The 57,671-nt window shown below is 52.2% G+C and carries 57 protein-coding genes, 1 other RNA gene and 1 pseudogene (1 of these 59 running past the window's edge); 20 read left to right on the plus strand and 39 right to left on the minus strand.

The window, feature by feature from the left end:
* From PBA01S_RS08155 to PBA01S_RS08165, 3 genes and pseudogenes are all read right to left on the minus strand, one after another.
* Positions 1–604, minus strand: a pseudogene (locus tag PBA01S_RS08155) (L,D-transpeptidase); the annotation flags it as partial.
* Between the two features lie 502 nt (positions 605–1,106).
* On the minus strand, positions 1,107–1,349 hold the full coding sequence (locus tag PBA01S_RS08160) for a ferredoxin (RefSeq protein ID WP_009222802.1): 243 nt from the start codon (positions 1,347–1,349) through the stop codon (positions 1,107–1,109).
* A 131-nt stretch (positions 1,350–1,480) separates the two neighbouring features.
* On the minus strand, positions 1,481–2,785 hold the full coding sequence (locus PBA01S_RS08165) for a DNA polymerase IV (RefSeq protein WP_016312729.1): 1,305 nt from the start codon (positions 2,783–2,785) through the stop codon (positions 1,481–1,483).
* A 217-nt stretch (positions 2,786–3,002) separates the two neighbouring features.
* Between PBA01S_RS08165 and cimA the strand changes: the two genes are divergently transcribed.
* Entirely contained in the window at positions 3,003–4,622 is a 1,620-nt protein-coding gene (cimA, locus tag PBA01S_RS08170) for a citramalate synthase (RefSeq protein ID WP_009222800.1), read from the plus strand.
* A gap of 65 nt (positions 4,623–4,687) precedes the next feature.
* On the opposite strand, the gene PBA01S_RS08175 is transcribed toward cimA, so the two are convergent.
* Entirely contained in the window at positions 4,688–5,266 is a 579-nt protein-coding gene (locus PBA01S_RS08175; RefSeq protein WP_028538731.1) for a TlpA family protein disulfide reductase, read from the minus strand.
* A 137-nt stretch (positions 5,267–5,403) separates the two neighbouring features.
* Here PBA01S_RS08175 and PBA01S_RS08180 point away from each other — a divergent pair, with 137 nt between their 5' ends.
* A complete protein-coding gene (locus PBA01S_RS08180; protein WP_016312731.1) occupies positions 5,404–5,859 on the plus strand; it encodes a M67 family metallopeptidase in 456 nt (151 codons plus the stop codon).
* Positions 5,860–5,871: 12 nt separating this feature from the next.
* Here the strand turns inward: PBA01S_RS08180 and PBA01S_RS08185 are convergent, their stop codons facing one another.
* From PBA01S_RS08185 to PBA01S_RS08195, 3 genes are read right to left on the minus strand one after another with little or no spacing between them, the layout of a single operon-like run.
* Positions 5,872–6,609: an exonuclease domain-containing protein gene (locus PBA01S_RS08185; RefSeq protein WP_028538732.1), complete on the minus strand. Its 738-nt coding sequence runs from the start codon at positions 6,607–6,609 to the stop codon at positions 5,872–5,874.
* Positions 6,606–7,697, minus strand: a complete 1,092-nt coding sequence (locus PBA01S_RS08190) for a DUF294 nucleotidyltransferase-like domain-containing protein (RefSeq protein WP_127575757.1) — start codon at positions 7,695–7,697, stop codon at positions 6,606–6,608. The genes PBA01S_RS08185 and PBA01S_RS08190 overlap by 4 nt, the downstream gene beginning before the upstream one ends.
* A 54-nt stretch (positions 7,698–7,751) precedes the next feature.
* Entirely contained in the window at positions 7,752–9,152 is a 1,401-nt protein-coding gene (locus tag PBA01S_RS08195) for an ammonium transporter (protein WP_009222795.1), read from the minus strand.
* Between the two features lie 290 nt (positions 9,153–9,442).
* On the opposite strand from PBA01S_RS08195, the gene PBA01S_RS08200 reads away from it, so the two are divergent.
* Together PBA01S_RS08200 and PBA01S_RS08205 are read left to right on the plus strand one after the other, a co-directional pair.
* Positions 9,443–9,868 carry a MerR family transcriptional regulator gene (locus tag PBA01S_RS08200; protein ID WP_174844472.1) on the plus strand — a complete coding sequence of 142 codons (426 nt, stop codon included), beginning with the start codon at positions 9,443–9,445 and terminating at the stop codon, positions 9,866–9,868.
* Between the two features lie 62 nt (positions 9,869–9,930).
* A complete protein-coding gene (locus PBA01S_RS08205; protein WP_016312736.1) occupies positions 9,931–10,611 on the plus strand; it encodes a zinc metallopeptidase in 681 nt (226 codons plus the stop codon).
* 108 nt (positions 10,612–10,719) lie between these two features.
* On the opposite strand, the gene gltC is transcribed toward PBA01S_RS08205, so the two are convergent.
* Positions 10,720–11,637 carry a glutamate biosynthesis transcriptional regulator GltC gene (gene gltC / locus PBA01S_RS08210; protein ID WP_127575758.1) on the minus strand — a complete coding sequence of 306 codons (918 nt, stop codon included), beginning with the start codon at positions 11,635–11,637 and terminating at the stop codon, positions 10,720–10,722.
* A 96-nt stretch (positions 11,638–11,733) separates the two neighbouring features.
* Positions 11,734–12,348: a rhomboid family intramembrane serine protease gene (locus PBA01S_RS08215; protein WP_127575759.1), complete on the minus strand. Its 615-nt coding sequence runs from the start codon at positions 12,346–12,348 to the stop codon at positions 11,734–11,736.
* Positions 12,349–12,455: 107 nt separating this feature from the next.
* Here PBA01S_RS08215 and tpx point away from each other — a divergent pair, with 107 nt between their 5' ends.
* Positions 12,456–12,977, plus strand: coding sequence for a thiol peroxidase (gene tpx, locus PBA01S_RS08220; protein WP_127575760.1), 522 nt, complete (start codon positions 12,456–12,458; stop codon positions 12,975–12,977).
* Between the two features lie 79 nt (positions 12,978–13,056).
* Here tpx and PBA01S_RS08225 read toward each other — a convergent pair whose 3' ends face one another.
* The 3 genes from PBA01S_RS08225 to PBA01S_RS08235 form a co-directional block, all read right to left on the minus strand.
* Entirely contained in the window at positions 13,057–13,455 is a 399-nt protein-coding gene (locus tag PBA01S_RS08225) for a DUF1499 domain-containing protein (protein ID WP_016312740.1), read from the minus strand.
* A gap of 180 nt (positions 13,456–13,635) precedes the next feature.
* Positions 13,636–13,825, minus strand: a non-coding RNA gene (gene ssrS / locus PBA01S_RS08230) — 6S RNA.
* Positions 13,826–13,899: 74 nt separating this feature from the next.
* Complete coding sequence (locus PBA01S_RS08235; protein ID WP_085278777.1) at positions 13,900–14,703, minus strand: YesL family protein; 804 nt, start codon at positions 14,701–14,703, stop codon at positions 13,900–13,902.
* Positions 14,704–14,890: 187 nt separating this feature from the next.
* On the opposite strand from PBA01S_RS08235, the gene PBA01S_RS08240 reads away from it, so the two are divergent.
* A complete protein-coding gene (locus tag PBA01S_RS08240) occupies positions 14,891–14,992 on the plus strand; it encodes a hypothetical protein (RefSeq protein WP_016312742.1) in 102 nt (33 codons plus the stop codon).
* Between the two features lie 76 nt (positions 14,993–15,068).
* Here PBA01S_RS08240 and cshA read toward each other — a convergent pair whose 3' ends face one another.
* Complete coding sequence (cshA, locus tag PBA01S_RS08245) at positions 15,069–16,625, minus strand: degradosome RNA helicase CshA (RefSeq protein WP_016312743.1); 1,557 nt, start codon at positions 16,623–16,625, stop codon at positions 15,069–15,071.
* A 288-nt stretch (positions 16,626–16,913) separates the two neighbouring features.
* Here cshA and PBA01S_RS08250 point away from each other — a divergent pair, with 288 nt between their 5' ends.
* The 4 genes from PBA01S_RS08250 (at position 16,914) to PBA01S_RS08265 (ending at position 20,962) form a co-directional block, all read left to right on the plus strand.
* Positions 16,914–17,741, plus strand: a complete 828-nt coding sequence (locus PBA01S_RS08250; RefSeq protein WP_028538738.1) for a YitT family protein — start codon at positions 16,914–16,916, stop codon at positions 17,739–17,741.
* A gap of 171 nt (positions 17,742–17,912) precedes the next feature.
* On the plus strand, positions 17,913–18,113 hold the full coding sequence (locus tag PBA01S_RS08255; protein ID WP_009222784.1) for a hypothetical protein: 201 nt from the start codon (positions 17,913–17,915) through the stop codon (positions 18,111–18,113).
* A 183-nt stretch (positions 18,114–18,296) separates the two neighbouring features.
* Entirely contained in the window at positions 18,297–19,490 is a 1,194-nt protein-coding gene (locus PBA01S_RS08260) for a putative glycoside hydrolase (RefSeq protein ID WP_028538740.1), read from the plus strand.
* Positions 19,491–19,588: 98 nt separating this feature from the next.
* Positions 19,589–20,962 (plus strand): MATE family efflux transporter, encoded by a 1,374-nt coding sequence (locus PBA01S_RS08265; RefSeq protein ID WP_028538741.1) that lies wholly within the window; start codon positions 19,589–19,591, stop codon positions 20,960–20,962.
* Positions 20,963–21,002: 40 nt separating this feature from the next.
* Here the strand turns inward: PBA01S_RS08265 and PBA01S_RS08270 are convergent, their stop codons facing one another.
* The 8 genes from PBA01S_RS08270 to PBA01S_RS08305 all read right to left on the minus strand — a co-directional run bounded on the left by PBA01S_RS08270 (position 21,003) and on the right by PBA01S_RS08305 (position 28,252).
* The gene (locus tag PBA01S_RS08270) at positions 21,003–21,215 is read right to left on the minus strand and encodes a DUF3906 family protein (protein WP_085169850.1); all 213 of its coding nucleotides are present in this window, start codon (positions 21,213–21,215) and stop codon (positions 21,003–21,005) included.
* 135 nt (positions 21,216–21,350) lie between these two features.
* Positions 21,351–22,370, minus strand: coding sequence for an ABC transporter substrate-binding protein (locus tag PBA01S_RS08275; protein WP_127575761.1), 1,020 nt, complete (start codon positions 22,368–22,370; stop codon positions 21,351–21,353).
* A gap of 32 nt (positions 22,371–22,402) precedes the next feature.
* The gene (locus PBA01S_RS08280; RefSeq protein WP_127575762.1) at positions 22,403–23,749 is read right to left on the minus strand and encodes an LLM class flavin-dependent oxidoreductase; all 1,347 of its coding nucleotides are present in this window, start codon (positions 23,747–23,749) and stop codon (positions 22,403–22,405) included.
* 93 nt (positions 23,750–23,842) lie between these two features.
* A complete protein-coding gene (locus tag PBA01S_RS08285; protein WP_051416905.1) occupies positions 23,843–24,667 on the minus strand; it encodes an ABC transporter permease in 825 nt (274 codons plus the stop codon).
* Positions 24,668–24,689: 22 nt separating this feature from the next.
* Positions 24,690–25,499, minus strand: coding sequence for an ABC transporter ATP-binding protein (locus PBA01S_RS08290; RefSeq protein ID WP_127575763.1), 810 nt, complete (start codon positions 25,497–25,499; stop codon positions 24,690–24,692).
* A 243-nt stretch (positions 25,500–25,742) separates the two neighbouring features.
* Entirely contained in the window at positions 25,743–26,714 is a 972-nt protein-coding gene (pfkA, locus tag PBA01S_RS08295) for a 6-phosphofructokinase (RefSeq protein WP_085278779.1), read from the minus strand.
* Positions 26,715–26,764: 50 nt separating this feature from the next.
* The gene (locus tag PBA01S_RS08300; RefSeq protein WP_085278780.1) at positions 26,765–27,844 is read right to left on the minus strand and encodes a tetraprenyl-beta-curcumene synthase family protein; all 1,080 of its coding nucleotides are present in this window, start codon (positions 27,842–27,844) and stop codon (positions 26,765–26,767) included.
* A 90-nt stretch (positions 27,845–27,934) separates the two neighbouring features.
* Positions 27,935–28,252: a hypothetical protein gene (locus PBA01S_RS08305; protein ID WP_127575764.1), complete on the minus strand. Its 318-nt coding sequence runs from the start codon at positions 28,250–28,252 to the stop codon at positions 27,935–27,937.
* Positions 28,253–28,399: 147 nt separating this feature from the next.
* Between PBA01S_RS08305 and PBA01S_RS08310 the strand changes: the two genes are divergently transcribed.
* Together PBA01S_RS08310 and PBA01S_RS08315 are read left to right on the plus strand one after the other, a co-directional pair.
* Positions 28,400–29,593, plus strand: coding sequence for an MFS transporter (locus tag PBA01S_RS08310; RefSeq protein WP_127575765.1), 1,194 nt, complete (start codon positions 28,400–28,402; stop codon positions 29,591–29,593).
* A gap of 133 nt (positions 29,594–29,726) precedes the next feature.
* The gene (locus tag PBA01S_RS08315; protein WP_016312756.1) at positions 29,727–30,374 is read left to right on the plus strand and encodes a nitroreductase family protein; all 648 of its coding nucleotides are present in this window, start codon (positions 29,727–29,729) and stop codon (positions 30,372–30,374) included.
* A gap of 58 nt (positions 30,375–30,432) precedes the next feature.
* On the opposite strand, the gene PBA01S_RS08320 is transcribed toward PBA01S_RS08315, so the two are convergent.
* From PBA01S_RS08320 to PBA01S_RS08335, 4 genes are all read right to left on the minus strand, one after another.
* Positions 30,433–31,320, minus strand: coding sequence for a prenyltransferase/squalene oxidase repeat-containing protein (locus tag PBA01S_RS08320; RefSeq protein WP_085278782.1), 888 nt, complete (start codon positions 31,318–31,320; stop codon positions 30,433–30,435).
* Positions 31,321–31,767, minus strand: coding sequence for a VOC family protein (locus PBA01S_RS08325; RefSeq protein WP_028538750.1), 447 nt, complete (start codon positions 31,765–31,767; stop codon positions 31,321–31,323).
* A 63-nt stretch (positions 31,768–31,830) separates the two neighbouring features.
* A complete protein-coding gene (locus tag PBA01S_RS08330; RefSeq protein WP_127575766.1) occupies positions 31,831–32,781 on the minus strand; it encodes a helix-turn-helix transcriptional regulator in 951 nt (316 codons plus the stop codon).
* A gap of 190 nt (positions 32,782–32,971) precedes the next feature.
* Positions 32,972–33,169 (minus strand): cold shock domain-containing protein, encoded by a 198-nt coding sequence (locus PBA01S_RS08335; RefSeq protein WP_009222768.1) that lies wholly within the window; start codon positions 33,167–33,169, stop codon positions 32,972–32,974.
* Positions 33,170–33,408: 239 nt separating this feature from the next.
* Here PBA01S_RS08335 and PBA01S_RS08340 point away from each other — a divergent pair, with 239 nt between their 5' ends.
* From PBA01S_RS08340 to PBA01S_RS08360, 6 genes are all read left to right on the plus strand, one after another.
* Positions 33,409–33,642, plus strand: coding sequence for a hypothetical protein (locus PBA01S_RS08340; protein ID WP_009222767.1), 234 nt, complete (start codon positions 33,409–33,411; stop codon positions 33,640–33,642).
* Positions 33,643–33,679: 37 nt separating this feature from the next.
* On the plus strand, positions 33,680–33,853 hold the full coding sequence (locus PBA01S_RS22735; RefSeq protein ID WP_016312761.1) for a hypothetical protein: 174 nt from the start codon (positions 33,680–33,682) through the stop codon (positions 33,851–33,853).
* A gap of 243 nt (positions 33,854–34,096) precedes the next feature.
* On the plus strand, positions 34,097–35,887 hold the full coding sequence (pepF, locus tag PBA01S_RS08345) for an oligoendopeptidase F (RefSeq protein ID WP_085169875.1): 1,791 nt from the start codon (positions 34,097–34,099) through the stop codon (positions 35,885–35,887).
* 85 nt (positions 35,888–35,972) lie between these two features.
* Positions 35,973–36,344, plus strand: coding sequence for a LapA family protein (locus tag PBA01S_RS08350; protein WP_028538753.1), 372 nt, complete (start codon positions 35,973–35,975; stop codon positions 36,342–36,344).
* Positions 36,345–36,384: 40 nt separating this feature from the next.
* Positions 36,385–37,422: a M42 family metallopeptidase gene (locus tag PBA01S_RS08355; RefSeq protein ID WP_016312764.1), complete on the plus strand. Its 1,038-nt coding sequence runs from the start codon at positions 36,385–36,387 to the stop codon at positions 37,420–37,422.
* Complete coding sequence (locus tag PBA01S_RS08360) at positions 37,409–38,182, plus strand: hypothetical protein (protein ID WP_127575785.1); 774 nt, start codon at positions 37,409–37,411, stop codon at positions 38,180–38,182. Before PBA01S_RS08355 ends, PBA01S_RS08360 begins: the two co-directional genes overlap by 14 nt.
* Positions 38,183–38,446: 264 nt before the next feature.
* Here the strand turns inward: PBA01S_RS08360 and PBA01S_RS08365 are convergent, their stop codons facing one another.
* The 9 genes from PBA01S_RS08365 to hemE form a co-directional block, all read right to left on the minus strand.
* Positions 38,447–39,814: a helix-turn-helix domain-containing protein gene (locus PBA01S_RS08365; RefSeq protein ID WP_127575767.1), complete on the minus strand. Its 1,368-nt coding sequence runs from the start codon at positions 39,812–39,814 to the stop codon at positions 38,447–38,449.
* A gap of 598 nt (positions 39,815–40,412) precedes the next feature.
* Positions 40,413–42,395: an ABC-F family ATP-binding cassette domain-containing protein gene (locus PBA01S_RS08370; RefSeq protein ID WP_127575768.1), complete on the minus strand. Its 1,983-nt coding sequence runs from the start codon at positions 42,393–42,395 to the stop codon at positions 40,413–40,415.
* Between the two features lie 15 nt (positions 42,396–42,410).
* Positions 42,411–43,238 (minus strand): DUF92 domain-containing protein, encoded by an 828-nt coding sequence (locus tag PBA01S_RS08375; protein ID WP_127575769.1) that lies wholly within the window; start codon positions 43,236–43,238, stop codon positions 42,411–42,413.
* A gap of 2 nt (positions 43,239–43,240) precedes the next feature.
* Positions 43,241–43,882 (minus strand): fumarylacetoacetate hydrolase family protein, encoded by a 642-nt coding sequence (locus PBA01S_RS08380; RefSeq protein WP_127575770.1) that lies wholly within the window; start codon positions 43,880–43,882, stop codon positions 43,241–43,243.
* Positions 43,863–44,663: a glycerophosphodiester phosphodiesterase gene (locus PBA01S_RS08385; RefSeq protein ID WP_255315312.1), complete on the minus strand. Its 801-nt coding sequence runs from the start codon at positions 44,661–44,663 to the stop codon at positions 43,863–43,865. Before PBA01S_RS08385 ends, PBA01S_RS08380 begins: the two co-directional genes overlap by 20 nt.
* 37 nt (positions 44,664–44,700) lie before the next feature.
* Entirely contained in the window at positions 44,701–46,128 is a 1,428-nt protein-coding gene (locus tag PBA01S_RS08390) for a CapA family protein (RefSeq protein ID WP_127575771.1), read from the minus strand.
* 184 nt (positions 46,129–46,312) lie between these two features.
* Complete coding sequence (hemG, locus tag PBA01S_RS08395) at positions 46,313–47,737, minus strand: protoporphyrinogen oxidase (RefSeq protein WP_127575772.1); 1,425 nt, start codon at positions 47,735–47,737, stop codon at positions 46,313–46,315.
* A gap of 6 nt (positions 47,738–47,743) precedes the next feature.
* Positions 47,744–48,685: a ferrochelatase gene (gene hemH / locus PBA01S_RS08400; RefSeq protein ID WP_127575773.1), complete on the minus strand. Its 942-nt coding sequence runs from the start codon at positions 48,683–48,685 to the stop codon at positions 47,744–47,746.
* A gap of 56 nt (positions 48,686–48,741) precedes the next feature.
* Positions 48,742–49,803 (minus strand): uroporphyrinogen decarboxylase, encoded by a 1,062-nt coding sequence (hemE, locus tag PBA01S_RS08405; RefSeq protein ID WP_127575774.1) that lies wholly within the window; start codon positions 49,801–49,803, stop codon positions 48,742–48,744.
* Positions 49,804–50,054: 251 nt separating this feature from the next.
* Between hemE and PBA01S_RS08410 the strand changes: the two genes are divergently transcribed.
* Positions 50,055–51,272 carry an MFS transporter gene (locus tag PBA01S_RS08410; protein ID WP_028538764.1) on the plus strand — a complete coding sequence of 406 codons (1,218 nt, stop codon included), beginning with the start codon at positions 50,055–50,057 and terminating at the stop codon, positions 51,270–51,272.
* A gap of 312 nt (positions 51,273–51,584) precedes the next feature.
* Here PBA01S_RS08410 and PBA01S_RS08415 read toward each other — a convergent pair whose 3' ends face one another.
* From PBA01S_RS08415 to PBA01S_RS08430, 4 genes are all read right to left on the minus strand, one after another.
* Positions 51,585–52,979, minus strand: coding sequence for an ABC transporter substrate-binding protein (locus PBA01S_RS08415; protein WP_127575775.1), 1,395 nt, complete (start codon positions 52,977–52,979; stop codon positions 51,585–51,587).
* Positions 52,980–53,021: 42 nt separating this feature from the next.
* A complete protein-coding gene (locus PBA01S_RS08420) occupies positions 53,022–53,846 on the minus strand; it encodes a carbohydrate ABC transporter permease (RefSeq protein WP_127575776.1) in 825 nt (274 codons plus the stop codon).
* Positions 53,843–54,820 carry a carbohydrate ABC transporter permease gene (locus tag PBA01S_RS08425; protein ID WP_028538767.1) on the minus strand — a complete coding sequence of 326 codons (978 nt, stop codon included), beginning with the start codon at positions 54,818–54,820 and terminating at the stop codon, positions 53,843–53,845. Before PBA01S_RS08425 ends, PBA01S_RS08420 begins: the two co-directional genes overlap by 4 nt.
* 194 nt (positions 54,821–55,014) lie before the next feature.
* Positions 55,015–55,785, minus strand: coding sequence for a class I SAM-dependent methyltransferase (locus tag PBA01S_RS08430; protein WP_051416909.1), 771 nt, complete (start codon positions 55,783–55,785; stop codon positions 55,015–55,017).
* Positions 55,786–55,921: 136 nt separating this feature from the next.
* On the opposite strand from PBA01S_RS08430, the gene PBA01S_RS08435 reads away from it, so the two are divergent.
* Positions 55,922–56,815 carry a LysR family transcriptional regulator gene (locus PBA01S_RS08435; RefSeq protein WP_028538769.1) on the plus strand — a complete coding sequence of 298 codons (894 nt, stop codon included), beginning with the start codon at positions 55,922–55,924 and terminating at the stop codon, positions 56,813–56,815.
* Between the two features lie 14 nt (positions 56,816–56,829).
* On the opposite strand, the gene PBA01S_RS08440 is transcribed toward PBA01S_RS08435, so the two are convergent.
* Positions 56,830–57,671: the 3' portion of an alanyl-tRNA editing protein gene (locus tag PBA01S_RS08440; protein ID WP_127575777.1), read on the minus strand. Its footprint extends 328 nt past the window's final position; only the last 842 of its 1,170 coding nucleotides appear in the window; its start codon lies off the right edge, out of view; it ends in the stop codon at positions 56,830–56,832.

Here is a 57,671-nt window from a genome sequence, read left to right on the forward strand (position 1 = left end):
CGGCCTGCTCCATGCCCAGCGCTGCGGCATGGAGCAGAGGGGTTGCGGTTTGCCGCTGCAGCGCGAGCAAACCGCTTACGGCTGCCGCCTGCGTCCCGGCAGGGTCGCCGGCGAAGCCGATGGCGGTGAACGCCGGCTCTGCGAAAGCCGGCGTTCCCGCAGGCGCGCCTCCGCCCGCCTCATCCCCGGCGGGCTTCAGCGGTTCCTCCGATGCCTCCTCGCGGTCGGCATCGTCACCCGCACCTGCATCGACGGCGTGCACGGGCACCGCCGCCTGTCGATCCCCCGGCGCGTGAGCCGCCGAGGGAATCCACATCAGCAGCGCAAGAAGCAGCGCAAGACTGAGCTTGCGCAGGAAGCGGTTTCGTTTTTCCTTGCGATGCGACTCCTGCAACAGCCCTTCTTTATAACCGGCCAGCACTTCCTCAGGCAGCGGAATTTTGCTTGATTCAAACGCCTCGTACACGTTGCCCGCCTGAATATAGCAGTAGCGGGCTTTCCCCGCTTGCCCGCTTGCTTCATATTCTTTGCCTAGCAGATACCAAGCCATTTTATTATGTGGGTGGTTTTCCACATATTTTTTAAGGTAAGCCGAGTTCCCCATCAGTTCCTCCAATTAGAGAGTCGTTGAGAAATCCCTTTCATTCCTTATATCGGCAAAAACAACACCGTTTCTTATCCAGTTTTTCACCAATCTCAAAATTTCGCGACTATGTACCCAGCAAAGCAGGCCTCATAATCAAAAAGCTGCCGGACTCCTGTCACTGGCTGGACAGCTCTTTTGCATGATTATCCCTTTCATTCAGAACCCATTCTGTTGGAAGGCAAATTCCTATTCATTCTGATCCAATGGGATAGCTCATAGGAAGGAGGACGAAGACCTGAGCGAACGGGATAATCCTGCAAAAGCACTAAACAAAACTACCTGACCGAGCGGGATATTCCCGCAAAAGCGCCAAACAAAGCTACCTGACCCAACGGGATATTCCTGCAAAAAGGGGCCGAGATTGATAGAAAATCGCCTGATCCCACCCTGGCCGCCGTAAAAAAAGAACGCCCTCGCCAAAATCGGCGCAGAGCGTTCTTTGAGCAGTTATTCCAAAGGCTTAGCCTTCTTTATTAAATGGCTCATCTGCAACTTTGATGGAATCCGTTGGGCAGCCGTCGCAAGCGTCTTGGAGATCGTCGTACAGATCTTCCGGAATCTCCGTGATCCCGCGGTTGCCGTCATTGCCGTAAATTACTTCGGCCAAACCCTCATCGTCATAATCGTAGATATCCGGTGCTGTTGCGCCGCAAGCGCCGCAAGCGATACATGTGTCCTTCTCAACCCAAGTATATTTCGCCATCTCTTATCTGCCTCCTGAATAAACGGTACGAGTCCGGTGCTTTTTATAACACCATGATCAATATAATATAAATAGTTTACAATTTCAATTCATTTTCCGTATTATTCCAATCCCGATAGGTGATAATTCCTTCAACGAGCAGGGTCGTCCTCTTCGTCCCGGTTCTGGCGAAGGAAGTCAGTTTGCAACGAAGTTCCGCGAATGCGATGATTGCGAATTAATGCCGAGGGATCATCGGTCAACATTCCTGCCGTCAGCACAGCATCTTCTCCGAACTTATCTCTTAGCATGTCCATTGTTCGTGTTAATGACTCTTTTTTGGGCTGCCGCTCATAATCAAACAGATCCAGTTGCAACGCCGATTCCTCCCTGGGAACCAAATTTTGCAAAGTGATTCCCAGGAGTCGAACCGGCTTATCTTCGCTCCAATGGCGGCGGTACAACTCACAGGCTTCCCGGTAAATCACTTCCGCTTGTTCGGTGACGGTATCCAAACTTTGCGAGCGGGTGATCGTCTTCATGTCCGGGGTGCGGATCGTAATCTGGATCGTCTGGGCCATCAGATTTTGCCGCCGCAGCCGACGCGCAACTTGATCGGCGATGTTCAACAGCACGCGTTGCACGTCCTCCATCCGGCTGATATCCCGCGGAAGGGTGGTCGTATGGCCAATTGATTTATTCCGCTCGCGCTCATCGCTCACCGGCGAATCGTCCCTGCCGTTCGCCGCCTGCTTCATCCAAGCACCGGCCACCCCAAACCGCTCGATCAGCTTGCGTTCGTCGGCAGCCGCCAACTGCCCGATCGTATAGATTCGCATCGACTTCAGCTTCTCGGCCGTCTTCCGGCCGATGCCAAACAAGTCGCTGCACGGTTTGTCCCACAGCAGCTTCGGCACGTCCCGGATGCGCAGCACGGTGATGCCGTTTGGTTTTTTCATATCTGAGGCCATCTTGGCTAGCAGCTTGTTCGGCGCAATCCCAATCGAACAGGGAAGGCCTAGTTCTTCACGGATCCGCTGTTGGATTTGATTGGCAATTTCAAGCGGGGTCCCAAATTGTTTGGAGCCGGTAATATCGAGATAACATTCATCGATGGAAACCGCTTGAAGGAGCGGCGTGTATTCGTACGCAATGTCCATAAACGCCCGGGAATATTTGCGGTATAGATGGAAATCCGGCTGGATGACGATTAGCTCGGGACATTTCTTCAACCCTTGGCTCACGGTCATTCCGGTCGACACTCCCATTCTACGCGCGGTATACGAGCAGGTGACGATTACTCCTTTGCGCAGCTCCACGCTCCCCGCTACCGCGGTAGGTCGGTTTCGATATTTGTCCGGCTCCTCCGCCTCATGAACCGAGCAGTAAAAAGCGTTCATATCGACATGTAAAATGACTCTACCCCGCGCCGGGTAAAAATCAGCGGTATCTCTCATTTCCTACCCCTCGTTTATCATACGTTACTCCTAAGTTCAGCATACCTGTCCCCGGAAAGTCGGTCAATATCGCTAAGGGGCAAGAAGTTTATACTTTCTGTTCTCTCAAAAAAGCATGTTACATTTAACATGTTGATGTTATAATTATTAATTAAAAACTAAACATTCGGGGAGAGCTAACCACCCTCATCCATTGCTAAAGGGGGATACTTCGATCATGTCAAAGCCAATATCCATCTTCGACACAACCTTGCGAGACGGTACCCAAGGCGAGGGCATCAGCCTGTCGGCGGACGATAAGCTGAAGATCGCCAAAAAGCTGGATTACCTTGGGGTCCATTATATTGAAGGTGGAATTCCGGGCAGTAACGGGAAGGACATCGAATTTTTTAAGCGGGTCAAGGAGCTGAAGCTGCAGGCCAAGATTACAGCTTTTGGCAGTACACGCCGAAAAGACAGCCTAGCCGAACATGACGCTAACCTTAATCGGATGATCGAAGCCGGTGTTCCAGCTGCGACGCTGGTTGGAAAATCGTGGGATTTCCATGTGCATACCGCGCTGCAAACGACGTTAGAGGAAAACCTCGCCATGATCTTCGATTCGATCGCTTATCTGAAGCGGCAAGGGCTCGAGGTCATTTTTGACGCGGAACATTTTTTTGACGGGTATAAGAACAATCCGGAATACGCCCTCTCTGTCTTACGCAAAGCGGAAGAGGCTGGCGCAGACTGGCTGGTCATGTGTGACACAAACGGCGGCACTATGCCGCACGAGGTGTATGATATTGTCAGCGCATTGTGCCAAGTCATTCCCGGCTCGAAGCTGGGCATCCATACCCACAACGACTGTGAGCTGGCCGTCGCCAACTCGCTTAGTGCCGTCCGTGCCGGCGTAAGCCAAATCCAAGGGACGATGAATGGATACGGGGAGCGCTGCGGGAATGCCAACCTCTGCTCGATTATTCCAAATCTGCAGCTAAAGCTCGGCTACGAAGTGCTTGAACCTGACCGGTTAAAGCAACTGACCAATACCGCCCGTTACATCAGTGAGATCGCCAACGTGCATATGCCGGTCAACCAGCCGTATGTCGGGAACGCCGCGTTCGCCCATAAAGGAGGCATTCACGTCTCGGCCATCCTTCGCGATTCACGGACGTATGAACACATCGCTCCCGAACTGGTCGGTAACCGTCAGCGCGTGCTCGTCTCCGAATTGGCCGGACAAAGCAACATCCTGTCCAAAGCGCAGGAGATGGGAATCGAGTTCAATCCGGAGAACGAGAACACCAAACAAGTTATCGCCAAGATTAAAGAACTGGAGCATCAAGGGTATCAATTCGAAGGCGCTGACGCCTCGCTTGAATTGCTGTTGCGTCAGGCGAATGGCGATATGAAGGAACTGTTCGTCTTCGAATCGTTTAAGATGCTCGTTGAGAAGACCGCTGACCGTCCAGTTGTTTCTGAAGCCTTCGTCAAGCTGAAGATTGACGGAGTCAGCGTCTACACCGCGGCCGAAGGCAACGGTCCGGTTAACGCCCTCGACAATGCGCTTCGCAAAGCCTTGATTACCTATTACCCAGGCTTGAAGGATATGCATTTGTCGGACTACAAGGTGCGCGTCCTCGACGACAAAGATGCTACCGCATCGAAGGTACGTGTATTGATCGAATCCCAGGATTATCACAATTCCTGGAATACCGTTGGCGTGTCCAGCAACGTCATCGAAGCGAGCTGGGAAGCGCTAGTGGACTCCATCCGTTACGCGCTGCTGGGACAGACGAAACGGGAGGACTACGAAGAGATTCCTTCCGCCGGATGGGGACTCGTCAACCATTAAACGCCATCTCTTATGCGAAAAGCCCAAATCTCCGTTACTCACGGTGATTCGGGCTTTTTTCTGTGCTATATCAAGCTTTTGATCTTGGCTTCTAACTCTTCCGGCGAAATGACTCCGACGATGACGTCTCGAATCACGCCTTGTTCGTCAATCAGCACGTTGGTCGGAAAGGCAATACCATTATACTTCCGGTAAAGCTCCTCTTTTTCATCCAAGAGAACCGGGAAGGTGTAGCCATATTTTTTGACGAAGGCCTTGGCCTCATCCAGGTTATCGTATAATGTAACGTTCACGGCATAGATGTCCAGTGAATCCTTGTATTTCTCAGATAACGCCTTCAGCTCAGGCGCTTCCTCTTTACACGGATCGCACCAGGACGCCCAGAAGTTCAGAAGCAGCACTTTATCCCGCTTGCCCCCAACCTCATACGTCTTGCCATCCAAACCGGTTAACTCGAACGTTGGCGCAGTCGTTCCTGGCTTCGGAGCCCCTTCGGCTGCCATGGCGCCAAGCGAAGGTTCGTTATTGTCTCCCTTAGAGCCGCTGAGGAAGCTGCCAAACCAGCCCTCCTGTCCCCCACGGTCCAGCAGAGCGATAACCAGCAACACTAGCAACCCGGCAAGTATCCATCGATTCCGTTTCATCTTTTGCCCGTCCTTTTATGACCTCATCTGGTTTTGAAGCTTATGTTTACCGTAATTATTGTACCCTTTTTTAACGATTTGTTACAATGGATCGAGAAAAAGGTGAACTCTAACCTATCACGACGGGAGCATGCAAAATGAATCAATCTTGGATTTTGCCGCCGCATATTCGTGACGAAATGCTGCAGGATGGGCAAGATCGTTACCCGGAGGAAGCCTGCGGGCTGCTGTTTGGATCGCTGAACGGCCGCATCGGCACCATTGAACGTTATCTTCCTGTGGCGAACCATTCGCAGATTCCGTTGCACGCTTTTGAACTCGACCCCGCCATCTGGGTTCGCAGTTGCTTTGATCCGCGATTGATTGGCGTCTACCACACCCACCCCACTTCACCGCCGCAGCCATCGTCAGAGGATTTGCGTCAGCTTCCGAATTTTGCCGATCGCCTTCAATTGTACCTAATTGGTGGTCGGATGAATCCATCAAACGATAAGCCGCCCGGCGAACCGGACGGCTTCATGCTACACGCGTATGGGATAAGTGCTTATTCAGGAGGTTATCGTCTGCTGCCCATCAAGTTACGTGAAAATTAGGACAGCAAAGGCTTACGTTCGGCTTAAGAAGGTGTACAGATCTCCCAAAGTAATCACGTTTTGTTCTTTCAACCGTTGGATTAACGCGGTCCACAGCTGAGCTGTCATCTTGGAGTCTTCCAATGCGTGGTGTCGCTTCGTTACTGGAATCTCGTACACGGCCAGCCATTCGTCCAGGCTGCCAGAGATACGCCGGTCCGGTTCCAGCTTCCGGGCGATCATCATCGTGTCCAGCACCCGATGCCCGAGATGAGCTTTGGTGGTCTTCCATAACGCCACATCCAAAAAAGCTTTGTCATGGGCACTGCCGTGGGCAACCAACACCCGGTCATCCACGAATGCCATAAATTCGCGCAACGCCTCCAGCAAGGATGGAGCTGACTGAGCCATCTCCGGCGTAATTCCAGTTAGTTCAATGATTCGCTCAGGAATTTGACAAGCCGGTTTGGCCAGCGAGTAATACACCTCATCGGTGATTCGCTCCCCCTCCACTTTTATGGCTCCAAAGGACAAGATTTCATCACCATAATGGTAATGAAATCCCGTAGTCTCCAAATCGAAGACGGCCGTTTTCAATTCAGCCAGCGGAACGTGAAGTGTCTCTGGACGGCGCTGTCCTTTGGTTAATGAACGAACGAAAGCGATTTGCTGTGCGCTGGGAGCACCAAGCATCGAGGCGATCCTTGGCGACACTCCGCCGCCCTTAAAAGCATCCCAAAAACCACCATTTCCCTTCATCGGTTCTTTCATAACCATTTCCTTTCCGCATACCGGTGCTGCCTTTGGAGTGTGCGGTACATGACCTTGACCGTACTGAGTGATTCCCGCAGCTCGCGCCGGAGCTCTTTCTGTTTTAGCATTTCTTGGGGCAAGTAGTGAGAACCCGTGAGCAAGCCGTCTTCAATGATCGGTGATACAAGCGATCTCAACTTCACCGCCGTATTAAACGCGCGGCTGCACGACTCCAACCAACGTGTCGGAACAGCCTCAAGCTGAAGAAGTTGAGCAATCCGTTCCCAGGTGTTCGAGGCTTCGATCCCGTATTGCAAAGCCAAGTAACGCACGGCGTTCACGATCGGGATGTACAGCCCGTATTTCACGTCAAATTCTCCGGCATGCTCACCGCTTTGCTCTGTGATCACTTGCCCCAACACATTTAGTGCCGCTTTGTGACGGACAGTATTCCGCAAAATGGCCGTCACCACATCGCGTTCACCGCCTTGATCCGCCTCCATAATCCGCTTCATCGTCTTGCGCAAGCCATCGGTTAGCTTCGCATCCCCGCAGATATGGCGCAAATCGGCGGCAATCATCAAGTAACGAACCTGTTCCCAAGCCAAAATATCTCGCCATTCCAGCAGTTGCTTCTCCCACGCGTCAAGGTTGCCCCGCCATAACGGATTGGACACCATCACCTTGCCCGGACATGGGGGATAACCAACCTGCTCGAGAATCTCTGACAGCTTCTCACCAAAGCGCTCAAAGTAGACTTCAAGCTGATCCACATCACCATCCCCGTAAATCAAACCGTTATCCTGGTCGCTCCATAACGTGGGTTCCGCCCGACCGGCGCTTCCAAACGCAATAAAGGCATAATGCGAAGGAGGAGGGCCGAAGCCCTCCTGGATCATTTCTTCTTCACAGCATCGGCAAGCTTGGGTCATGACGGCATCATGTAGGTCCGAGACTTCACGGTTCCAATCCTGAATCGGCATCGTTGTCAGCTTGCGATACAAGCGATTCTGCTCATCGATTCTGGCCGCTCTTAGCGAACCGGGAGTTGCGGCGGACCGAATCGCGTCTAAATTTGCGTTGTTCATGGCCGTCTCATGACTCATAAGCCCAACTTCCTTTCTCTTCCGGACGCCTCACGCCAGGATCTCTGTCTTCAATTATTCCGCAGGAATACCAGACGAAGTTGTTTTGTTCAGTATGCTCATTTGCTCCGGATACCCGTAAGTACCATGTTCGCTGATATCCAGACCCATCGTTTCTTCTTCTTCTGTAACGCGAAGCCCCATCGTCCATTTCATAATTCCGAGAATCAGGAACGACAGTACCAGTACGAAAGCGAAAGTCCCGATAACACCCAACACTTGAACCCCTAATTGCCCAAAACCGCCGCCGTAGAACAAGCCTGCTTTACCTACACCTGTAGTTTCAGCCAGCTCCGGCGTTGCGAAGAGACCGGTGGAAACCGCACCCCATACCCCGGCGATCCCGTGTACGGAGAAGGCATAAATCGGATCATCCACACCAGCACGTTCAAACCATCTAGCGGTAAAGAAGGTCAAGATCCCAGCAACCGCACCGATGATAACGGAAGCCCAAGCATCAACGAAAGCACAAGAACCAGTAATCGCTACGAGAGCCGCCAGCACGCCGTTCAGCATGCTTGGAATATCCGACTTGCCCAGAACTGCCCAGGAGATCAGCAATGCAGCAACTGCACCAGCTGCAGCAGCCAGGTTCGTTGTCATCAACACATAACCGAAGAATCCATCACCCAAAGGAGTTAATGCACTACCTGGGTTGAAACCAAACCAGCCAATCCACAGAATGATAACGCCGAGTACCGTCAACACTTGGTTATGACCTGGAATGTTGTTCGGTTTACCGTCTTTATTGTATTTACCAAGACGCGGTTTCAGCAGAATCGTTGCTGCAAGCGCCGCTGTAGCACCCGTTAAGTGAACTACCGTCGAACCAGCGTAGTCTTGCATTCCCAAGTTACCAAGCCAGCCGCCGCCCCATACCCAGTGAGCGACAATTGGATAAATCAATACGATAAAGATTGTTCCGAAGATAATGTAGACACTGAGTTTCGCACGTTCTGCCATCCCGCCGCAGGCGATCGCCAGCGATACTGCTGCAAACGCCATTTGGAACAGGAACATCAGATTTAATGGTACGCCGATTTCAGCAAATACACTGAACGAACCGATATCCCCTTCTCCTCCAAAAAAGAACCCGGTTGTACCTAGGAAGCTGTTGCCGTCGCCAAAAGCGAAGCCAAAACCAATCAGCCACCAAGCAAGAATAGCAATCCCCAAGGTGAGGACGGTTTTACCTGCAACGTGTCCGGCGTTCTTCATCCGAACTGTACCCGCTTCAAGAAGAGCAAAGCCTGCTTGCATGAAGAATACGAGCATGGCTGCGACGAATACGAAAAGCGAGTTCAGGCCCAGCTCCAGAACCGGAGCGGTAACCTCTCCCTCCGCTGCGAACGCCGAGACCGGAAACGCAAACGATGCAAGAAAAATGAGTACCCCGTAAAGCCACTTCTTCTTCATTTTGAACACTCCCCCAATGTTAAGTTTCCTAACACAAAATGAATTGTTAATGTGATTATAAGAGAAAGATTCAGGGATGACAATACTTTTTTCAAAAAAAATCGCCAAATTGCATGTATTATTACATTGTATGTAAGGTATTTCGATAACACACCTTATAGTTACTGACAAAAATAAAGTATGACGTTTGACTGTATGCTTGTTGTTAAGTATTATGGGGATAAATAGAATAAATATAGAATGCTATCCTTTGGAATTGTCGGGAGAGTGATGACATTGGAGTAAAGAAACTGTACCGGATCGGAGAGTTAGCGAAGGCAGCTGATGTCAGCGAGCGTACAATCGATTATTATACGAAGCTCGGGCTGATCTCCCCGGAGAAGCGAACCCAGACAAATTATCGTTTATACAGTAGTGAAACCTTGACCAGGCTGGAACGTATTAATCAATTGAAACAGGAGAAATATACGTTGGAAGAGATCCGCGAGAAGCTGGACCAGTGGCACCGGGTTTCTCCGGAAGAACAAGTGACGGAGAAACTAAGCTCGCTGGAGCTCCATATGCAGCAGCTAGAACGCGAGGTCAAAGAGCTGGAGCCGCTCATTTCCAGCTTACAGCCGAACCAGGCCAAACGCGCTTTCGCCAATTTGCTTCCGCAAAGCTTGGCCTGCATGGAAGCGATTCGGCTTCTGCTGAATCACGGACCCTTTTCCTAACCCTTACTCCTGAACAGCCTCAATTGCTTCTTTGATAACTAAATCATATGGAGGAATGATTCATGTATTCAGACGTGATGCTGATTCCCATTCTGCTCGCATTTGGGTTGTCCTTGTGGGCGCAGTTTCGGGTGAAAGGCACTTTTAACAAATGGGCAAAGGTCCAGAACCTTTATGGCTTAACCGGTCATGATGCCGCAAGACGGATGTTGGATGCGAACGGGCTTTATGATGTCCCTATCGAACCGGTGCGCGGCGCGCTGACAGACCATTACGACCCGATTCACCGCGTTGTCCGCTTGTCGGAGCCGGTGTATTATGAGAGCTCCATCTCTGCGGTAGCCGTTGCCTGCCACGAGGTCGGACACGCAATTCAGCACAAGCAGAAGTACCCGATGTTGGTGCTGCGTCACCGGATGTTCCCGGTGGTGAACTTCGCCTCGGGGGTTGCTCCTTTCTTGCTTCTCGCCGGCTTCCTGTTCGGCGCACTGAACCTGATTGGTCTGGGGATTATTTTCTTCTCCGCGGCCGTATTGTTCCAGATCGTGACGCTGCCGGTGGAGTTCAACGCCAGCAATCGGGCCCGCAAAGTCATGCTTCAACAAGGCTTCATTTCGCCGAATGAAGCACGCGGTGTTGGCAAAGTATTAAATGCTGCAGCATTAACTTATGTAGCTGCCGCGTTGATTTCCATTCTGGAGTTGCTTCGCTACATTCTGATTTTTACAAGCAACCGCGAATAACCTGTAATCTCAAAAAAAGAGGCTGCACGGTACCGAGCCCAATCGGCTCGAGATCGTGCAGCCTTTTTTCGTTCCTACCTCGTAAATAGGTTCTTCTTGATGATTCCATTACTTCTGTTGGTTTGGCGGCGTATCCACCTGAAGTCCAAAGTATTCCAGCAGGAACATTCGGAACGATTGGGCTACCAGCGGCAGCTTCTCGTCGACCCGATGGATCAGCCCGATGGTGCGAGTCACCTTCGGTTCAGAGATCCGCACACGGATCGGCTGAAGCGTAAAGCTCTGAAACAGCGCCATTTCCGGCAGCAGACTGACGCCCATCCCAGCGGCAACCAACCCGCGGATCGTATCGGTCTCTTCACCTTCGAAGGCGATTTTCGGCGTAAACCCAGCCTCCAGGCAGGCATGCCAAACGATTGGCCGCAAGGAATATCCTTTGCTGAACAAAATGAACTTCTCGTCTTTCAGCTGGCTGAGCTTGATGCTCTGCTCCCCAGCCAGATGATGCCCCGGCGGAAGGATAGCTACCAAATCTTCAGTTAATACCACATTACCGGTGACTTGATCATGATTTTCCGGAAACGGAGAAATAAAAGCTAAATCCACTTCTCCCGAAACTACATCCCGAATTAATGTAGGATAAGTGCCTTGCCTGAACCGAAACTTCACATTGGGATACAGCTTGCGGAATTCTGCCACTACACTAGGAATCATATGAATACCTAGGCTATTAGGGAAGCCTAAGCGAATTTCCCCTTGCTCCGGATCGAGAAATTCGTGCACCTCGCTCACGGCCCGGTCGAGATCCTTCAGAATCATCTCCACCCGGCTGCAGAATAGCTGGCCCACAGCGGTAAGGTGGAGATTCCTGCCCTTCTGCATAAACAAATTAACGCCAAGCTCCTGCTCGAGCTGGTGAATTTGCCGGCTTACCGCCGATTGGGCGACGTGCAGTTCCTCGGCAGCCTGAGTCACGTGCTCTTTCCTCGCCACTTTTACAAAATACTGCAGTTGTCTCAATTCCACGAATCTGATCGCTCCATTTCGCATGTGCTACGAACATCGAACATCTTCTGATGACATAATACTCTAAATTTAATGTACCATTTACAATCCATTGGTTCAACGCTGTTTTAACAAACGGACAAGAAGTCCATAGATCAAAAAGCCGCCAACCAACCCGCCAACATGAGCGGCTAGGTTAATCTTGGGAACTAATAGTGAATAGATCACCCCAATAATGAGAAGGCTGTACAGCGTTTTTCGCGAGCTTTCATCCATCAGGTGACGCTGCAGCAAGGCAATGTAGAGAAATGCGCCATACACGCCATAGACAGCGCCTGAGGCCCCAACTGAGATATGAGGCACCGAGCTAAACTGATACACCACCATGCTGATCAAGTTGCCGACCAGTCCGCTGCCCAAATAGACCAAAGCATATCGCCACCAGCCCAGCAGTCGCTCCAGCGGCGGCGCAAATACCAGAATCGCAAACGAGTTCGAAAACAGATGATCAAACCCGTTATGCAGAAACATCGCCGTAAACAACCGCCAGCTTTCCCCGGCGAAAGGCTCGATATCACTCATCGCCCCGAATCTGAGCAGGGTAATCCGGTTCGTCGATCCCCCATTCAGCGCAAGGATGATAAACATGACGATGTTAGCTGCCAGAAGCAGACAGGTGACGGGATAATATCGCAGGTAGCTTCGCCAGTTCTCGTATCGTATGAAAATCAAACGGACCGCCTCCTTACCGTTGTTTTCCTAATGTTGGACATTTTCTTTTCAAAACGATTATAATTAAATTTGATTGAATAAATCCATCTGTCTAGGAGGAAATAAACATGGCCCAAGAACGCGCAAATGTAGCTACATTTAAAGGCAATCCGATCACACTGATCGGCCCGGAACTGAAAGTTGGCGATACAGCTCCAGATTTCCGCTTAAATAAAAACCTGCTGGAAGAAGCTACACTTCAGGACTTCGCCGGCAAAATCAAACTGATCAGCGTAGTTCCTTCACTGGATACCGGCGTTTGCGACGCACAAACCCGTCGGTTTAACCAAGAAGCTGCCGATCTTGGCGATGACGTCGTTGTGCTGACGGTCAGCGCAGATCTGCCTTTTGCCCAAGCTCGCTGGTGCGGCGCTGCTGGCGTGGACCGCGTCATCACGCTCTCGGATTATAAAGACAACTCCTTTGGCAAAGCCTACGGCGTACTGATCAAAGAGTTCGCGCTCGACATGCGTGCCGTGTTTGTCGTTGATAAAGACAATAAGATCCAATACGTCGAATATTTGAAGGAAATGACCGAGCATCCGGATTACGAAAAACCGGTAGCTGCCGTAAAAGCGCTGCTTTCTTAAGCCGAGGACTTCGGTACAAACGAAAAGCGAGTAGGAGAGGCATCTCCCTGCTCGCTTTTTTTGTCGTAGCCATACAGGTTTACTGGTTCGAAGAGACTTTATAAGCCGCCAGCTTCTTATCCAGCACAGAGAAAAGTTGAAGGATGTTCCGGTAATTTGCACCGAGGTCCCCCATCGATCCACGTGTCGCCGAATAAATATCAATCGCGCTCCGTACCGGCCCAGTGCCCACGATCGATACAGTAATGTCCATGACACGACCGAGGCTGGTCCGTTTCTCCAACGTGATCTCGCCGACGGACGGCACTTCATGCAGTACCTTATAGCCCGGAATTTTCTTTAACGTTGAGGAAACTTCCTCCCAACATTTCTCTTTGGATAATTGATAATATCTGGTTTTGAGTTCGGGCATCTTCGCACGGTCGCTGGTTCCTTCTTGGCTGCGGAAAATGCCGATTAACGTACGTTTAAATGACAACTGTTCTTCCTCCTTCACGATCCTGCCCTATGTAACTTGGGTATGCGTTTTCTTAATCTCTAGTTTAACATTCTTGGCAGACAAACAAAAGCGAGGTTGAACATTTTGGCACAAACAAAAAAGCACCTTGTCCCCTTTCATTGACAAAAAGAGTACAAGGCACCATTCTCATGCTTCATTAATAGACCCGCCTATGCCGTCCGATTACATTATCTCGAACCTGCACCCGCAGGTGGGTGACCGCAACGACGCTTATGAAGTCCCCTCATCCGATGGATAGGGCCTTTCAGCGGCGGCGCAATGTAGGTCTCCCGAGATAACTGTCATTGGTTCAAAATAACGGAAATCGAAACGCACATCGCAGGACGTAAACCTATTATACGGCTTCGTTAAGCAAATGTAAACTCATCTGACAAGGATGGGGATGGCAATTTCCGCCATTTTTCAATCCTTCTCTTTTTCCTCACTCGACGGAAGTTCAAGTCCCAAGTCCTCATCGTCTTGCTGGGTGCTGCTGCTCGAAGCATTTTCGTTTTGGCGCATCCGCTCTACCTTCTCCTGGATCTTGTTATAAGCGATGTAGAAGTTATAGAACGCGACGAAGGCTGTTAAGCTGCCGAACCCGAAGAAGATCAACCAGCCGAAGCGCAAAGTCAGAAACCCAAGCACACCCGCGCAGATCAGGGTGGACAAGGTGCGGAACGGCCGAAGAATCGTAAACAGGATCGCATTCTTGATCAACTGAAGTGCACCCAGATGGTAGTGGGCCACCAGCGAGAAGAAGTTAAACAACGATAGAGATAAGATCAACAGGAAGAACAGCATCACCATGCCAATCATCTGCAGGTTGTTCATCTGGTTCATGTACACTTCATAGTCCACATACATAATCGCGAACAGGATCGTATAGAAGATACCGCCGATCATGCTTTGCTTGTAATTTTCTTTGTACCCTTTGAAGTAAACTTTGATGATACTTAAGTCACTTTCCCCCATCACCCATTTCCGAGTCACGGAAAATAAAGCGGCCGTTGCTGGAAACAGTGTAAACGGTGCCAAAACACCCATGATCCAAATCGTGAGCGTCTCCGGCTGAGGCGTCGGTGATTGCAGCAATAAGAGCAGTTTCATTGCCAGGACGATCATAAACGGCGAGGAGCACAGCAGCCATAGCAGGTTACTGCCGGCAATACGCATAATCCATTCGGTAATTTTATAAAATCCGCCCATCAAACCTTTGTATTCCAAGTAAAGTTCCCCTCTCAAGCTTTGTATAGTGGAATCGCTCTGCCTATATTAACTATACATGATTCGTCCAGCTCGTTCCAGCGCCTAATTTGTGCGGCTTTGGGTAAGTGTCTAATCTCATCGGGCCGCTGTGCCATAGTATATACCGTAACTTCAAACCATCAACATCTTCAAAGGAGGTTATCACATGTCCGGTGTAGGATATGGCGGTGGATTCTGGACTTCCACGGGTACGATTCTGGTTCTGTTCATTCTGCTCGTAATCGTGAGCCGCACGATCTTCCTGTAATGAACACAAACACAAAGAAGACGGAGAATCCTCCGTCTTCTTTCATTTTATGATATGGGATAAGCTTCTCGTTCGATTAATTATCGAAAGAGGAGTTACCGTCATATTTCGAAGGTCTGCGGTCCCCGGCGCTCGAACCAGTCCGCGGCTTGCGATCAGAGGAACGATAGTCACGGCCGTCGCGATTGTAACCGCCTTTGCCGTAACCTCCGCGACCGCCTTGCGAATCACGACGGTATCCCCCGCCGCGATTACCGTAACCCGAAGGCTTGCGTCCGCTGGAACGAATGTCCGGATTGCGGCGTTTCACACGGATCGGTTCTTCTGGTGTCAGCTCGATGTTGACTTTTTCGTTCTTGTCGCCCGTAATCAGCTTAAACGCAGCCGCCAACAGGTTCACCGAATCGTATTGCTCCAGGAGCTGGATTGCGATGCCCTTGTTCTCGTTCAGTTCACCGTTCTCCACGAGCTCGATCAAGCGTTCTGCAATAATCCGTTGCTTGCCTTCGATCGCTTCAGCAATACTTGGCAGCGGCTTACGAGCAATTTTATGACGGGTAATCCGTTCGATAAAGCGAAGGTGATCCATTTCGCGCGGCGTCACGAAGGACCATGCGACCCCTTCTTTCCCGGCGCGGCCGGTACGGCCGATCCGGTGAACGTAACTTTCCGGATCCTGCGGCAGGTCAAAGTTCACGACATGGGTTACCCCGGAAACGTCCAAACCGCGGGCTGCCACGTCAGTTGCCACGAGAACGTCGATGCTGCCATCACGGAATTTACGCATGACGTTGTCACGTTGATTCTGCGACAGGTCCCCGTGAAGGCCGTCGGCGGAATAGCCTTGCTTCTGCAGCGCTTCGGACAATTCATCCACGCGGCGCTTCGTCCGACCGAATACGATCGCCAGCTCCGGCGACTCCATGTCCAGCAACCGGGTCAAAGCATCGAATTTCTGACGTTCATGCACCTCAATGTAGGCTTGATCGATGAGCGGCGCGCTGACCTGTTTCGGAATTACGGACACATGCTCCGGATCTTTCAGGAACTGCTGAGCCAGCTTCTGGATATTTGCCGGCATGGTTGCGGAGAATAGCATCGTTTGGCGATCTTCTGGAACCAGCTTCAGGATCGATTGAATATCGTCCATAAAGCCCATGTCGAGCATTTCGTCGGCTTCGTCCAGAACGACGGTTTTAACATCGTCAAGTTTGATCGTTTTCCGGTTAATGTGGTCAAGCAAACGGCCCGGCGTACCGATAATAATTTGGGGCTTTTTCTTTAATGCGCGAATTTGGCGTACGATGTCTTGTCCGCCGTAGATGGGAAGAGAGCGGGTGCCTTTAAAGCGGGACAGCTTGCCGATTTCTTCAGCGACCTGAATGGCCAGCTCCCGAGTTGGGGTCATAACCAGCGCAACAATACGGTCTTCTTCCTTCGGAATCTTGTTGATGAGCGGCAGACCGAAAGCCGCGGTTTTCCCTGTCCCCGTCTGTGCTTGTCCGATCAAATCACGACCGGTCAATGCGATCGGGATCGATTTTGCCTGGATCGGGGTTGCTTCTTCAAATCCAAGTTCCGTAATAGCTTGCAATACTTTAGGCTCTAGGCCGAAATCTGCGAATGTGTTCAATGTATCATACTCCTTCTATATAGTGGACATTCCACCAGCTTAACGGTATTCTTAAGTAGCGTTTAGTCCTGCTTTGCCCACGCTCAAAACCTGACCTTGGGGGACCTTCAAACGTTTATAGGCTGTCCAATCCGCCTGTAAATTTTACATAGAACTAGCTTGGTACTAGCTTGAAAAATGGAAAAGAGTACCTACTCAAGAATATCTCAAACATTATAGCACAAAACATAAATGGAATACCAGCAAGCAGGTTGGGATACTTCCTTTATTTTCGTGAGGTGAACGATAGTGTTTAAAGAAATTAGAAATGCGACTGTTATTGTACTCGGGGCGGCTTTGATCGCTGCGGGTTTTAACCTGTTCCTCGTGCCCCTTCATTTGCTTAGCGGCGGCGTGTCTGGGCTAGCGATGCTGACCGCCTACTTCACTCCCCTCGATATTAGCACGATGTATCTGGCTTATAACGTACCGCTCCTGATCGCCGGGTTGTTTCTGCTGGGGAAACGATTTATCGGACTGAGCATCCTGTCGGTTGCCGCTACAACCTGGTTCATTACCTTGATTCCGACACCGGACAAGCTGCTGTCATCGGATACCCTGCTCTCTGCAGTCTTCGGCGGTGTGCTCGTCGGCATCGGTTGCGGGATCTCGTTCCGCGTCGGCGGCTCGTCTGGCGGCTTCGATATCGTAGGTTCGATCGTGACCCGCTTCCGCGATTTCCCCGTCGGCAATGTGATCGTCGGACTAAACGGCATCGTCATCCTTGCGATGGGGTATCTCGAAGGCAACTGGGATCTTGCTCTGGCATCCATGGTCTCGATCTATATTACCGGCAAAGTCGTTGACCTGATTCATATCAGTCATATCAAAGTCACGTTGTTTATTATCACTGACAAAACGGAAGCACTGCTGGAACGACTGCTGACACTGCCGCGCGGGGTTACGTTGATGAAAACTCAGGGCGCTTTTTCCCACAAAGAAAAAGATATGCTGATGACCGTCACGACCCGCTATGAACTGGCTGAACTGCGGGAAATCATCAAGCAAACCGATCCCACCGCTTTCGTGAATATCGTGGAAACGGTTGGGGTGATGGGCGCGTTTCGGCGTCGTTAAGCGTTTTCTTGAAAGAAGCGGCCGTTTTCAAACGGCTGCTTCTTTGTTATAATAATCACAGCGGTTCCTTCACAATTTTAAAGGGTTCAGCTTTACCCCGTATTTCACAGGCTTTTTGCTTTTCCGATTTAGGATTGATTCCGCGGCGAATGATTCTGAAAGGAAAGGGTGATGGATGTGGAAATGGAAACGGTAAGACTGGAACAAATCGTAAAGAAGTGGTTTCCGGATATGCTGCCTTTTCTGAATCAAAAGGAACTGAACTCTACGATTCTCCTCCGAGATGGCTTAACCATCTTGGAACCGCAGGATGCACTGGAGATTATTCAATTCAGCATCTGCGAACATCAAAACCCGGCGTTGCTTCATTAAAATATGTAACGCTTCCATGCAGGATGAGGTCGTTTCTTCTGCTTATGCAGGGGAAACGACTTTTTGCGCTTTTCTCGTCTATGAAACTCTGAAACTTTTTACCAATTATGACATTCCTGTTCCCTCTAGGGGCCCCTCTTCCGATATAATTAACAGCGAGTGCATACAAGGGAGAGATATCATGTGAACATCATCTGGACATTACTACTTCTGGCCTTGGGAACAGGCAGCGGAGCAGCGCCTCAAGAGCAGGCTGCGGGGAACGAAGCCGTGCAGGCGAACACGATGTGGACATCGGTCGCGCACACTTTTAAGGTTAATCTAGCAGAAGGTCGCCTGGACAATCCTATCAAACCATCGGATTTGAAGGTAGACCCGCAGGTAGATGCTCCGAAAGTGAAGGGGATTTACGTTACAGCTTACAGTGCCGGGGGATCCCGCATGGATCAGCTTGTTGATCTCGTCGATCAGACCGAGCTGAATGCGATGGTCATCGACATTAAGGACGATTTAGGGTATATCACATACAAGACGGATAATTCCGATCTCATCAAATGGGGGAAACCGCAGCCGTTCATCCGCGACATCGATGCGTTAATGGCCCGTTTGCAGAAGCATGATATTTATCCAATCGCCCGGATCGTCGTGTTTAAGGATACGATTTTAGCCAAGAAGCATCCGGAGCTTTCCTTCCGCCATAAGGACGGATCGGTATGGAGCAACGGCAAGGGCGACAGCTTCGTAAATCCTTATAACAAAGAGGTCTGGGATTATAATATTGAGATTGCGAAGGAAGCAGCAAAATTAGGCTTTAAGGAAATTCAATTCGACTACGTGCGTTTCCCGGAAGGCTTCGAGAAGCGAGCAGACAGTCTAATCTATACCAAAAATGAGATGAGCCGCGTTGATGCCGTCTCCTCATTCGTTAAATACGCCAAGGAGCAGCTGGAACCGTTGGGGGTTCGGGTGTCCGTTGATATTTTCGGGTACGCCGCATCTGTGCCTGCGGCCGAAGGCATCGGCCAGGATTTTGTGAAGATCTCCGACAACGTGGACGTCATTTCTCCGATGATTTATCCAAGCCATTATACAACCGGATGGTTTAATGCCAAAGACCCTGACAAAGCTCCTTACCAGACCATTAAGGGTGCGGTGCAGGATACTCAGACCAAGCTCGCGGAACTTGGCGAGAAGCAGCCGATCATTCGTCCGTGGATTCAAGACTTTACGGCCAGCTGGCTGGGAAGCGGTCATTATATCAAATACGGCAAGCATGAAGTGGAAGAACAAATTCGGGCGCTGAAGGAAATGAAGGTGGATGAGTTCCTGCTCTGGAACGCCTCCAACCGTTATACTTCCGGCGTCGATTATGAATAATAAAGCTGCACCGCCGTCGAACCCGGGCCTGTTGCCCGGGTTCGGGTTTGGTTGGGCTTGTACTCAAGTAACTACTATGATCGGAGTTAAGTGGTTTTATGAAACAAACGTATACCCTGAAGCAGAAATATGCTCAATTTTTACGCATTTTAGTTCCGATTCTGATCACCCAGGTCACGATGTCGTTAATGACCTTCTTCGATACGATGATGTCCGGCCATGCAAGTCCGGCAGACCTGGCGGGAACAGCGATCGGATCAAGCCTTTGGATTCCGGTGCAAACCGGTCTCAGCGGGATCCTGATGGGCATCACGCCCATCGTGTCTCAGCTCGTAGGGGCCGGAGAGAAGAATAAAGTAGGCTATCATGTTATTCAGGCAATCTGGTTATCGGTAGCCGTGAGCCTGGTTGTCCTGCTGGCCGGTGCACTGTCGGTCTCCCCTGTGCTGAATTCGATGGGCCTCGAGCCCAAGGTTCACCATGTGGCTTTCTATTTTCTCGTGGCGATTTCCACAGGAATCGTTCCATTGTTTGGTTATATCGTGCTGCGTTCGTTTATCGATGCGCTCGGGCAAACGCGCATATCGATGATGATTACGCTGATCTCGCTTCCGTTAAACGTAGGCGCCGGATACCTGCTGATTTTTGGCCGCGGCGGCTTCCCCCGTCTTGGCGGCATCGGCTCCGGAATCGCTACGGCTTTTACGTATTGGTGCATTTTCCTGATTGCCTTGTGGATCGTGCATCGGAAGGAACCGTTCGCGGCGTACGGCGTGTTCGGCAAGCTGCATCGCGTATCGCTGACCAAATGGTGGGAGCTGATGCGAATCGGCGTCCCGATCGGCTTCGCGATCTTTTTCGAGACGGCGGTCTTTGCCGCGGTGACGCTGCTGATGAGCCGGTTCGATACCGTCACGATCGCGGCTCACCAAGCGGCGAACAACTTCGCCTCAACGTTGTACATGATCCCGCTCAGCATCTGTCTGGCGCTGACGATCCTCGTCGGCTTCGAGACCGGTGCTGCCCGGCTCAAGGACGCCCGGCAATACGCGGCGCTTGGTATCGGCACCGCTGCCGCTATGGCATTGGCCACCGCTGTCCTGCTGATGCTGTTCCGTACAGGTGTCGCCCAGCTCTACTCCAGCGAACCCGAAGTTGTATCGCTAATCAAGCACTTCCTGGTATACGCGATCTTCTTCCAGATGTCCGATGCCATTGCGACGCCCACCCAAGGCGTGCTGCGCGGGTATAAGGACGTCAGTCCCGGCTTCTGGATCTCGTTGCTTGCCTACTGGATCATCGGCCTGCCACTGGGATACTTCCTGGCCAACTACACGTCGCAAGGCCCTTACGGATACTGGATTGGCCTCATTACCGGGCTGGCTGTGGCCGCTGTCTTGCTGCTATATCGCCTAATCATGATCCAACGCCGTATAGCCAGCCGCCTGATTCATCCGGCGGAATCGCCATAAGAGAAGCCCGTGACCTTCCTTCGGTCACGGGCTTCTGTCCTTAGCGCGGTTCGCTGATGGCCACGACGTACCCTGCCCCAGGCACCAGCCGCTTCTTCTCCACAATCGTCAGCTCCGTGATTGTAGGAGCGGGCAGCACTTGCCGCTGCAAATGCTCTTCCGCCGCGGCAAACGCCTCTTCCTCCCCATCGGCGGCAATGACAATCGTAAACGGACCGGCGGAAGTGTCGGCCTCCAATCGATACAGGTACATGTGTGATCCCCCTCTGATCCTTAAGCTCAACTTATTATAGCATGATAGCAGACTTACCCATATCGTGGAGGTTCATCAACAGGCAGAAAGAAGAAGCCGCCCCATCAACGGAACGGCCCCCATCATCTCTAACGGTTACTTCGCATAGGGATTAAATTCGTTGGTATACAGATCCTCCGGTTTCAATTGCCCCTCCTTCAGTTCACCCTCGTTAACCAACCAATCGATCCAGCGCTGGTATTCCTCCGGAGTAATCACTCCTCCTTCCGTAGCAATCCCTGGACTCTTCCAGTATTTCAAATTCAGGGTTGCGTCCTTGCCGTCTCTCTTCTCTACGATGCTTTCCATTCGCTTGATCACTTCTTCCCGCGGCGTGGTGCGTTCCCATTCGATCGCTTTTGCGACGCCTTCAACGAATTGCCTTACCGTGTTCGGGTTATTCTTAATGTACTCCTCGGTAAAAAAGTAATCGCCCGCCGTAAACTCCGTCTGATAAACGTCGATATCCTTGAATAATTCCACGAGACCGCCTTTTTCCAAAGCCCGGTCTCTCGCTACGCCGCTTAAGAGAACAACATCGATCTGACCGCTGCGCAAAATTTGCTCCGCATTTCCCGAAGGCACGGTAACCAGGGTTACTTGGCTGATTTCTTTATCGGTTAATCCGCCTAATCGCAAGTAATCCTTGGTCATAAATTCCAAATGCGCGCCTAACGTGTTAACACCAACCTTTTTGCCGATAAAATCTTTAGCCGTCCGGATCGGGCTTTCCTCCAGCACATAAGCGCCGATATACGTATCTTTATCGCTGCCGTACGAACCGACCACCGATTTGATCTTTACGTTCTGGGCCACCGATTTAATGATCGCCCCGTTAAACGCCGACCCAAAATCAGTCTGCCTCGTAGCCGTTAATTGAATGCTCTCCGGCCCCCCTGTCGTACTGCCGATGGACTCCAGCTTCACATCCCCCAGAAACCCAAGATCCTCGGCCAGCTCCGGAAATGACACCGCACCCGGGGATGAATTGTATTGGAGCACCTTATCTTCGCCCCCGTTTGCCCCAGCTTTGCCTCCGGCGCAACCCGCCAGCAAGGCCCCGGCAACCAGCGCCACTGCCAGCAGTGTTATGGATTGTCTCCTTGATTTATGCATTTGCTTACACCGACCTTTATGTTCGTTTGGAATTAGATCAAAGCGGATGGCGCTTCTTGGCGTGAAGGATAAGCGGGAACAGATAACCCTAAATTGCCGCGTAATGTGGTGCTCTCATATTCCGTACGGAACAAGCCCCGCCGCTGCAGCTCCGGAATGACAAGCTCGACGATATCGCGAAAGCCTTCCGGGAACGTAGGCGGCATGATGTTGAAGCCGTCCGCCCCTTCATTCAGGAACCATTCCTCCAGTTGGTCGGCGATCTGCCCCGGCGTACCTACGATTTCCCGGTGCCCCCGTGCTCCGGCAATATGCTCATACACCTCGCGGATCGTGGTTAATCCTTCACGTTCGGCCAGCGCACGGATCAGATTGGAGCGAATCTGCGGATTCGTCTTGTCCTCGGACGCTGTAAATTCCGGCAGCGGGGCATCCACATCATAGCCCGTCAGATCGGTCCCGATGAAGTTAGACAAATACTCCAAGCCAACTTCCGGCAAAATGTAGCTGTTCAGCTCCTTCCGCTTGGCAATCGCTTCTGCCTCCGTCTTCGCCACCGTGATGAACACCCCCGGCATGATTTTTAGATCATCCGGCTTACGTCCATACTTCGCCAGTCGGCCCTTCACATCCCGATAGAACGTTTGGGCTTCCTCCAGCGTCTGCCATGCGGTGAAGATGACCTCTGCGGTTTTGGCTGCCAGCTCTTTGCCTGCCTCCGACGAACCCGCTTGTACGATGACCGGGTGCCCCTGCGGCGTGGAAGGTGCGTCCAGCAGCCCCTGAACTTTAAACCACTCGCCTTCAAAATCCAACGGGTGGAGCTTCTCAACGTCCAGAATTCGGCCGCCTTCCTTGTCTAGCACAATCGCCTCCCGCTCAATGGAAAGCCAGAGCTTCTTCACAACTTCCACAAACTCATCCGCCCGTTCGTATCTGCGGGCATGCTCGAGATGCTTGGGCTTGCCGAACAGCAGCGATTCCCTCTCATTGGCAGAGGTGACGACATTCCATGCCGCGCGCCCCTTCGACAAGTGGTCGATCGCCGCGAATTTCCGTGCCACTTGATAAGGCTCATTATAGGTTGTCGTCAGCGTCGCGGTGAGGCCGATATGTTTAGTGACAGACGCAAGCGCGGCGAGAATAATCAGCGGATCCAGCTTAAGGGCCGATGCTGCCTGGTTACCAGAAGGGCGCAGGCCAAGGACGTCGGCGAAGAAGATCATATCAAACTTCCCTTGCTCAGCTAACCGTGCCAAGTCCTGCAAGTACTCGAGGTCGAACGTACGATGAGCAACAGTTCGCGGATGCCGCCAGCTCGCCACGTGATGCCCCGGCAAATTAAAGAAAGCTCCCAATTTCATTTGCTTGTTTGACATCGTTCACCACTCCTAGTTTTCCAATTTGTTTAGTCATATTTTGACTATAAGAAAAACGTCGATTGACGTTATTCCCAACCTTAATCTCGTCAATTAGCCGTTCGTCTGCGTATTCCATTTCGATAATTTGCGTTCTAAACTTACTAAACCGTAGTTAATGATCAGCCCCAGCAAGGAGATGGCAAGAATCCCCGCATACATCTTCGGAATTTCGAAGTTGTACTGCGAATACGTGATCAAATACCCGAGCCCTTCCTTCGCCCCGACCATCTCAGCGGCAATCAATACGAGAATCGCCCCTGTCCCAGCCATGCGGATTCCGGTAAAAATCGTTGGCACGGAGGCCGGCAAAATCACCTTCAAGAACAGCTTGGAAGAGGATAACTTCATCGACTTGGCGGACTTGATGAGCAAGGGGTCGACGTTGCCAACGGCCGCGATCGTATTCAGAAGGATCGGCCAGGCGCAAGCAAAGAGGACAATCGCAATTTTGGAGGTCTCCCCAATACCAAGCAGCAGCATAAACACCGGAAGCAAGGCCAGCGCTGCGGTATTCCGGAACAGTTCAAGGATCGGATTTAGCAGCTCCCGCGCTGTAGGGTACCAGCCAATGATGAGTCCTAACGGAATGGCCACAATCAAGGCCAACAGAAATCCGGTCAGCGATCGGACAATACTTGCCGAAAAGTGTTGGAGCAATTCACCCGAAGTGATCAAGTGAACCAGGGACCTCACCACCTCAGTGAACGGCGGCAAAAATGCCGGATCGACCAGCCCCAATCGGGGAGCGGCTTCCCATAGCAGAAACAAGCCAATCAGAACAATCGATTGCCGTACCAATTTGCGCAGACCTGCAACCAGAGCTACTTTTAAATTCCTTGCCGGCAGGCTTGCTGGGACGGACTTTGCGGTTTCCATTCGTATCCACTCCTTTTTTCGTTTAGATATAAGCTCCTTGATACACCGGCTCGTGAAGCAGATTCCAGACTTCATGACGGATCTTGACGAAATCGGGATGGGAGCGAACATCCGCATCGTCGAGTCTCGACTTGAGCGGGACATCGACGATATGCCTAACCGTACCTGGGCCTGGTGTGAGAACGACAACCCGTTCCCCCAGATAAACAGCCTCATCAATCCCATGGGTGATAAAAATAATCGTCTTTTTCGTTTGCCCCCAAATCCTTAACAGTTCCCCCTGCAAAGATTCCCGCGTCTGGGCATCCAATGCCGCAAACGGTTCATCCATCAGCAGCACATCCGGGTTAAACGCAAGGCTGCGAGCGATCGCGACGCGTTGCTTCATCCCGCCGGACAGCTCATGCGGATATCGGTCGCCGAAGGATGCCAGGCCGACAAGGGAGAGAAAATGATCCGCTCGTTCCTTCCTTTCCTGCTTGGGCACCCCTTTGGCCTCCAAACCAAACTCGATGTTGCCCCGGGCCGTCTTCCAAGGAAACAAGGCGTATTGCTGAAATACGATGCCGCGATCTAAGCCGGGACCGGTAATTTCCTCGCCATCCATCAGAATTCTCCCGCGGGTCGGAGCGGACAAGCCGCTGATCATGTCCAGCAGCGTTGATTTGCCGCAGCCGCTTGGCCCAACCAGCGTTAGAAATTCTCCTTCCCTGACGGTAAAGTTCAGATCCTTGACCGCCGTAAATTGTTGAGCTGCCCCGCTTTTTTTAGGGTCACGGACGGTGAACGTTTTCGTCACATTCTCGAACTTGATTTTTGCGTGTACTGACATCCCATCAACCTCCCCATTGTTTCATTGGAACAAAAAAGGCCCAGTAGACAAGACGCAAGCGTCTCTGTCTGCTGAGCCTCCGGTGACCCGGTCAGCGATATTTTAAATTCCAACTATTTCGATGTGATTATATTAACATCTTGGATTTCTTTGTCAACCCCTCTATGGATTTGAATTTATAAAAAAAGGAGCCAGGTCATAAACCCGACTCCCTTAGTTAATAAGGCCTAGCTCTAAATATTATTACTGCGACAACCGCGATGCCAGCTCGTACAGCTCCATGTTAAACGGCTTCTTCGTGCTGACGACCTTCTCGATGTCGGTCAATACCATTTCTCCGCCGATCATGCCGCAGGCTTTGTTCGATTCGCCCGCAATGAGGCTGCGAACGGCAAAGTCGCCGAGACGGCTGGCCAAGTTACGGTCAAACGGGGTAGGCGATCCGCCGCGTTGAATGTGACCCAGCACCGTTGCACGTGGTTCAACGGAGGGTTGACGTTGCTTGATCGCTTGTACTACGTCCTCGCCGCTGCCAACGCCTTCGGCTACGATCACGATGCTGTGGCGTTTCCCTTTTTCAAAGTTCTGCTTCATGCGGTCTGCAACTTCGTTCAGGTCAAACGGTACTTCCGGTACAAGGATCGTCTCTGCACCTGCAGCCAAACCAGCATGCAGCGCGATATCGCCGCAATGACGGCCCATCACTTCAACAACAGAAGCCCGTTCGTGAGAGGACATCGTGTCCCGCAGCTTGTTGACCGCATCCACAACGATGCTAACTGCGGTATCAAAACCGATGGTGTAATCCGTAAAGGAGATGTCATTGTCGATCGTCCCCGGCAAGCCCATTGTCTTAATGCCCAGCTTGCTCAGCTTCTCTGCCCCTTGATAGGAGCCGTCGCCGCCGATGACCACAAGGCCGTCGATGCCGTGCTCACGCAAAATATCCGCGCCTTTCTGTTGGCCTTCCGGCGTCTTGAACTCCAGGCAGCGTGCGGATTGAAGAATCGTACCCCCGCGCTGAATGATATCGCCAACACTGCGAATGTCCATTTGGAAAATGTCATTATTCAGCAAGCCTTGATAGCCGCGTTGAATCCCGTAAACTTCCAGACCGTAGTACAACCCGCTGCGGACAACGGCGCGTACAGCTGCGTTCATCCCCTGGGAGTCTCCTCCGCTGGTAAGCACTGCGATTTTTTTAACTGCTGACATGATAATTCCTCCTAATTCAGTTGTAAGTAAGTTAACAAATGCACGAAATCTTAAAGATGCTTGCGAATCCACAGGCTGTTAGCGAAAAAGAACAACCGCATCAACGGGCTCCGGCGCATCAACCGTTTGGATACCTCGCGGATTTCGTCCTGCTGACTGACCTTCGGATCCGATAAATACAAGGCCAGCAGGCCTTCAATGATCATTTTATGAAACGAGGAAGCCGGCAGCTTCCGGATATCCTGCCGCGCTCCCTCGACGATCAACGTGATTCGGCTCAACATCGTTTCCTTGCTATCGTAGTAACTGCAAAAGTTCAAATCCCCGCCAAGCTCATCCTCCGCTTGGTCAATCAAGTAGTCCAGCAGGATATGCAGTCCGCACACATGCGGAAAATAAGCCGAGTGGATCGTTTTGGCGCTTCGTTCATCCAGCCCTTTGTGACTGGACGCCAGGAACAACATAAACACCCCAAGGGTGGAGCCTGTTGCTGCCGCGAATTCATTCCATCGCAAATGCGGAGCACGGTGCTCATGTTCGGCCCACCAGCTGAGCAGCTTCGCCTCGCGTTCCTTCGGGTCAATGTGCTTGTACACCTGCAAATCGGTATAAAGTCCTACAAGATCGACGATGTACGGCATGGCTGCCGGGTAACCCTGCAATTCAGCAATTTGGGTCTGACAAGTCTTCACCAGTCGGTGCAAATAACCGCCATCGTTCTGCTCTTCGCGAAGGGCATAGTAATTTCGCAGCTGTGCCTCCGGGTTCACCGCGTCGAGCATGCTCTGGTGCAACAGCCGGAAATCCTCAGGATCCTTGGAGGTGCTTCGGTCACATAAATTGTCCAAATAATCACTGATCGTTTGAAACGCAACGATAAGCGGAATCAAGACGTGACGCATCGGCAAATTGGCAGCCGCATATACGGCACCGCCCTGGCAATGGAACTTCTTCGTCGCGATGCTGGCCAAAGCTTGTCGCCTTAGCTCAGGATCGGGAATCGCATCGGCATCCTTCCGCCAACGCTCCAACTCCTCATGGACATCCGGCAAAATAAATTTATAAACCCGACTCATCAGCCGGATCGGCTCCTTCGGGAATTGGTTTCGGCTTTGCTCAAGTTCAATCAATGGCTTGCCTCCACTGCGTTGTTAATACGGCCTGTCTGAAAACCAATCTATATTATAATATGATCCAACTTTTAGCACAAATAAACAAAATCACATATGTCTTTTGACCGAGGGCTCTTCCTGGACCGTCCGGTACCAAATCAGCAAATCGTTGATCTGGCTGGCCAGCTCGGCAATCTCTCCGTTCAGACGGCAGCTGCGCTCAAAGTCGGTCTCTTCGCTCATTTCGTTCAGCTTGTGCTCAATGGTTTGCTCCAGCAGCATCACCTTCGTAGGAATTCTTCCGCGGACTTCCTCCCAATAGGCGATCATCGCCAGCCGTTCATCCAGCTCATATTCGTCAAAAGGGCGCTCCAGCATCGGCACATGGATATCCAGCCGCTCATCGTATACAAATCCTTCGATCATGGCGCCTCGCCTCCTTCTTAAGATTAGTATAAAGGATTTTCGTCAACAAAACGGAAATTTTATTGCCGCCGAATCTCTAGATTTCTGGTATACTGCTAGCGTAACGCAAAAAAAGATGTGACTGCAGAAACGGAGTACGTAAACCCCATGAATCGGAAAATGACGGCCCGCACAGATATCGCATGGCTGCGCGCCTTTACCTTTACCATATACGGAACAAGTGTCCTTGTTTCCTCTTACTTCCCGCTGTTCTACGCCCAGTTGGGATTTTCGACCAGTCAGATCGGCTTGCTGTACGCGCTGGGTCCGATGATCTCCGTCGTCTCTAATTTGCTGTGGAGTCTGGCCAGCGACCGTTACCAAACGATTAAGAAAGTTCTGCTCATCCTATTGATCGGGCAAATTGCGCTGACCTTTCTTTTATCGGCATCGACCTCATTTTCGATCATCATGGCGGTTATTACGTTGTTTTACTTTTTCTTCTATCCGGTCTTTCCGTTGTCGGATACGATCTCGATTACAACCGCCAAGCAGCATGGCATCCATTTCATCTCCATCCGTCTGTTTGGATCCTTCGGATATGCTTTCTTTGCTTTGCTTATCGGCTACGTACTTGCCCGAATCGGCTCCTCCAATACGATGTGGGTGTCGATTGCCATCGCCGGCCTTGCGCTAGGATTCATCCTGTTCGTCAAGGACCAGCCAACCACTGTGGCGAAGATGGACCTATCAGGCATTTGGGGGATTTTGCGGCAGAAAGAGCTGCTCTGGTTCTTTGGCTGCGTCTTCTGCCTGGCGATTGGCATGCGAATGAACGAAGCGTTTATTTCGATCAGCCTGAAGGAGCTGGGAGCGGGCGAGAATCTCATCGGTTGGGCAATGCTCGCCTCATCGCTGTCGGAAATCCCCATATTTATCTACCTCAGCTTCCATGGGGAAAAATATAAAGAACTGCCGCTCCTGCTGATCGCCAGCCTGATGTTCGCCGTCCGGTTCCTGCTGATGGGGTTGACCGGGTCGCCTTACGGTATCCTGGCGATCCAGGCGATGCACGGCATGACGTTTGGTATTTTCTATGTCACAGCCATCCGCATGCTCACCCGGCTGATCCCCGACGAATTCCGGGCCACGGGCATGGCCTTGTACACCATCGTCTGGTCAAGCCTCGCCGGACTACTCAGCGGAACCTTCGGCGGCGTGATGTTTGAACAGCTCGGGCGCCAACCGTTCTATCTGACGGCGATGGGCGCGGCACTGGTCGCCTGCATTGGGTTTGCCAGCCGTTATTTTCAGAAGGGACCGGGAGAGAGCACTCCCTCAAAATTCGAGCATAAAGCCTAAAAAATCAAGGCGAAGTGCCATCACGGCGCTTCGCCTCTTGTTTGTCTCTGTTCAAAGGACAAGTCTTCCTATATAATAGTTATTATCAGATGATAGTACCTGGTGTTAAATTTGATAAAGCAGGTGAAAACGCATGGATTTCGCTTTGTTTCGGGATATCCTTCAAACCCGCCGCAGTATCCGGGAATTTACTCAAGAGCCTGTCAGCATTTCCGATATCGAGGATCTTATCGACTGCGCTCGCTATGCGCCCAGCGACACGAATTCGCAAACCTGGGAATTCATCGTCGTGATGAACGCAGATAAAATCAAGCAGATTGAGGATTTTACCTGGGCCAGCCTGCATGAAATCGCAGCACGTGCCACCGAACAGGGGAAGGATCGGGAAGCCAAGCTGCTTGTAAAATCGTTTGGTCCTTATGCTACCGCTTTTTCCGGCGCTCCAGCGTTAATCGTAGTTCTGTCTACGCCGTACACATCGAAGTTCCGTGAACGAATTTTTGACCCGATCTCCTTCGTCACGCCTGAAATTTGGGAAGAAGAAGGACTGAAGAGCAGCTGTCTGGCCGCACAAAACCTGATGCTGGCCGCACATGCCAAAGGCCTGGCCACTTGTCCGATGACCGGACCAGTGCTGCTCGCCGAAGATAAATTGCGCGAATTCCTCGACATTCCTGCCGATCGCGGAGTGAATATGGTCATCGCGCTGGGTCATCCGGCGATCTCACCCAAGCCGGTGCCGCGGAAGGACGTATCCGAGATTTTGCGGATCGTAGAGTAAAGAACATGAAGAGGCTCTTTCCAGCAACCTGTTGGAAAGAGCCTCTTTCTGATCTGGCTTAGGACAACCGGCCGTAAGCCTTCAACGTTTTCAAAATCTCGACAGTAAGCCAACCGCGCCATTCCTGCTCGCCCGCCGGGCTGACCGCCGGGAACGTCAGCGCCCATCCACCATCCTCCTGCTGGGTGCTGATCAACCAATCGAGGTGCTTCATGGTGTCTTCCTCCGAGATGAGCTTCGCTGCATAACTTTCCGGCGTTGGTGCGTAGTCCAGCACTTTGTGGACGTACCCTTCAGCAAGCGGATCCATCTCGATTCCGTTTGGCCCCGTCAGCCAGGCATCCAACCGAGATCGGGCTTTCGCCGCCCGCTCCTGATCCGGTACGTGCTGCAGGAAGGAAATCCACTGGACAGCGTCATGATAATCCCCGGGAAGGCCTTGCTCTATACATTCCCAGAGAAAGGCGATATTTTTTTGGAACCAATCTTCATGAAAAAAGTCAGTGCGTTCCTGTTGCCCCAGCAACATGCCGATGATGCTTCCCGTCGGGTTGATCGAGGGAACCCCGTCCTGCTCGGTCGTCCACCACGGTGCATGCGGATATCGGTTCACTTCCGTAGTTGCCCGCGGCAAGCCGCCGCCCGGCAGTGTCATAATGCGCAAGTAACGAAGCACACCGTCCATCAACTCCGCCCCAAATCCGCTCACCTCGCGAATCACCAACAACGCCGTTTCCGTGGCCACCGGCTGACTATGCGGACCGCGCATATCCGGCTCCAGCGCATGGCCAAAGCCGCCATCTGCGTTCTGGTACGGGCGAAGTGCACGAAGCACCTCCTCCGCGCTACCTCCTTCAAAGTGGTAAGCAAACCGCTTGCGATCGAGCAGCCGGGCATGCGAATAAATAAACGAACCTGCGCGTTCCAACACATTCCGTTCTTTCATCTACATCCTCGTCTCCTTCATCACTTCGGATTCGAATACCCAATCGGGATTAAAAACAACCTCCCACAAATGCCCGTCGGGATCTTGAAAATATCCGGAATATCCTCCCCAGAACGTGTCGTGAGGCGGAACCACGATCTTCGCTCCTGCGGCTTTCGCTTGCTCCAACACCTCATCCACTTCTGCTTGGCTCGCCACATTGTGGCCCAGCGTAACTTCCGTTGGACTTGGAGCATGAAGCGTTAGACCAGTGTCATGGGCGATATCCGCCCGCTTCCACAACGCCAGCTTCAGTCCCGCCTGCAAATCGAAAAAGGCAACCGCTCCGTGCTCGAACTCTTGGCCTACGATCCCCTCCGTCGCCCAGCCAAGACCATCCCGATAAAAATGCACCGCTCTATCCAAATCCTCCACACCTATCGTTAATACTGACAATCTCGGTTTCATGCATTCATCCTCCTTTTTTTGTCGTAATCAACACGTCTACACGTTCAAGCCGGCGAGATCGGCTTAAATCCGGTACCGCTCAGCCAGCTCCGCTGCGCGCTGATGCAGCTCCTCGCGCATCGCCTGGGGCTCAAGGACTTCCGCATCCCGGCCAAAACCAAAGAAATAGGAAACCGCCCAATCCCATTCCGAACCCGGCAGGGTACATTCGAGCCGCCACTCGGCCTCCCCCACCTGCTGCACCTCCTGACCAAAATGCGGATCCTGCTCCGCCAGCAGCGAACCGCGATACGTCAGCTTCACGCGCAGCCGGAAATCCTCTCTCCCGGTTGTTGACGACCGGGGGGTCGCCCCTTTGGCGGCCTCTCCCCTGCCGCCACCTGCGCCCGGTGGGGGAGGGATCTCGGCCGCCTCAACGAAGCGATCGACGCGGAACGTTCGCTTCTCCCCGTGCTCCAGCGACTCGGCTTCGCAGTACCAGAAGCCGTGCGCGGCGTACACGCGCAGCGGCTTCAACGTCAGCTGCCGGCGATAATTCAGCGAGCGGTACTCCGCTCGGATCCACTTTCCGCCGGCGGCATACGCCATCAAGGCGCTGAGGAACGGCGCCTGGATGCCGCGCTCCGGCACCTCCATCTCCACGTGCCGGAGCAATGGAGTAATTTGCCCCAGCATCTGCTCGGGCAAAGCGGAGCGGATCTTGTCGGCGACGGTCCGTTTCGCCTCGCGAAAAGGGCTGTCGGCGTATTTGCCGATGCCGTCCAAAGCCAGCAGGACGGTCAGCGCCTCCCCGGCGTCCAGCTGCAGCGGCGGCAGCCGAAAGCCGTCCATCAGGCGATAACCGCCGCCCGGCCCTGGAAGCGCAACCAAAGGAATGCCGATTTCCGCCAAGGCCTGCATATCGCGAAGCACCGTCCGCTTAGACACCTCCAGCTTGTCCGCTAAGGATTGCGCGGTCTCCGGGCGCTGCTGCAAGGCCATCACAATTGCCATCATCCGGTCCATTCGGTTCATCGCGCTTGGGTTCCCCTCCCGTTAACATCACTATAGCAAACGAATGGTGACAACTGATTGTCACCAATTCAACCCGTTTATTTTCATTCTAGCTATGTATACAAAAAAACACAGCCCTATAAAGAGCTGTGTCTTTCATTATCGCGCTTAGTACCAAACTTTATAAGTGATCCGTTAAACGGAATTGATCTTATAATTTGATTACGTTAGCAGCTTGAGGACCACGGTTGCCGTCAGTGATTTCGAACTCAACGGCTTGGCCTTCTTCTAGAGTTTTGAAACCTTCACCTTGAATAGCGGAGAAGTGTACGAATACGTCTTCGCCACCTTCAACTTGGATGAAGCCATAGCCTTTTTCTGCGTTAAACCATTTAACTGTACCTTTCAAATGAACAACCTCCTAAAAATAATCGCCATCATTGACGAATACCCATATTATACTCTATGCCCACCGACAATGCAACGTGTCTGTTTGCCCACAACTTTTCGCACGAAAAACGCCGCCAGAATCGTATGGTTTCATTTGCTTTCCTCGGGGGCGTGAGTTATCATTTTACATAAAATATTCCCACTATACTGCGGGTTTCATACCTGCGGAGCAAAGCCAAAGATTGGAGAACGTCAGAGATGATCAAAAAACACGAAATATACAAAAAAGACAAATGGAATATGATGACGGTAGAAGTTCAGGGCAGATACATCGTTCTCCGTGAAATTTCCGACCAATGGGGCGAGGAATCGCATACCTTCCTCAGTCGCCCAGCCATGATGGATTGGGTGAAACGCCGGTTCCCGAAAGAGGAATATGCCGGCAACGAGGCGGAATGGAATGAAATTATGAACGCGTTTAAACAGGTGTAGCCCGCCATTCAATCTCGTACGAAACGGAGCATGGATTATGATGGACACTTCCAATCTCTTGATCTTCATTATTTGCGCTTTTGCGCTGGGCATCGTGGTCATCCTGAACAAGGATCGGCTGGAGCCGCGTCTTAGGCGTGGTCTTGCCCTAGCCTCCGTCGTGCTGATTGCACTGGCGTTTGGGCTGATGATTTACAGCTTCCTTGTTTGATCCCCTATATTTCCTGCAGCAGGCGGTCATACTAAGAAAATGCCCAAAGCGAAACCGACCCTAGGGTTTGGATCACGTTGGGCTCCCGACATTCTTAAGGGAGGTTTTCTTGGTATGCGATCGAAGCGCATTTCACGTGCGATTCCCCTGTTGCTCACCGGCTCCCTGCTCGCTGCCGCATTCCCGGGCAGTGCTGCGATGGGCCAGCCGACCTTATTTTACCCAGACCAAAGGAGGATTCCGATGAGCACTGTAATGAAACGTTCTGAAGTGCCCAAAGAGCACACATGGCAGCTCCAGGATTTGTTCCCGGATCAAGCTGCTTGGGACAAATCGTATAACGACCTTAAGGCGTTGAAAGACAAAGCCTCCGAATTCGAAGGCAAACTGACGGATGCACAACATATCAAAGCCGTGTTTGAACTGGAAGATGAGCTTTCACTGCAAATTGAGCGGCTCTACGTATACGCCCATCTTCATCATGATGAGGACACCACCAACCCTACATATCAGGCCCTAGTGCAAAAAGCGAAAAAGTTAAGCGTCGAAGTCAGCGAGGCCTTGTCATTTATTACGCCGGAAATTTTAGCCCTGCCGGAGCAGGAGCTCGACAAGCTGATTGACGATCCTGCGCTGGCGGATTACAAGTTCACCTTGCAGGAAATCAAACGCGAAAAGGCGCATGTTCTCAGCAAAACGGAAGAAGCGTTGCTTGCCCAAGTGGGCAATTTGTCGCAGGCGCCGCAGCAAATTTTTGGCATGATCAACAATGCCGATATGAAATTCCCGAAAATCAAAGACGAAAACGGAAACGAAGTGGATTTAACCCACGGCAGCTACATTCAGTTCCTGGAGAATCCTAACCGCGAAGTTCGCGAGCGGGCATTTAAAGCAGTTTACGAAACTTATCGGAAGCAGAAAAATACCATCGCCGCTACGCTGAGCGCGAACGTGAACAAGAACATGTTCTACTCGCGGGTTCGCAAATATCCTTCCGTGCTGGAAATGTCTCTTTATGGGGACAACATTCCGAAGGAAGTGTATACGAACCTGATCGACGCCGTGCATGAAAGCTTGCCGCTCCTGCAACGTTACATGAAGCTGCGCAAGAAGCTGCTGGGCGTTGACGAACTGCATATGTATGACTTGTTCGCTCCGCTCGTTGAGGAATACAAGTGGGAAATCCCTTATGAAGAAGCGAAGAAAATGGTCGCGGAAGGACTCCAGCCGCTGGGCGAGGAGTACCTGAAGGTGCTTCGCGAAGGCTTCGAAAACCGCTGGATCGATGTGTACGAGAACGAAGGCAAACGCACCGGCGCTTACAGCTGGGGCGCTTACGGCACCCATCCTTACGTGCTGCTCAACCATAAGGACAATCTGAACAGCATGTTCACTTTGGCGCATGAGATGGGGCACGCGTTGCATTCGTATTTTTCGGATGAAGCCCTGAAATACCGTGATGCCCAATACACCATCTTCCTGGCTGAGGTAGCCTCGACGACCAACGAAGCGTTGCTGATGGATTATCTGCTTAAGAAATCCACAGATCCTAAACAGAAGCTGTATCTGCTCACTTACTACGCTGACCAGTTCCGGACCACGTTGTTCCGGCAAACGATGTTCGCCGAATTCGAGAAGCTCATCCATGAGCGCGCAGAAGCCGGCGAATCACTTACACCGCAGGAACTGTCGGAAATTTATTACGACTTGAATGTGAAATACCATGGCAAAGACATGGTTGTGGATCAGGATATCGAAATGGAATGGGCACGGATCCCTCATTTCTATACGAGCTTCTACGTTTATAAATACGCTACCGGCTTCTCTGCAGCGACCAGCTTCTCGAAGCAAATTCTTGAGGAAGGCAAACCGGCGGTTGACCGTTATCTCGGCTTCCTGAAGAGCGGCGGGAGCGACTACTCGATTAACATTCTGAAAAAAGCCGGGGTCGACATGTCCTCGCCGCAGCCGATTCGCGAAGCGATGAGCGTGTTCGAGAACGTGATCGAGCAAATGGAACAGTTGACGAGCTAACCTGTCCATGCCCCTATCGACTACAAAATCCCTTGCCCCAAGCGGACAAGGGATTTTATACTGTCCTAGAAGGAGGTGTACCCTCATGAAAATCCAATGGTCCCTAATTCTGGCTTTAGTCTTTGCCTTGATTACCGCCGTATTTGCGGTGATCAACGTCGATCCGGTGCAGGTCAATTTACTGTTTGGCTCCGTCAGCCTTCCGTTGATTTTGCTGATCCTCGGCAGTACGCTGCTTGGCGGTATCATCGTCGGGGCGTTTGGCATTTACCGCGGCTATCGCCTTCAACGCGAAGTTAAAGGCCTGCATGCGAAGCTTGTACATATCCAGGAAGCTACCGGCTATGTTTTCCCGGAACCGGAGAAGCCAGAGCGCGGTAAAAAGAAGAAAGCTGCCAGCCATGAAGCTGAAACGGAAGCTGAATCGGCGGAGGAGGACTCCCCCATCCAGTCTTAATGCGGACTAAAGCATCCCACCTATCTTAAGGAGGTTTCCCATGAATATTCAACCGAATGAAACCTATATTTTAAATTTTCTCAAAACTTTGCTGGACACCCCAAGCCCAAGCGGCTTTACCCACAATATCATGACGCTTATCGGACGAGAGGCCGAAGCACTGGGCGTGCCTTGCAGCTTTAATGAAAAAGGCGGCGCGATCCTGACCATTCCTGGACGCGACTCGTCGCGGCGCATCGCCCTCAGCGGCCATGTGGACACGTTAGGTGCCATGGTGCGCGCCATCCGTTCGAACGGTACGCTGGCGATTACCTCGGTTGGCGGGTTCATGATGAACAGTATCGAGAACGAATACTGCCAAATCCACACCCGCAGCGGACGGGTATATACCGGCACGATCCTGTCGACCCATCCTTCCGTTCACGTCTACAGTGACGCCCGCGATTTCAAACGCGAGGAGAAGAACATGGAGGTCCGGATCGATGAGGTGGTGGAAAATAAAGAGGACGTGCTGAAGCTTGGGATCGGGGTCGGCGACTTCATTTCGTTTGATGCCCGCGCTGTAATCACGCCTAGCGGATTCATTAAATCCCGTCATCTGGACGACAAAGCCAGTGTAGCGGCCTTGTTCGGGCTGATCGAATCGATCCGCCGCGAAGGCTGGACGCCGCGCCATGATCTGGTGTTCCTCATCTCCAACTATGAGGAAGTGGGACACGGTGCCTCCTGGATTCCGGACGGCGTGAACGAAATGATCGCCGTTGACATGGGCGCCATGGGCGATGATCTGAGCTGCAAAGAGACCGATGTCTCCATTTGCGCCAAGGACTCCAGCGGCCCTTATGATTATGAGATGACCACTCGGCTGATTGAACTGGCCAAAGGCCTTGGCATCCCGCATGCCGTTGATATTTATCCGTATTACGGCTCGGATGCCTCGGCTTCCTTGCGGGGCGGCCACAATATCCGCGCCGCGCTGATCGGACCGGGTGTGCATGCCTCGCACGCTATGGAGCGGACGCATAAACTGGCGGTCATCAATACGACTCGCCTGCTTGCAGCTTATGTTGCCGATTAAGGAGCAACGCTGGGGAATCGCCATGGCTTCGGTCATGGCGATTTTTCTCATCATCCTGCTGATGATGAGCTGGGGCAGCCGCTACCTGATCCCCCGCCATTATGAATATCATGAGCTTACCGCAGCAAACGGTGTCAAACTGCATGCCTTAGTCGCCGATCCGGAGCGAATTGAACTGCGGGCGGCGGATCAGCCGTTGGGACGTTACCGCGTGTATGGGATGAACGGCGGTTTCTTCTATAACGATGCTGTGTTGTCGCTGGCAGTAAACAACGATCAGCCGGTGCAAGGCACGGCAGGCTCCTACGGCTCCGGCTGGTTTAACGCCAAATACGCCCGCGGCACGCTCGTCTGGGACGGCGCTGCGGGCAGCTTCTCGGTGCAGGTGGTCTCCGCCGCAAGCGAGCTGGCCGTTACGGACCGCACCCGCTATTTTGCCCAAGGCGGCGTCAGCATGAAGCTGCCGGATGACGCTGGATGGCGGGCCGCAGCGGTAGAAGCCGAGCACCTGCCGAATCCCGATGAGAACCGGCTCCGCTCCGGTCTCGCGTATGATGCCAGCGGCCGGCTGTGGCTGATCGTCACCCCCACCCGCTGCACCGCCGAAGCGTTCCGCACCGCCGTCAAGTCCGCCCTGGCCGACGGCGGGCTCGTCGACGGCATCTTCCTCGACGGCGACGGCTCCGCGCAGCTAAACGCCGCCGAAACCAAGCTAAACGGCGATTCCCGGGATTTGCGGCAGATGATTGTGATTCGGTGAGACCTAACTTGGCGGAATATGGACGTTAGCAAAGTTTTAGGTTGGGCTGTATGGTAGATTTATGGTAAGTTTATTAATGTTATACAAAAACGCCTATTCGTTTAAAAGAACGAATAGGCGTTTTTCGTTGTCCATATGTATGCAGAAATTAAAAGCCACCATGCATATCAAAAGTTGATACAGTTGGTTTCTCTGGATGAACGCTACCAGGTGAAACAACTAATAAAGATAACAGAACCGCAAAAACAACAATGAATTTGGATTTCATATACCTCTATTCACCTCACAAACGATAGTTTTATACTTCTGGCATATTTCCTGGGAAGCCATATCTCTATGATGTTCAAATAATACCATAAAACTGATAATGAGTTCCTTATTATTCATTATAATTGAATTTTCCAGTCCTTGCATCAGAAAATTAAAACCTTTAATGTAATCCTTTCTTTGTAAATAGTAAAAGGTGAGATTATATATGAATCTGTTGTACTTGTCGGGTAAGACCTGATTATTATACAGATCATTTGACTTTTTGTGGTTGATATATGCGTCTATTTCTGAATTAAATTGGTGAAGTATGAAGTCAACGTTTATCTGATGTAGGTTTGCAGCACGCATAATATTTAAAAGGGCAAGAATAATTTCATCCGGATTTTCTTGAGCAAACGATACGTATTCTTGTAAAACTTCAATCTGACCTGTCATCAGTTTATAGACATATAAATTAGCCTTCGCCCATTTTTCAAATAAACCTAACCAGCGAATTGTATCCTGATCAGTTTCCTGGACCCAACTTAAATCGGCGTAATCATTTGTATATTTCAAAGCTTGATCATAATCTCCTCTACCCTCGCAAGCTTCCCCACATAACAATTTGGCATACGCAATGTAAGCAAACAATGGCCCATTTAACTTCTTCTGTAATTCCAAAATTTCTTTATTTGAGCGTCGTTTACTGAAATAGATTATGCTAGCTTTATGTTCCATCTCCTTAGCAAAATCCTCAAGCCGGTCCCACTGACGAAGCGAACGGTATAAATTTGCCAAATCCTTCAGCGCATCCAACTGCGTAACCTCATCCAGCCGATCTACGTAGGGTTCAAATTGGTAAGCAATTTTGAGATTGTGAGCCTGGTCCGACCCAATCCGAATCTTAAACAGCCGATACTGGCATAAAGCTAACCGCTCAGAATGTTGCTTTGTTTCGCTCATGGCCACATTTTCATACAGAATCTCCGCAGCACCATATAATCCCTTCTCATAAAACTCCTCGGCCAGCTCGAATAAGGACGTAGAGTACGTCAAATTATCCAACAGCATGCATATCGTTCTGCGAATGCAATCCAGCTTGTTCAATTCAGCACATTTCCGAAGGAAAGGGGCCACTCTCCGCCAATCTGGATTTCTCTCTTGCAGATAATCGTTAATATAATGCTCATAAAAATGCCCCATGGGTAAGCCCATGATCTCCGTAATTCGATCCAAATGATCGATGGTTAAGGTGCGGTTACCATTGAGAATATAACTTAACGTCCCCGCATTAATATTTAATTTGGCAGAGAATTGACTTAAACTTAACTCATTTTCTTTCATAAAGCAGTGAACTTCCGCCAGAATCGTTGCTGTACTCATTGGCTTTCTCACCACACATTCTTTAGATAAAATGAGGTTGGAATTATATGTATGAAATAAATATATCTTGTTTTCATACTATGGTCAATTTTGGTATTTTACAAGGAAGTAAAAAAATCCTTGCTCTCCCTATTAAGAGACTGCAAGGATTTTACTATGAAGTTATCCTAGTTGGCGTAAAAAAATCCTTCTAATTCCCTCACTATAAGTGAATGTAAGGACTATTGTTGTGGGCTCTTTTCTGTTATCGGCGAGCAAAAAACCTTTAAGCCGCCATATCCCGCCCACTCGAACCGGTTTGTGCTTAAAGGTTTTTTATTATATATGAAAAATCGAATAGAATTCGCCCGTTTTGACGATTTCGCCGAAATCTATATGAAATTTCATATACATTTCGGCTTCCGAACCGCAAATCCCTCAATTCTATATGAAAAATCGAGTAGATTACGGGCGATCACCGCATAATAGAGGAAATGTACGCGAAAAATCGAGTACAATTGGGGTGGCTATCATTCCTGCACCTGTTGCAAGTACAACATCCAAGGCTGGACTGAAATTGCAGCGCAGCGCCCAAGTGCATGAAAACTCACAACCACCCTCACCCGTTCCGTTGGGCTTCGATCTTCTCTGCCAGCTCATTCAGATACGTCCAACGCTCCATCAGGCGGTCCAGCTCCGCCTCCGCTTCCTGCTGTTGTTGCATCAGCTCTTGCAGGCGAACCGCATCGCTCGCCGCCGCTTCCATTTCCTCGGAAATAGCGGCAAGACGTTGCTCGGCGGCCTCGATGGTCGCGTCGATCGTTTCGAACTCCCGTTGCTCGTTATAGCTGAACTTCAGCTTCTCCCCGCGCCCCGCATTGCGGTTGCCCGTGTTGGCATCGGTTGCTGAACCTCCGGAAGCCACAGCATCCGAAGTGCCGGCTTTCCGCGAGCCTGAACCCGCTGAACTGCCTTCGCTCCCTTTTCCAGCACCATGCGCATCGCTGCCCTGTGTCCGTTCCTCGTAATCGCTGTAGTCACCCACATGAACAGCAATGACTCCGCCACCCTCAAATGCCATAATCTTATCCACGGTACGGTCAAGGAAATACCGGTCATGGGAGACCACAAACACGGCGCCGGGGAACTCGTCCAAATACGCCTCCAGCACGGTTAACGTCTGAATATCGAGGTCGTTGGTCGGTTCGTCTAACAGCAAAACGTTAGGCGCTCCCATCAGCACGCGCAGCAGATACAGCCGCCGCTTCTCACCGCCTGACAGCTTGCCGATTGGCGTCCATTGCATGTCCGGCGGGAACAAGAAGCGCTCTAGCATTTGCGAGGCGGTAATCCGCGAGCCGTCCGCCGTCGTCACTACCTCTGCCGCTTCCTTGATATATTCGATCACCCGTTGCTGGCTGTCCATTTCCTGATGCTCCTGAGTAAAATAACCCAGCTTCACCGTCTGGCCCAGCACAATTTGACCGGCATCCGGCTCAATTCGCCCGGCGATCATGTTCAGCAGCGTCGACTTCCCGCTGCCGTTGGGACCCACAATCCCAACACGGTCTCCCGGGACCGCCGTGTAGGTCAGATCGCCGATGAGCAACCGGCCTTCGATCGATTTGCGCAGCCCTTCGATCTCCAAAATTTTGCGTCCCAACCGCGTTGAAGCCACTGAGATTTCGAGGTTATCGCTTTTGTATTCCGTCTTGGCCGCTTGCAGCTTCTCAAACCGTTCAATCCGCGCTTTCTGCTTCGTCGAGCGTGCCTTGGCTCCGCGGCGGATCCAGGCGAGCTCACCCCGCAGCAAATTTTGCCGTTTCTGTTCGGAGGCCGCTTCTCGCTCCTCACGCTCGCTCTTGAGCTCCAGAAAACGGCTGTAATTCGCCTCGTAGCGGAACAACCGGCCGTGATCCAGCTCCAGCATTACGTTGCAGACGCGGTCCAAAAAATAGCGATCATGCGTAATCAAGAGCAACGCCCCACGCCGTTTCTGAAGATACGACTCCAGCCAAGCAACAGATTCATTGTCGATGTGGTTGGTGGGCTCGTCCATAATCAAGAGCTCCGATGGAAGGATTAACGCCGAAGCAAGCGCAACGCGCTTTCGCTGCCCTCCGGACAAGCTGCCCATATTCTGAGTAAAATCGGTGATGCCCAGCTTGGACAAGACGCTTTTGGCCTCACTGACCAGAGTCCAGGTCTGCAATCGGTCCATCTCCTGGGACAGCCGCGTCAGTTCCGCTTGCCGCCCTGCATCCCCCGGCTCCCGTTCCAGCGCTTCCTCGGCCTCCATATAAGCGGACACCACCTGAAGCTCAGGCCCGCCGCCTTGGAACACGCCGCGCAACACAGAAATGTCCGGGTCATATTCGGGATTTTGCGCCAGAAATGTCACGCGGACATCCCGGTTAATGGCGACTTTGCCGGAGTCGGCTTGTTCCAGACCGGCGATCACCTTCAGAAACGTAGATTTACCCGTTCCGTTGACGCCGATGATGCCGATTTTATCGTTTTCGTCCATCCCAAAGGAAGCGTCCTGAAACAGCACTTTCTCCCCATAGGTTTTGGTCAGATGCTCCACCGTTAATATGTTCATGCTCGAATCCCTACTTTATCCTATCATCCCGATTCCCCAAGCCAGCAAACCCGCCGCCAGGGAACTGAGTAAATTCACCATATCATTATCCATCCAGCGAAAACCTCGCAGCACCACGGTCTCCTGACCGCAATGCGTCGCCACCTCAACCTCTTTGCCGCAAACGACGCAGCGATGCATATATTGAACCGTCGCGCCCAGCCAGGAGTCGGCAAAAGCCCCGGCCAAGCCGGAAATCCCGCCGATCAGCCCCCATTTCACCAGCGCAAGCAACGCGGAACCTACTCCGGCATAAGTGTCATCTCCGGTCCACATGCGCAGCAGCCATGCAGCCCCGCCGATGCATACGGCCCCGGCCAGCGCCGCCGTGCTACCCAGCAGCGTCACCCCGCCTGATGTTCCTGGAGGAACCCGGCGGCCGTTCAGAATCGAACGCGGCTCGCTTTTGCTAAGGCCGCCCCATTCCGTTGCCCACGTGTCCGCCGTTACCGCAGCCATGGTGCCAACGAAGAAGTAAGCCCATGCCGGATCCGGCCAAAACAGGTTGCCAAGGCAAGCCAGCATCCCCAGCCCGCCGTTCGCCAGCACCTGCCCCGCGTCCCGGCGACCGCTCTTGGCATACGATTTTTCTAGCTCCGCCTTACGATCCCCGCGAAAATGCGAAAAGACCGACGAGCTGACGAAAAATAGCAGCAAGATCCCAAACCAGAACAAGTTGCCGGCCCCGTAGTATACGGTTCCCATGATCCATGCGGCCAGCATGCCGGAGAGCGATAACGATCGCTTCTTATAGGCGGCTGCAGACACGATTAGGGCGCAGAGCGCCCCAATAAACCAATCCATCATCATTTTGCCGAAGGACCGACAGCCACTGTGCAACTGCCCAGCACTTTGTCGCCGTAGGACAGCTCCAGCTTGTCCCCTTGATATACCGGGCCGACCCCTTCAGGCGTTCCGGTGAAAATCAAATCTCCTTCTCCCAGCCCGTAGTGTTCCGCGATATAATCCACAATTTGCTGCAGCGGGAAAATCATCCGACTGATATTGCCGCGCTGTACAATCTCCCCATTCTTCCGCAGCACAAAATCTTCATTCGCCGTCTCCACCTCTCCGGGAAAAGCGATATATGGCGTGATTGGTGCCGATTGCAGGAAGCCTTTGGCCGGCATCCAAGGATTCCCCTTATCTTTGACGATGTTCTGTACGTCACGCAGCGTGAAGTCGATCCCAAACGCGATCACATCCACCAACTCGTCAACCGTCATCCCCGGCTTATAATCGCGGGCGATCCGCAGCACCAGTTCCGCTTCATAATGCACCGAGCCCCGGTCTGCCGGAAGTTCCAGCCCTCTGCCGTCCATGGCAGTCACCGCGTGGGATGGTTTCAGGAAGATCATCGGCTCAGTGGGCACCTCATTGCCAAGCTCCTCAGCATGTGCCCGGTAATTTCGGCCTACGCAATACACATTAGCGATTAATTTGTTCATCGTTATCTTCTCCTTCAGGGGATTGTGGTTTCCCAATCGATTTTTTCACTTTCCCGTTTCCGATCGCTTGACGCCAAACATCCGGCCGATTCGTGCATAGCAAGATGTCCGGATGCATCGCCGCCACCTTCCGCAGCGACTTCACATCATCCATCGTCCAAGCCATCACTTCAATGCCGTGTTTGAACGCTTTGGCAGCCAACTCTGCGGTTAATGCCCGATAATAAATCGATAAGAACGAACAGTGCAACAGCTTCAGCCGCAACAACAAATCTTTGGGCTGCCGGTCGATGATCAGCCCCGTGCGAATTCCTCGGCCAATCTCCTTGATCTTCGCCAGAATCCGCGGTTCAAACGAAGTCAGCACCACCTCGTGCTCCATATGCCGCCGTTTGACCGCAGCGACCACCTTCTCCTCCAATCCCGGGTACATATTCCCTTCGGTCTTGATTTCGAGATTGACCCGCAGCCGTCCGGCGACAGCATCGAGAAATTCATCGAGGCTTGGCAGCCGCTCTCCGCGGTAAGCCTTGGATTTCCAACTCCCCGCATCCAACGTTTGCAGTTCCGCCCAAGTCTTGTCCTTGACCGGTCCCTTTCCGTTTGTCGTGCGGTTCAGCGTAAAATCATGAATCAACAAAGGCACGCCGTCCTTTGAACATTGTACATCAACTTCGATCCAGTGGACATCCTCCTGCTCCATGGCAAGCTGGACCGCAGCCATCGTGTTCTCCGGAGCAATTCCTGAGAAGCCGCGATGAGCAACACATGGGTTACGCATGCTCTCGCCTCCTTCTGATTGGAAACGATCCTTCCACTTAAGTCTGGTCATCCCCCAACAGCGAAGTACCGGATTTTTGAATCCACCCGGTCTTCGAAGTGTACACTTCTCCGTCCTCGGAGATTCTTACCCCAGGTGAGAAGCCTTCGATTTCTTTTAACAGCTTGCTTCCGTCCTCGGCGCTCATCGGCACAGGCTGCCCGAGTTCCGTACGGAACGGGATCAGCTTCAGATCGCAATCTCCGTCACGTGTGCAGGAAGCGGCGAACACCGCAGTTTCCCACGTCTTCGGATCCTTGGATTTCGTAAAAATAAAGTTGCCCGTACTGTAGGCAATCCATTTCCCTTTGTATTGCTCCAGCCCTTGCATTACATGCGCATGACCGCCGATGACCAGATCCGCGCCAGCGTCAATGAAGGCGTGCGCCAGCTCTTGCTGGTGCTCCTCCAGCTTGGTCGTCCGCTCCTTGCCCCAATGGGCCATCACGAATACGAGATCTGCGTTTTTGCGCGCCGTTTGAATGGCGTTCAACGCAGCTTCCGGCGCATAGACCGAGGCTACGCCCGGTTTGTTCGCTCCGGCCACCCATCCCGGCTCCGGGACGACCCGGCTGAAGCCAAACAGGGCAATCTTAATCCCTCTGCGTTCCACATAAACCGGGGCGTACGCTTCCTTACTGTTCTTGCCAGCCCCGACATACTTCACGTTTTGCTGCCGCAAAGCTTTCATCGTATCCAGGAGGCCGGGGACTCCTTGGTCCAACACATGGTTGTTCGCCAAATTCACAGCGTCCACGCCGGCTTGAGCCATCGGTCCAATCGCCTTTGGCGGCGATTTAAACACATAGGTTTTGTCCTCCGCCGGCTCCCCGCCGGTCGTAACCGGCGTCTCCAAATTCAGAACGCTTAAATCGTCGTTCTGGAATAATCCTCGCACATACTCATACGGGAGCTCGTAGCCCGCTTTCTCTAACCGCTCCTCCACTTTGCCGGAGAACATGGTGTCCCCTGCAAAATGAACCAACAGCCGATCCCCTTTGCCGTCTGCCTCGCTTAAGTCTCCACCATTGGATGGCAAATCCGCCGCTTCCTCTTGATCCTCGTCGCCGGTAACGGCGGCGTTATTTTCACCGGATGCGTTCTCACCTGAGTTCGTGGATTTCTGCCCCTTCTCGTCTTCCGTTCCTGCAGACCCAGCATCGTTGTCCTCCGGCTGCACACTAGGAGCATCTTCGCTTGTCGTATCGCCAACAACTGACCCGTTGTCGCCCCAAGCTCCTGGCAACTGCTGCTCCGTTCCCGAGTCCAATCTCGCTTGACCAGTGCGTTCCTCCAAATAAAAGTAAGCTCCCAGCACGAAAATTAAAGTGATGAGAGTCAAGTTTAACGTCAGCCAAATCCGATTTTGACGCCGCTTTTTTTCCTGCTGTTTTTTCTTGTATTTTTCCGACCTTGGTGGGTACATTACGGACTCCTTTTTGCATAGATCTATCGTTACGATGGAAGGCGCTGTCCCCCTTCCTTCGCGTTGTAAAGCCGACCGTATGATTTTATTATATCAGGTCTCCGGAAATAAATAGAACCCCTCGCCTATTTTACAGGCAGGGGGTCAGGAAGTCCTATGTCAGGGCGGTTAGCCGGCCATCGCCTTAAGCTTGAGCGACCTTCATCTGGTCTGCCATTTGCTCCGCCAGCTCCTTCGCTTGCTTGATGCAGTCAGGCATACCAACGCCGTAAAACGCCGCTCCTGTTGCATATACGCCGGGCAGCTTCTGCTCCAATTGGCTGCGCAGCTCCGCAACCTGCTGCAGATGGCCCACCGGATACTGCGGCATCGATTTGGGCAGCCGGGTAATTTCTGTGAACAACGGGCGGGCCGTAATGTTCATCAGCTGTTTCAAATCGCCGAGCACCAGCTCCAGCAGCTCCTCATCAGGCAAGAACGTCTTCTCCTCATCGCCGGAGCGGCCGACGTAACAGCGCAGCAGCATTTTGTCGTCCGGGCTCGTGTGCAGCCATTTGATGCCGGTCCATGTGCAGGCGGTAATGTTCATGCCTTCTTTGCGCGGCACGAGGAAGCCTGAACCGTCAAATTGGCCGGTGACATCCTCGCGGTCAAAGGCCATTACCACGTTGGCCACGGACACATAGTTCACCGCATCCAGCGCGGTCACATCCACATGCGGCCGCAGCAGCTCGGCAGCGGCAAACGCCGGCACCGTAACGATCACTTCATCCGCTGGGATCATCTCGCCCGAGGCGAGGACAACTTCATACGCTTCCGTTCCGTTGCGGCGAAGTTCCACCGCCTCAGTGCGCATGCGGCAATCCACATCCGACAGCGACTCAACCAAGCCGTTAACCAGCGTCTTCAATCCTTTGCGGAACGTGAGGAAGGCGCTGCGTTTAGTGCCGGTGTGCGTCTCGGTAGGCTTCTTCCCGGACATCATGCCTTTGATCAGGCTGCCGTAAGCTCGTTCCACCTCTCCAAACTGCGGAAAGGTCGATTGCAGGCTGAGGTGGTAAGTATCGCCGGCATAAATGCCCGCGAGCAGCGGCTCGGTGATGTTTTGCAGCACTTCGGCACCCAACCGGCGCTCGATAAATGCGCCAAGCGACTCATCCTCTTCGCTGAGCCGAGGCGGCATCACGAGGTCCAGCATCGCCCGGGCTTTGCCGCTCCAAGAGACAAGACCGCTGCGCAAGAACGGTCCCAGCTCGGTCGGGATGCCCAGCACCAGCCCGGAAGGCATCGGATGCAGCTTCCCTTCGCTGACGATGTAGGTCTTCTTGGCCTCCGGGTTCATCGAGACGAGTTCGCCTTCCAGCCCCAGCTCCTTCGCCAGATCAATCATCACCGTCTTGCGAGCCAGGAAGGAATCCGGACCTTTCTCGATCACAAAATCGTCCTTCTCCAGTGTTTCAATTTTGCCGCCGAGAGTGTTTCCCTTTTCCAGCAGCGTAATTTGCGGGGTGACGCCCCGTTCCTTGTAAAATTTCCGAACGTAAAAGGCCGCAGACAAACCGGTCAGCCCTCCGCCAATAATGACCACTTGACGTGAAGAATCACGCATGCCTTCTCATCTCTTTTCCCAAGATTTGATAATGACGTCGCTGAGCGCTTCCATATACAAAGGCTCGGTGTTCAGCGATTCGATCCGCTCCAGCCGCATATCCAGCTCTTTGGCGATCGTTTTGGCTTCGATGTCCAGATCGTACAGCACTTCCAGATGGTCCGACACGAAGCCGACCGGAGCGACCAGGACGTCCTCTACCTGCTCCTCGCTTAATTCCTTCAGCGTGTCCAAAATATCCGGCCCGAGCCACGGATCGGCGGTACGCCCGGCACTTTGCCACGTAAACTGCCAGTTCTTCACGCCGGCTTTCTCGGCGACGGCTTGGGAGGTCTCCAGCAATTGATCCCGGTAAGGATCGCCCATTTGCAGGATTTTCTCCGGCAGGCTGTGGGCGCTGAACAGCACTTTCACCTCATCCCGCAATGCGCCGGCTTCCTCGAACTGGTCCAGCTTGGCGGACACGCGCTGGGCAAAAGCCTCGATCAGCTTCGGATGCAAATGATAGCTCTCCACGAAGCGTGCCGACACTCCCAGCTCCTCCGCTTTTGCTTGCGCCCGCTTGATATACCCGCCGATGCTCATTACGGAATAATGCGGTGCGAGCACGATGCCAATCGCCTCACGGATGCCGTACTTCGCCATCTGCTCTACACCATCTTCAATAAACGGATAAGCATGCTTTAATCCTTGATAGCAGATGAATTCGACGTCCATGTCCGCAGACATCCGGTTCAACGTTTCCTGCAAAGCAGCGACCTGCTTATCGGTATTGGCACGCAGCGGGAACACCCCGCCTACGATCGCCTCATACCGGCTGACCAGCTCCTGAAGTTGTTCTGCGGTTGGAGGATGTCCACGCCGAATATGCGTATAATACGCCTCAACCTGATCCAAACTCTGCGGCGTGCCGTAAGACATCACCAAAACTCCGATTTTTGATTTCACGATATCAGTTCACCTCAAGTACAAAAGTTGTGTGCCATATTCAATGCGACTTAGTCTTACGCACGCCGTACAGGTTGATGCATGATGGCTTCCGCTGAATATTCGTGTACGAATTCCGTCAGCTCGCGCAGTTTATCCAGCGAAACCTCCGGAAACAGACCATGACCCAGGTTGAACACAAAGCCAGGGGCGTTCAGGCCGTCATCGATAATTTCCTTTGCTTGTGCCTTAATGACATTCATTGGCGCGGTTAGCACATACGGGTCCAAATTGCCTTGCATCGCAAACTTCCCGCCCGTCCGGCGCCGGCCTTCTGTAATCGATACCCGCCAATCGAGGCCAACGGCATCGGCAGCGATATCCGTTAATGTCGGCAGCAGCTCTCCCGAGCTGACACCAGGAAAATAAATTTTAGGTACATCCAAATCCTGAAGTTCGGCAAAAATACGGGTAATCGTTGGTAGTACATACCGCTGAAAATCTTTCGGAGCGAGCGCGCCTACCCAACTGTCAAACAGTTGGAACGCCTTGCCTCCGCTTTCCACATGCTCCCGAAGGTAGGTGATCACCATATCACCCAGCTTGTCCATCAGTTTGAACCAAGCTTCTGGATCGCCGTACATCATCGCTTTCGTGCGGATATAGCTCTTGGACGGCCGCCCTTCGATCAAGTAGCTGGCAATCGTAAACGGAGCACCGGCAAATGTGATCAGCGGCACATCCAGCTCCTTGTCCAAAATCGCAATCGTTTCCAAGACATGCGATAAATCCTTGTGAACGTCGATCGGTCGAAGCCGCTCAATATCCGCAAGCGTACGGATCGGTTCTTCGATGACCGGGCCGATATTTTTGACGATATCGAATTTAACGCCCAGTGAAGCAACCGGATTCATAATATCGGAATACAAAATAGCCGCGTCCACGCCAAGCTTACGAACGGGCATCATGGTCACTTCCGCCGCCAGCTCCGGCTGCCGGCAAATTTCCAATAAGCTGTATTTCTCTTTGATTTTCCGGTAATCCGGATCATACCTGCCCGCCTGGCGCATGTACCAAACCGGAAGGCGATCCACCTCCTGCTTCCGCAGGGCCCGGATCAAGCGATCATTATAAGCCAAACCGCACGCCTCCAATACTCGTAGAAACCAAATTTTGATAACTGAACATTCAATCTACACTATAAACATTCTAATCTACATTATGCCCTACTTAAAAGTAAGTAACAACTATCACAACGTGGCGAACCTATGACAATCGGATGAAGATGCTATGAAGAATGCCCTGATCCCGGTTTTCAATGGTGTATACTGGTATAACTCTAAGTTTTTCACGCATCCTAGAACCTCAGCGAAAGGAAGTGAAAGCACAATTGAAAACTTGGAAGATAAATCTCATTGTGCTGTGGTTCGGGCAGTTTCTGGTCAACGCCGGGATGACGATGATTACACCGTTCCTCTCGCTGTATCTGGCGCGGGATTTGCACGTGCATGGAGAGCGGGCGATTGGGCTGTGGGCTGGAATGATTTTTGCTGCTAACTTCGCGACTTCGTTTATTTTTCAACCGATCTGGGGGAAGCTCGCCGACAAATACGGACGTAAGATTATGCTGCTCCGCTCCGGCTTCGGCATGGCCATCGTCATTACGTTGATGGGCTTCGCCACCCAGCCGTGGCACCTGCTTGGCCTGCGGTTGCTAAACGGAACGATCTCCGGCTTTAACCCCGCTTCCGTCGCACTGATCTCAGGTACAGCGCCGAAAGAGCGAATGGGTTTCGCGATGGGCACGATCCAGTCAGGCAACGTGGCTGGCACGATCCTCGGCCCTTTAATTGGCGGGTTGATGGCGGAGTGGATCGGATTTCGGCCGATATTTTACATTACAGGGGTGCTGCTGTTTATCGCATCCATGCTGGCGCTCCTCTTCGTACGCGAGAAGTTCGATCGGGAGGAGGCGCTGCACACGCCTCAACCATCTGTATTGCAAGGCTTCCTGGAGCTGAACAAAACGCCGCAGCTCACCGCGTTATTCGCCGTAACCTTCTTGCTGCAGTTTGCGATGCTGAGCCCGATGTCGTTGCTGCCTCTCTATGTGGAGAAGCTGCATGGACAAACCGCAGACGTGGCGTTCTGGGCCGGATTTGTCAGCGCCGTGACGGGCATTTCCAATATGATCACTTCGCCGATACTCGGCAGAATCAGCGACAAGCTGGGCGCTCACCGCATTCTGACCTTTTGCCTGATTGGAGCGGCGGCTACGCTGATTCCGCAGGCGTTCGTACAGACGGTGTGGCAATTGATCGCCATTCGGTTCCTGATGGGCGTGTTCATGGGGGGATTGCTGCCTAGCGTCAACGCGCTGATCCGCTTTTACACCCCGGACGGCATGGAGAGCCGGGCATTTGGGTTTAACAGTAGTACCCTCGCCTTGGGCAATATGATGGGCTCGCTGATTGGCGGCTTTCTCGCCGGGTATATCGGCATTGAGGGATTGTTTGTGATTTCCGGTATCCTGCTGCTGATCAATATGTTCTGGGTGCGCGTGAAGCTGTATTCGCATCCAAAGCCGCGAATGCCAGCGCCGAGGTAAGCTGTAAGGGACTGACTTATGTAAACAGAGTCGCCCAGTGTTCTCTCAGTTCGGAGAACCGAAGATAATTAACGGGAAAACCTGCTGTTATTTCGAGGCCAATCCTCCGTTTTAGCATCATTAACAGGAAAAAGTAACGTTATTTCGGACAAATTTGCGCGATAGTGCGCTTTTCCCAAAAATTAACGGCAGGTTTTACTGTTATTCTTCGCAGATGGGGAATACCTTCGAAATTAACGTTAGGATTTACAGTTAAATATCCCAAGTAAAAAAGCCGGGACAATCTCCCGGCTCTCTTTCTAAAATATAAAGTTACTTCTGCACCGTCGCATTATACTGCTTGATCTTCTCGGTAATTTGCTTGGCGGCGTCTTCCAATGCTTGCTTCGGCGATTTTTGTCCGTTCAGCACTTCCTCGATCGCACCTTCCACGAATTGACGCGCTTCCGGGAAGACGCCCATCAGCGCACCGGAGGTCGCCGTAGATTCCGTCGACGCATGCAACTGATCAACAGCGGTTTGGAACTGCGGATATTTCGCCATATTATCCTTCAACACTTGCTCGTCGTAAGCCGCTTTCGTGATCGGGAAGTAGCCGGTGTTTACGCTCCATTTCGCCTGCGCAGCCGGAGAGGTTACGTATTTGATAAACTCCCATGCCGCTTTTTGCTCTTCTTCCGATTTGTTGTTCATGATATACAAGCTTGCGCCCCCAACGATCACGCCGCCTTCTTTGGCGCTGGCGGGTCTTGGCAGGAAGGCAGTGCCTACTTCGAATTTGTCGCCAACCGCTCCTACGATGTTACGCAGTGCCGCCGTTGAATTTAAGGTCATCGCCACTTGGCCTGCAGCAAAGGCAGCGTCCGTGTCATCGGTTTTGCGGCCCAAATTAGCGACAACTCCGTTGTCCACCATTCTTTTCCACCACTCCAGAATGTTCACCCCCGCCTCCGATGCGAGCAGCGACTCGGTGGCATCCGCTTCACGTCCGTTGCCATTATTCACGTAATCGGCATTTTGGCTGGCAAACCACTGCTCGACAAGCCAAGCATAAACAGCGATCGCAGCGCCCGGTTGCCCCTTCTTGCTCAACGCGGTAGCTGCCGCTTCAAACTCCTCAAACGTTTTCGGTGGATTTTCCGGATCCAGACCTGCGGCTTTGAAGGCATCCTTGTTGTAGTAAAGTATCGGGTTCGACGTATTAAACGGCATAGCATTTAACTGGCCGCCGATCGTGTAATAACGAATAATGTTAGGTTCTAACTGCGAGAGATCATAGCCGTCTTCATCAATAAACTTCTGCACCGGTGTGATCGCCTTGGAGTCGATCATAAATTTGCTGCCGATCTCGTACACCTGGATCAAGTCTGGGCCGCTGTTCGAGCCCATCGAAGCTTTCAGCTTATTTAAGCTCTCATCGTAACTTCCTTGGAACACAGCTTCCACTTCAATATCGGATTGGCTCGCATTAAAATCCGAGACGAGCTCGTTAATAGCCTTCTCATTCGCCCCTGACATCGAGTGCCACCAGGTCAGGTGAATCGGCTTCTTCCCCGAGCTGGCGCTTGCCGAATTGTCGCTGCGGGTATTGGTTCCCCCGGTTGCCGCACTGCTTCCTGCTTCATTCCCATTCCCGCCGCACCCGGCAATAACCACCATCAACGCTGCCATCACCAGCAGCATGCTTTTGAAGCGAAACCTTTTCATCGTTCGTACCTCTCCCTACGTAAAATGATTTTTGAAAATTTCTTAGCCTTTCAACGCCCCGGCCGCCATCCCGCGAACGAGTTGCTTAAGTCCAAACACCAGTAACAGCAGGGACGGTAGAATGACTAACGTAATCCCTGCGAATACGAGATTCCAAGAGGTTGTCTCCTGAAATTCCAGCATGGAGATGCCGATCTGCACCGTGCGCATCGATTTGCTGTTAGTGATCAGAAGCGGCCATAAGTAACTGTTGTACATATTCAAAAAAGAGTACACCGCCAGCGTTCCAAGCGCCGGTCTTGAAAGCGGAAGCACATGAAACAGAAAGTAACGGACATGCCCGCAGCCATCGATTTTCGCCGCCTCGAACAGCTCCTTCGGCAGCTGCAGGAAAAACTGGCGAAGCAGAAACGTCCCAAAGGCAGTGGCCAAAAACGGCACCATTAACCCCTGGTAACTGTCCAACCAATTCAGGCTGCGTACCGTTAAATAATTGGGGATCATCGTTACTTCCCAAGGAACCATCATCGTGGCGACAAATAAGCTGAACATCAAGCCTTTGCCCTTGAATTCCATCTTGGCGAAGGCATAGGCTGCCAAGCTGGCGGTGATCAATTGTCCAAGCATCACAATCCCGGAGACCAGAAAGGTGTTCCCGATAAACAAGGCAATCGGAACGATCTGTAGCACCTCGGCAAAGTTGCTCAAATGCAACGAATGCGGCACCAGATGCGGTGGATAGGCGCTGGCTTCCTGCGGCGTCATGACGGACATAAACAGGCTGTAAACGATAGGATAAAGGACGAGAACTGCAGCTGCGGTCATGAACAACAACACAATGATTTGGTTAAAGGTCAGCTTGTTCATTGATAGTGGACTTTCCTTTCTACCCATTTGAACTGAATCAAGGTCAATAGCAGAATGACCAGGAAGAGTAGAAGCGCTTGGGCACTGCCCGTACCAAACCGGAAGTTGACGAAGGCTTCTTGGTAGATCGTGTAGACGAAGACGTTCGTCCGGTTCATCGGCCCGCCCGATGTCAGAATGTTGATCTGCCCAAACGATTGGAATGCACTGATGATGGACACCACCAACAGGAAAAATAACGTGGGCGACAGAAGCGGCAGCGTAATTTTGCGAAACGTTGTCATCGGTCCAGCTCCATCGATCTTGGCACTTTCGTACAGCTCGTCGGGAACTCCCTGCATCCCGCTGGACAGGATGATGTAATTAAAGCCCAAGTTCATCCAGACCGTCATCAGCGACACGGACCACAAAGCCCAGTCCGGGCTGATCAGCCAAGGTACCGGACCCACGCCGGCCAAGCCAAGTAAGTAGTTAAGCATACCTAAAGTAGGGTGAAACAGAAACTTCCAAATGACCGCCGCTGAACCAACGGAGAGTACCAACGGCAGCGAGTAGGCGAATTGGAAAAACCGTCTCCCCCGTCGAAGATGATGCGTGAATGCTGCGAGCACCAGCGCGATCAGCATTCCGGTTGGCACGGTGAATAAGGCAAAGAGCGCTGTCACCTTCATCCCGCTGACAAATAAGCCGGAGGCAAAAAGGCTGGTAAAATTGTCGAAGCCAACAAATGAGGCGATTCGACCAGTCGGGTCCGTGCTGTGTAAGCTCAAGTACACCGACTTTAGCAGCGGGTAGAACAAAAACACGACAAACAGGAGCAACGACGGAGCCAGAAACGTATAGGCCAGCGCATGTTCTCGAATGTTCTGTTGTCTTAAGGTTGCGGCGCGGGCAGGTCGACGAGTCGCTGCAGAAGCCGATGCTACGGATTGGCCCCTTGATGGCAGACTCACCTGGTGATCCAGCTCGCTCATGAGGAAAGCCTCCTTTTTTTATGAAGGTTGAGATGTTCAAATTCCTCTGCTAGTGTATAGCTTGGATGTCACCGGAACGTTAGCCATGGATCAATGGAGTGTCAAAATCGTCATCGCACAGTAAAAGAAACGCAAAAAAGCCGCCTCCCACGCGTATGCGGTGAAGACAGCTTATAAGAATGTGGACTTTATCTTTATGCTTCGGATTCGCTGACGATCAGCCGGAGTGACCCTGTCATGGTTGGCATGTTCCGATAGTGCCCGTATTTGCGGTCCCATTCCCCGGATTTCAAAGCATCGGCCAAACGCTGAACCAGGCGCTCCTCCACGCCTTCCGCCAAGAAGCCCCATGCTGACTGGGCCTGACGTACCTCGGGGATCAGGAACGCTTCCGGACGGCCGTAGAAAGCTTCCTGGAATCCATCAATACAATCCAGTGGAATGGGCAACGGAATGATCTGCCCTCCCTCTCCCAGCGCTTCAAGAATGTCCTGCGGTTTCGGATAACGCCGCCGCTCGGCTTCGATCAGCTCCGGAAAATACTCAGCCGTCCAGAACGAATCGAGTGCATCCGGATCAAAGGTCAAGACGATGACGTTCCCTCGCGTCACCCTTCTCAGCTCCTGAAGGCCATGGCGAAAATCAGGCCAATGGTGGACAGTGACCATCGCCATCCCTGCATCAAAAGCCTGATCATCAAAAGGCAGCGCATCTGCCCAGGCGTTGACGGCCGGAACTGCTCCGCGCGCCCTCCGCTGACTGCGCATCGTTGCGGAAGGTTCTACTGCGACGACATACCGGTCCTTCGGCTCATAGGACCCGGTTCCAGCGCCCACGTTGATGATCGTTTGGGCATCCCCCAACGCCTCGAACACATACCGCGCAATACGCGGATCAGTCCGCCGATATCCAGCGTAATTTGTCCCCTGTTGATCGTAATCATAAACGAGTTTTTCCAGGTTCATCCCTGCCTCAGCTCCTTTTGGCATACGATTATATTTCCTGCTGAGGACATTGTAGTTGATTTAGACCCATAAATATAATATATCTTTATAAGTAAATCATAGATAAAAGTTATGAATTGAAAGGGGCTTAAGTGGAATGAACTTACACGCCTTGCGGTTGTTCCACGTCATTGCGGAGACAGGCAGTGTGACGCGCGCGTCGGAGCTGTTAAACATCAGCCAGCCGGCCATCTCCGCCCAGATCCGTAAGCTGGAAAAGGAACTGGGACTGCCCCTGCTGAAAGCGCAAGGACGCGGCATCGCCTTAACCGACGTCGGGGACAAGCTGTTTACCTACAGCCGACGCCTCTTTGCGGTAGAGCAGCAGATCGAGCAGTTTTTGCAAGATTATAAAATGGGGGAGCTGGGGCATATCCGGCTGGCAGCCACTTATTTGCCCGCGCATTTCCTCGTCCCGACTTGGATCGCGAAATTTAAATCGCAATACGAGCATGTGGAGATGAGCATCAACACGACAAATTCGACGGATGCGCTAAAGCAACTGCTGAATTTGGAGGTGGATTTGGCGATCTACGGCGGATTGCCAGAAACCTACCCTGAATCGGTTCATGCAGAGGAAATGTTCCGGGACGAATTGTGGTTTGTCGTCTCCCCGAAACATCGGTATGCGGGACAGCGCGTCTCCCTCCACGACATGGTCAGGGAACCTTTTGTCATGCGGGAGATCGGCAGCTCCACACGGGAACGGTTTATGGCATTATGCCGGACCTACAATGCACAGGCGCCGCGCATCGCCTTGCAATTTAACGGGTTAAACGAAACCGTCCAGGCGGTGATTGCCGGGTACGGGGCCAGCTTCGTTTCGGCGCTGGTGGTGAGGGAATACGTGGAGCGCGGACTACTGAGCCGCGTCTTCGTGGATGGCGTAGACCTGATGAATACGATCTCGGTCTATACGCGAAAAAATGAACCGCTGTCTCCAGCGGTCCAACGTTTTGTCGATTTGATCCGTGAGCATCCGCAGGGATGACGCCCGATATTTTTTCACGATACAGTCTGCTTCACAAACTCATAAAAAGCCAGCGCATCCGCCCAACTGCTGAAGCCGGCCTGTGCCAGCTTGTCGCTGCCGCCGCCTTTGCCTCCATAAGCAGAGAGATGCTCCTTGAAGAAGGCTCCGCAGGACAGCGAGAGGCTGCCGTTATGGGCCAGCACCACCTTCTGTTCCGCTTCCGTGGCCAGCAGGACCGCTGCATCAGTTTGGGCCGTCAGCTTTTGGGCAAGGCTTTGCAAATCCTTCAAGGACTTGTCCGCATAGATTTGCGCAATGATCCCGCCTTCGCGCTTCTCCAGCAGCTCACTTACGGTTACTTCGTCCATCGCTTCTTTTAACGTATCGTACTCCCGTTGCAACCGCTTCTGCTCATCTTCCCATTTGTCGAGGCGCTCCAGAATACTGTCCCGGCCTGTTTTTAATTTGGCGGTAATGGTTGCTAAAATGTGTTGCTGCTCCTGAAACTCTCTGAGGGCCCGGTACCCACATTTGAAAAAGATCCGAACATTCCCCTTCTGCTTCTCGGTCTTCAGCAGTTTAATCATCCCGATCGCACCGGTCGCCGCCACATGCGTACCTCCACAACCGTTGTACTCCACGTCTTCCATCTCCACGATGCGGACGCGGTCCACCGCCTTCGGAGGCTTCACCAGCGGCAGTCGGGACGCCTCCTCCTGGGTAACGAAGTAGCTGGAGATCTTGTGATTCAAATAAATATGACGGTTCGCTTCACGTTCAATCGCCTCCAGCTGTTCCGCAGACAGTTCGGGACGTTCTACATCAATGGTGCAATAATCTTCACCCAGATGAAAGCTCACGGTGATCGCTTCAT

Source organism: Paenibacillus barengoltzii NBRC 101215 (assembly GCF_004000745.1).
Taxonomy (GTDB): domain Bacteria; phylum Bacillota; class Bacilli; order Paenibacillales; family Paenibacillaceae; genus Fontibacillus; species Fontibacillus barengoltzii.

Bases quoted from the DNA above. Each gene is read 5' to 3' on its own strand.
- PBA01S_RS08160 (WP_009222802.1), bottom strand. From the start codon at position 1,349: ATGGCGAAATATACTTGGGTTGAGAAGGACACATGTATCGCTTGCGGC.
- PBA01S_RS08165 (WP_016312729.1), bottom strand. From the start codon at position 2,785: ATGAGAGATACCGCTGATTTTTACCCGGCGCGGGGTAGAGTCATTTTA.
- cimA (WP_009222800.1), top strand. From the start codon at position 3,003: ATGTCAAAGCCAATATCCATCTTCGACACAACCTTGCGAGACGGTACC.
- PBA01S_RS08175 (WP_028538731.1), bottom strand. From the start codon at position 5,266: ATGAAACGGAATCGATGGATACTTGCCGGGTTGCTAGTGTTGCTGGTT.
- PBA01S_RS08180 (WP_016312731.1), top strand. From the start codon at position 5,404: ATGAATCAATCTTGGATTTTGCCGCCGCATATTCGTGACGAAATGCTG.
- PBA01S_RS08185 (WP_028538732.1), bottom strand. From the start codon at position 6,609: ATGAAAGAACCGATGAAGGGAAATGGTGGTTTTTGGGATGCTTTTAAG.
- PBA01S_RS08190 (WP_127575757.1), bottom strand. From the start codon at position 7,697: ATGAGTCATGAGACGGCCATGAACAACGCAAATTTAGACGCGATTCGG.
- PBA01S_RS08195 (WP_009222795.1), bottom strand. From the start codon at position 9,152: ATGAAGAAGAAGTGGCTTTACGGGGTACTCATTTTTCTTGCATCGTTT.
- PBA01S_RS08205 (WP_016312736.1), top strand. From the start codon at position 9,931: ATGTATTCAGACGTGATGCTGATTCCCATTCTGCTCGCATTTGGGTTG.
- tpx (WP_127575760.1), top strand. From the start codon at position 12,456: ATGGCCCAAGAACGCGCAAATGTAGCTACATTTAAAGGCAATCCGATC.
- PBA01S_RS08240 (WP_016312742.1), top strand. From the start codon at position 14,891: ATGTCCGGTGTAGGATATGGCGGTGGATTCTGGACTTCCACGGGTACG.
- PBA01S_RS08255 (WP_009222784.1), top strand. From the start codon at position 17,913: ATGGATGTGGAAATGGAAACGGTAAGACTGGAACAAATCGTAAAGAAG.
- PBA01S_RS08265 (WP_028538741.1), top strand. From the start codon at position 19,589: ATGAAACAAACGTATACCCTGAAGCAGAAATATGCTCAATTTTTACGC.
- PBA01S_RS08270 (WP_085169850.1), bottom strand. From the start codon at position 21,215: ATGTACCTGTATCGATTGGAGGCCGACACTTCCGCCGGTCCGTTTACG.
- PBA01S_RS08275 (WP_127575761.1), bottom strand. From the start codon at position 22,370: ATGCATAAATCAAGGAGACAATCCATAACACTGCTGGCAGTGGCGCTG.
- PBA01S_RS08280 (WP_127575762.1), bottom strand. From the start codon at position 23,749: ATGTCAAACAAGCAAATGAAATTGGGAGCTTTCTTTAATTTGCCGGGG.
- PBA01S_RS08285 (WP_051416905.1), bottom strand. From the start codon at position 24,667: ATGGAAACCGCAAAGTCCGTCCCAGCAAGCCTGCCGGCAAGGAATTTA.
- PBA01S_RS08290 (WP_127575763.1), bottom strand. From the start codon at position 25,499: ATGTCAGTACACGCAAAAATCAAGTTCGAGAATGTGACGAAAACGTTC.
- pfkA (WP_085278779.1), bottom strand. From the start codon at position 26,714: ATGTCAGCAGTTAAAAAAATCGCAGTGCTTACCAGCGGAGGAGACTCC.
- PBA01S_RS08305 (WP_127575764.1), bottom strand. From the start codon at position 28,252: ATGATCGAAGGATTTGTATACGATGAGCGGCTGGATATCCATGTGCCG.
- PBA01S_RS08310 (WP_127575765.1), top strand. From the start codon at position 28,400: ATGAATCGGAAAATGACGGCCCGCACAGATATCGCATGGCTGCGCGCC.
- PBA01S_RS08315 (WP_016312756.1), top strand. From the start codon at position 29,727: ATGGATTTCGCTTTGTTTCGGGATATCCTTCAAACCCGCCGCAGTATC.
- PBA01S_RS08320 (WP_085278782.1), bottom strand. From the start codon at position 31,320: ATGAAAGAACGGAATGTGTTGGAACGCGCAGGTTCGTTTATTTATTCG.
- PBA01S_RS08325 (WP_028538750.1), bottom strand. From the start codon at position 31,767: ATGAAACCGAGATTGTCAGTATTAACGATAGGTGTGGAGGATTTGGAT.
- PBA01S_RS08330 (WP_127575766.1), bottom strand. From the start codon at position 32,781: ATGAACCGAATGGACCGGATGATGGCAATTGTGATGGCCTTGCAGCAG.
- PBA01S_RS08340 (WP_009222767.1), top strand. From the start codon at position 33,409: ATGATCAAAAAACACGAAATATACAAAAAAGACAAATGGAATATGATG.
- PBA01S_RS22735 (WP_016312761.1), top strand. From the start codon at position 33,680: ATGATGGACACTTCCAATCTCTTGATCTTCATTATTTGCGCTTTTGCG.
- pepF (WP_085169875.1), top strand. From the start codon at position 34,097: ATGAGCACTGTAATGAAACGTTCTGAAGTGCCCAAAGAGCACACATGG.
- PBA01S_RS08350 (WP_028538753.1), top strand. From the start codon at position 35,973: ATGAAAATCCAATGGTCCCTAATTCTGGCTTTAGTCTTTGCCTTGATT.
- PBA01S_RS08355 (WP_016312764.1), top strand. From the start codon at position 36,385: ATGAATATTCAACCGAATGAAACCTATATTTTAAATTTTCTCAAAACT.
- PBA01S_RS08360 (WP_127575785.1), top strand. From the start codon at position 37,409: ATGTTGCCGATTAAGGAGCAACGCTGGGGAATCGCCATGGCTTCGGTC.
- PBA01S_RS08365 (WP_127575767.1), bottom strand. From the start codon at position 39,814: ATGAGTACAGCAACGATTCTGGCGGAAGTTCACTGCTTTATGAAAGAA.
- PBA01S_RS08370 (WP_127575768.1), bottom strand. From the start codon at position 42,395: ATGAACATATTAACGGTGGAGCATCTGACCAAAACCTATGGGGAGAAA.
- PBA01S_RS08375 (WP_127575769.1), bottom strand. From the start codon at position 43,238: ATGGATTGGTTTATTGGGGCGCTCTGCGCCCTAATCGTGTCTGCAGCC.
- PBA01S_RS08380 (WP_127575770.1), bottom strand. From the start codon at position 43,882: ATGAACAAATTAATCGCTAATGTGTATTGCGTAGGCCGAAATTACCGG.
- PBA01S_RS08385 (WP_255315312.1), bottom strand. From the start codon at position 44,663: ATGCGTAACCCATGTGTTGCTCATCGCGGCTTCTCAGGAATTGCTCCG.
- PBA01S_RS08390 (WP_127575771.1), bottom strand. From the start codon at position 46,128: ATGTACCCACCAAGGTCGGAAAAATACAAGAAAAAACAGCAGGAAAAA.
- hemG (WP_127575772.1), bottom strand. From the start codon at position 47,737: ATGCGTGATTCTTCACGTCAAGTGGTCATTATTGGCGGAGGGCTGACC.
- PBA01S_RS08415 (WP_127575775.1), bottom strand. From the start codon at position 52,979: ATGAAAAGGTTTCGCTTCAAAAGCATGCTGCTGGTGATGGCAGCGTTG.
- PBA01S_RS08420 (WP_127575776.1), bottom strand. From the start codon at position 53,846: ATGAACAAGCTGACCTTTAACCAAATCATTGTGTTGTTGTTCATGACC.
- PBA01S_RS08425 (WP_028538767.1), bottom strand. From the start codon at position 54,820: ATGAGCGAGCTGGATCACCAGGTGAGTCTGCCATCAAGGGGCCAATCC.
- PBA01S_RS08430 (WP_051416909.1), bottom strand. From the start codon at position 55,785: ATGAACCTGGAAAAACTCGTTTATGATTACGATCAACAGGGGACAAAT.
- PBA01S_RS08435 (WP_028538769.1), top strand. From the start codon at position 55,922: ATGAACTTACACGCCTTGCGGTTGTTCCACGTCATTGCGGAGACAGGC.